The sequence below is a fragment of the Gracilimonas sp. B-17 genome (assembly GCF_056857935.1).
Genome location: NZ_JBSXOA010000011.1, coordinates 115,344 through 173,014, shown reverse-complemented (window position 1 = coordinate 173,014; position 57,671 = coordinate 115,344). Strand labels below are relative to the sequence as shown.

Here is a 57,671-nt window from a genome sequence, read left to right as displayed (position 1 = left end):
TAATATCAAGAGAACGACCCAAACGAATCAGGAGATTTCCTTTATTCAAGACTTTGAGCCGGTTAAATTAAACATCAATCAAGCCATTCCTTGCTCATTGATCGTAAATGAACTCATCACAAACTCTATGAAACATGCTTTTAGTGATCAGCCTAATGGCACGATCACGATAACCCTAAAAGAGTTATCTGATGGCGAGGTAGGAATAATTGTTGAAGATAATGGGAAGGGGCTGGATAAGGATCTTGATTTCAAAAAACCTAATTCCCTTGGCATTCAGTTAATTGATGTATTGACAAAACAATTACACGGACAGTTAGATGTGGCCTCAGAACATGGAGCCCGGTTTTACCTATCCTTCAAAAAGCAGGATAAAAAAGGTAGCGCCAGTAATATCATATAAAAGTAACTGAGCTTAAGCAAGGTCATTTCTAAGGGCAAACCGCACAAGACCGGCTGTATTCTTAGAACCTGTCTTCTCTAATAAGTTGGTTCTATGAGTGTCTACCGTTCGCTTGCTGATATAGAGTTTATCCGCGATTTCCTGATTTGTATACTCATCCACTATTAAGCGTAAGATCTCAATTTCCCTGTCGGTCAATTCAGTTTGGGGCCCATTACCTTCGGATCCATCCTCATTTAAATATTTCCCAAGCAAGCCAAAGGTTACACCCTGACTATAGTAGGTATCACCGTCACTTACTTTCTCAATGGCCTGAATAATATCCATTTTACCGGCACTCTTTAACACATACCCGGAAGCACCGGCCTTAAGGATCTCTCTGATCGATTCCTCATCATCCCGCATACTCAACGCAATGATCTCAATATCCGAAAATTGATCTCTTATCTTTTGAGCGACCTCTATTCCATCCATCTCTGGCATATTTATATCCAAAAGTACGATATCAATGTCATCATAATCATGACATTTGGATAAAGCTTCTCTGCCATTATGTGCCTCATATAATCTATTTGCGATATCACTTTGGTTTAAGGTCATGATAATACCATCTCTCATGACCTCATGATCATCCACAATTAGAACATTGACTTTATTCATATCGAGTAGAAATATTAAGTTATCGGGATAACAACACTGACAGCCAATCCCTTATTTGAAACATTATTGATCTCTATTGTTCCTTGTAATAGTTCAACCCGGTCTTTGATACTTTGTAATCCGATCCCTTTCCTAATTGAAATATTCTTCATATCAAGGCCACTCCCATTATCTCTGATCTTACATCGGATCTCCTCCGGGCTTTTTTTGATCTCTAACCAGATCGTATCGCATCCTGAATGCCTAACTGCATTTGAGATCACTTCCTGCATAATGCGATATAAATTTGTTTCAACTTCCTTATTGACTGTCCACTCAGACTCATTGTCATAAGTAAAGTTAAAATCAATGTTGGATGATAATTTATATTGCTTGATCAGTAGTTTTACAGCTGATATGATCCCATGCTTATCAATAGTTTGTGGCATCAGATTTTGTGAAATACTCCTTGTCTCAGAAACGGCTTTTTTTACAAGGTCCCTGGCATAGCGCAGCTGATCGGCACCCTTTTCATCCTTTAATATCTCCCCGGTATTATCGAGATGAAGAATGGCAGCCGATAAATACTGGGCTATTCCATCATGCAGTTCTTTAGAAATGCGTTTTCTTTCTTTGTTTTCGCCCTGTAGATATGATCTCTTAATTTTCTTTTCCTGATTCTTTTGATCCGTGATATCCAGCACGACACCATGAAGTTTCAGAGGGTCTCCATCCTTCCAATCAAATATTTCACCAATTTCCTTAAACCAGCGAATTTCACCATCCGGTTTTTCGATCCGATATTCAGATTCAAAATTTTCACCCCGTTTCAGTTTCTCAAAATTTTTCTCAAATATACTTTGATCATCAGGGTGGACCAGATCCATCATCATATCTATGCTAGGAGTTACCTTTTCCTGATCCAAACCAAATAATTTATAAATAATATCTGACCAAGTGATCTCCCCTGTATCCAGGTTACTCTCCCAATACCCTAGCTGTGCAATTTCCTGTGCTGCTTTTAACTGATAGTTCTGTCGTTTGACTCGTTCATTCGCTCTTATTTGATCCGTAATTTCAATTCCTTCACAGTAAATCCCGTGTACCTTCCCATCATTTTTCACCGGCACATAGATCAAATTAAAGATGAACTCCTTACTGCCTCCTGCCCCGTCATTGATCCAGACAGTTTTTTCCCTATCGATATATGGCTCACCCGTTTTATAAACATTGTCCAGTATGTCAATATATCCCTGTTCTTCTACTTCGGGAATTACTTCGATCACATTTTTATCAATTAACGCATTTGTTCCCACCACTTTTTTATAGGCATCATTTGCATACACAAATTTATGATCAGGGCCTTCCAGGATACATCGGGGAGAAGGAGTTTGATCAAAGGTATCTTTAAGATTTTTTATATCAACCTCTATCTTTTTGCGTCTTTCCCTCTCCTGATCAAGGACGTAGGCCAACTCTTTCTTTAATTCATTTTCCTGAGTGATATCTATGCCTGTACCAACAATGAAGTCATGACCGTCGTTATTAAAACGACTTGCCGTTATTTTATATAGTCTTTTTAATTCTGATCTGGTTTTTATGAATATTTTTGTCTCTGTCTCCCCTTTTTCCCTTACTTCACGTAGAGCCTCCTCTGCTTTTGCCTGATCACATTCCTCAACCCTTTCAATAGCATTCAGATGCATTAGCTCCTTGTCTGAAAGTCCTGATATGATATTCGTATCATTATTCCACCGGATAAGACGTCCCTTTTCATCCAAAACAAAAAATATACCCGGGAGGCTATTTTGTATTCGATCAGCAAAACGTTTCTCCTTTTTTACTTCCTGTTGATGAACATCGATCTTGGTCATTAAATGACGAATGGTGAGAAACAAAACCAGGGCGATGATCCCTAAAAAAAGAAGACCTTTATACGTCTGAATACTTCTGTATATACTGAATTGGTCAAAGTACCGGCCCAAAAGAGTATCTGTCCCAAATATATAAACCGCCCCGACTGCGAATAATACCGCAGACCACTTGAAAGCAATGAAATTTTTATTGTCACGAATGTTTTTCAACAAATCCATTAGCTTGAATCAATGATTGTCTTCATGCTAAAATATATAATAAACATTATAATATTAATGATTAAGGAATATATTTTAACCCTTATATCCTTCAGGATTTTTATAGTATTGTACTAAAATAACACTCATGACTTGACGGTCTATGTGGTATATCAGAACTAAGACCATCGGGTTGGGTAGAGGAATTACAGGTTAATGATGCCTTACAATGAGCCAATAGAGTTTAACAAGTGCGGATAGATCATTTTAACACTTTTAGCTTACCCTTAATACCTTTTTTACAAACATTGTGATATGGCTGATCATCTTATCAACGGAGCATAAGTCTAAATTAAAATTATCTCTAATTTACGTTGTAGATGTAATTTGTAAACCCTTATATTTGATGCTCTCTAAAACGAGGTGTCCTCTGATTTACTGATAAAAGTAACATTTATACTTTTGTTGTCATTTTTTGCGAATGTATTGGAATGGCAAAGGTCGTTAAGCATTTTAGTTTCAATTAACGGCACAGTATAAGTTGCTTAATATCAGATAATTAGAACATGAGCCGCTGTGGTGGAATTGGTAGACACGTTGGACTTAAAATCTTTCCGATCGTCCAATACAGCCGATAGAGCCCGATTTTGGCTATTTTTTGTTACCATTTTGTTACCAAATGCCCTCCTAATATCGTACTTCTCTGAGTAGAAAATTCGATCGTTGTGGATCTAAGGATTCTCTTATTTCCACACCTGTCGCGCGCAAGATTTAGATGTTACGCCTGTCTTAATTTCAACAAATACAGGAGAACATAATGGATTACAAAATCTATCCCTTCAAACGCGACAAAAAGTACCGACTCTTCATACGTTTCTTTGATGAGTATGGACAAAAGAAACATCTTTCCAGTGGTGTTACTTATCCACTGAAGCACACTAAAAAAGAACGTCTCGCCGCTATTAAGGAAGCAGAGAAAGTGGCGGAGGATAAACTCATTGCCTTTTACAAGGGAGAAACCGAAACCAAGCCAAAAATTGATTCCCTTCGTGTGTTTTTAGACAACCATTATTACCCTCATATTCGTAGCAATCTAAAAGCTTCCACCGTGGTTAGCTATAAAAACGCTCTCACTCATTTTTTGCGAATCTGTGGTTCAAAGCCCATTGCCGCTTACTCCAGAACAGATATACAGAAATACAAAGTGAAACGATTTGACAAGGAGGACATCAAGAAGACCACTATTAATATTGAACTCAGAAGCATCAAAGCGGCTTTTTCCTGGGCCTACAAGAATGATTTTTTGGATAAACACCCCTTCAAAGGGCAAGATTTTTTATTCAAAGCCAAAACGAAACGTAGACCTTTTAGAAAGGATGAGCTTGAGCGATTACTTAAACAGACCGAAGGTAAGATGATCGGTTTAGTCATTCGCCTTAGTTACTATACCGGTATGCGTATTGGAGAGCTATCTCAAATGCAATGGCGGATGGTCAATCTCGATAAACGATATATAAACCTGACTTCCAAGATCACAAAATCTGCGAAGTCTCGGATTATACCTCTGAGTCCAAGAGCCTTTAATATCATTAAAATTTTTGAGGCACAGCTCAAGGAAAAACGAAAAAAGAAAGCCTTCTGGTATGAAGATAAACCCTTTCCAACCTGCTATGTATTGCAAAAGAAACGGGGATATGGCCGATATGAATGCCGCAGTATTCAGGATACCTTCAGAAAGCACATGAATGAGGCCGGACTACCCAAAGAACTCACTTTCCATAGCCTCCGGCATACCTTTGCTACCCGAGTCTTAGAAAACGGCGGAAATATTAACGCCGTGAGCAAAATCATGGGACATTCTACTCCAATGATTACCTCTCAGTTCTATGATCATAGTACGGCTCTTAATTTCCGAGAAGAGATGGATTTATTGCCGAAATAGTTCTCGCAAGTAAGATATACCTTGGGGATATTCATAGAATTACTAAATCAAGTGAATATCTCCAAGGTTTTTTTATTTCACTACATCAAAACAACGATGAACAAATCTATTTTTATAACTTATAAAAGGTCTAAATACTATTGTGGACAAGTTCCCCAAAATGGCATGTTATAATTTACAAGTGCACTATTTGTGCTAAATCCTGTGGGTTCTTCATTAAAATTTGAGACACACCACCCCGTTAAATCCTGGTTAAAGCTCTCTGCTCCATAGAACATATAAATCATGTCAGTGACATTTCCTACACTCCAGTTACCAATATTTTGATTAAAGCTTAGAGCCCCGTCGAACATATGATGCAGGTTTGTAACACTGCCTACATCCCAGGAACTAATATCTCTGTCGAAGGTTGCCGCTTGAGCAAACATGTATTCCATATTTGTAACATTACTAACGTTCCAATTTCCTAAGCCTTGGTTAAAAGCCAATGCATTCCAAAACATCTCTGACATGTCTGTTACATTATTTACGTTCCAGGTGTTAATGCTTTGATTAAAACTTTCTGAACCTTTAAACATAGATGCCATTGTTGTGACATTACTAACGTTCCAAGTACCAATATCTTGATTGAAATTGGTAGCTTCTGAAAACATTGCCGACATGTCTGTAACGCTACTTACATCCCAACCCCCTATAGGTTGGTTGAAATTTTCAGCTCCTGAAAACATTGCTGACATGTCTGTAACACTACTTACATCCCATCCTCCTATGGTTTGATTGAAATTGGTAGATGAGCCAAACATAAGATCCATCCTTGTAACATTAGACACATTCCAACCTCCTATATTTTGGTCAAATACTATAGCGTTCCAAAACATCACCCCCATGTCTTTTACGTTACCAACATCCCAACTACCAATATCTTGATTGAAGGATCTTGCGTTAGCAAACATCCCGAACATATCAGTTACACTGCTGACGTCCCAATTTCCCAAATACCCATTAAAATTTTGCGCATCAAAAAACATTTGATACATATCAGTCACATTTCCTACACTCCAATTTCCAATATTTTGATTAAAGGATATTGCAGAATCAAACATTTGGTACATATATAAAACATTGCTGACGTCCCAATTTCCAATATCCTGATTAAAACTTTCAGCATCCGCAAACATCCCTGCCATATTTACGACACTGGAAACATCCCATTGACTAATATCCTTATTGAAACTTAAGGCACCAAAAAACATACCACGAGCATCTACGACATTACTTAAATCCCAATTACTAATGTCTTGGTTAAATGTAGTCATATCTGTAGATGAGTTAAGTTGACTACCCGAATTATCAAAAGTCTGCAGGTTTGCTAGTAGCTTATTGTAGCCCCTATCATTATTTAATTTAGTCTTTGACGCAAAACTCTTTAGACGACTTTGATCAGCCAAGATGAAAGACATGTCTTTTACATGTGTGGTACATAGTCTTGACAAATCACTTTGCTCATCCCTCCTCTGGATAAGCAAAGCTCTATCTACAGCTTCATACTGGATACCGTTAATATTACCTAATTGCCCAATTTCAGCACTTGGGCATTTGACCGTAATTCCATTTTCAGCCAGGTAGAAGGGTTTTTCTTGAAAAACGGCCGTTATATTTGTTTCAGAATCAATTTCTACTGTTTCAGGGTTAAGACTTCCCTGCAAGTCTCCTTCCCAGCGAAGAAACTCCCAACCTGAATTAGCAAATGCTTGTAGTTCAACAATAGTACCTGCCTCATAGTCATTCGCCTTTTCCTGAATAATAGTTTCTTCAACTGTTCCTGAGCCTTCAATAGTCATATTCAACGGGTAAAGACGTTCTTCAAAGACTGCTGTAATCTGTTTATCACTATTCATAATTACACTTGCAGGATTTGATGTGGAACTAAAGTCTCCTTCAAATCTCACAAACTCCCAACCATCATTAGGTGAAGCAGTAATTTCTACGGATTGTCCTTCTTCGAATGTGGCATCACTCGGTGCAACTTGTCCTCCATCTTCATTATTTACTGTTACAATGAGACGATATATTTCAATCTTGTCATCGGAGCCAGACGATACAGTTGTTGATTGGCACGAAATTATAAAAAATATTAGAATTAAGAGGCTTATATAGCTTTTATTTGAGATTGAAATCATAAGGAAATTTGCGATTAGTTATTTTGTACTACAGATCAGTCTACAATTAAACTAATCAAAAACATGATTATAGACCCGACTGTAGGTTCAATAATATGTTCTTAAATGAACCAGTTCTGAACTCCCGAAAGAAAACACCTCTCACAGCCTGAGGTATGCGTTTGCCACCCGTACATTAGAAAATGGTGGAAATATTAACTGAAGTAGTCACGATACGTGAACATGGTAAAAATGTGAACAAAACTACCCTTTCACCTTAACCAATCTCCATCCCCACTGTTTCTTCTTTTTGTCATAGTTTATCATGGCTAATCCTTTGATCTCATCCCTATCTGATAAACCATATTTCTTCACTGTTCCAGGATCTACAAATATGGAGTGATGGCCATTTATAAATCCAAAGCTGTTACCTGTTTGAATGCTGATAATACCCTGTACATCCATCAATAAATCAGCTTCAGGTTTCTCTTCGGTCTTTTCTAATGAGTAAACTTCATAGTATCCACTATCCCCTTCTGCATTCATTTTTACTCGAAATATATCCCCAACTTCTGGAGAAATATCAAAATCTGAGTAGTTAAAAAATCCCTGAATTTTTCCAGCTTTTATAAAATTTAAAATACTCTTTTCTCTATTAACGTACTCAACGACCACAAGTGTTTCAGGAAGATCCCCATACAACAGCTTGTTTACTGACTTAGCTTTTTCTTTATAAAAACCCTTATTGCTTTCTTTACTCGTCGCATTATTATACCATGGAGCTGAAACCCATTCATTTACGCGGTTTGATACTTTCCAGCCATGATCCATTCTGAAATCGTAGTATTCATCGACTTCTGTTTTAGCTTCATCCCAAAGTTCTTTGTTCATGAGCAAGGCTGCTAATTTTACCCTAATCTTATTCTTAAATTCTTCCTTATTGTTAATCAGTAAGGCTTTGCAATAGCATGAGAGCTGGAGATCCTGATCTTTTCTATGTAGATCACCCAATAATTCCCAAACCCAAGTCTGTTTCCTATTTTTGCGTGCAAATGGCAGGAATGAATTAATGGCTTCATCATCCCTTCCTAAGGCAAGTAGAAGCTGGGCCTTTCTATACCGTAGAAACTTAAACTCTTCATGCTCTTTGATAACATTATTAAGTTTTCTAAGATAGTTTTCTACAAACTCATCACTGATTTTACCCTCATTCTTAGCTTCTACTAAATGTTTTGAGTAGGTAGTAAAAACTTTTTCAGCTAAAGATGAATAGGTTCTCCCATTAGAACCTTCATATTCTTTAAAGTCATCTTTAGTAAAATTGTTTGTTTCCCACCAATCAATTAGTTCTAAATATTCTGGCTCTGATTTGAGAATATCATGAAGATAAATGAGTATAAAACGATAAGGCTCGGAATACCCAGATAATTCAAAGTTTTTGATAATACTGAAAATATTCTTAGCTCTTCCTCTATATTTATTTACTTCATCTGTCGCATGAATTATTCGTATTCCATGTGAAATTACTTTTGTAAAATGCTCATAAAACATCTCTTCATCTGGCGATAAATTCAGCTTTTGTATGTTTTCAAGGACTTTGATCAGGTTGCTGATTTCCTCGTTAGTTACCTGTCTCTCTAAGTTCGTAACTCTTTCTTTTAAATAATGATAGAGAACCCAAGACATCCCTCTTTTGCTCCACATTAATGCTTCTGAGTCACCGTCTTGAACAGCTTGTTCCATTTCCTTCTTAGCAAGCTGGTAGGCTTCCCTCAGTTTTCCTTCTTTAATAAGTCTCATTATATCTTTAAATGGCATAACTATCGAAAGCAGTCGATTAACTTTAATAGTGTATCCCTTTTTCGCATATCCATGATGCGGGGATTCGCTGTGGTAAATTGACCATTGGCCTTAAAATTAAACTGAATGGTGGCATAAGTATCCTTAATACTCAGGTAATAAACCACATAATAGCTTTCGGGCTTTTCTACCACGCTCATTATTGATACATCATCTTGGTCACAACATGAATTCACCTTGTTATATAACTGTTGAAAATTTTTATCGGACGGTGAGTAATCACATTCAAACACCCGAAGGGTCTCTGTATTCATTATTCTTAGCAGGTCATCAATGTGATTACCTTGACGCGAAGTCTTAAAGGGTTTAAATACGCCCGCTTTATCATGTCCTGCATCTACTCTAACTTCCCCCTCTTCGGTTTGTATATAATACATTTCAAGAAAATCACTGCTTTCTACCCTATTGATACTAAACGGGGTATTCTTGAGCTTTTTCTTTACATCAAAATAGGTTTGTCGTTTTGCAGGGTGCTTATCTCCACTATGAAATGGAGTTTCCGGCACCTCTCCCAGCTGAATTGCTTCAGGTGGAAGCTTTTTAAGTGGACTTATGGTATTGAAAGTGATCTTTGAAAATGTCGTCGTGTTCGGAGGGTTTAATGCATACAGTTTCTCTTTACCTCTCGTTAATGCGGTATATGACCATCTTAAATGATCGTCACTCATACCCACCTTACCATTAAAATTCACATAAGCCGTATCCCACTCTCCACCCTGGGCTTTATGGCAGGTAATTGAGTATCCATATTTGACATGCAAGGCATTAAAAAAAGGATCGCTATTAAGCATTTCCTTATAAACATCTGACTTTCTATTATAGTAAGGCAGTCCCTGCTCTTTTCGTATTTTTTGTTCTTCCTCAAACCTCATGACATAGTTGACAAACAACGCCCTCATTTGATCTGTAGAAAGCGCTCCTTCCGGTTCCTCAAGCATTGAGTCTATGATCTTAATGGGAATTGGATCTGTTTGATCTGGAGTAACAATGGATACCGTTCTAAACCTGAAACTAAATAGTTTCTTAACTTTTTGCCCTTCTTCTTCAACGTAGATCCGGGCACTTTGAGTCTGTGTTTCTTCTTCTACATCCACAACCTGTACCAAGTCTCCATTGTATACATAAGCCCCAAAGGTGCCATACACATTTTTGGTATTTAGTAGTATGTCACCGGGCTGAACAGACTCCTTGTTTGGGAAATAGTGCTTTCTTATCTCTCTATTATAGGATAGACAATCTCGATTTTTGTAGTTGATAATCACCCCATTTTCCAATCCAGGTTTGGGATTATCATTCAAATACACGGAGAGCATATCTAATTCGTCTACGCTTACAAAATCATAGTCATAATCAAATTTCAGGCTGTTCCTTTCATTTTGCTCTTTGGCTAACAAGCTCCGGATTTTTACTGAGTTTTTGAGGATTGTACTTTCTGAGGTTTGCCGAACAACCTCAGTTAACTCAAATGTGTCGTATGTCAAGCCAATCTTTGAAAAATAACTTTCACTTAAGGCCTTTGATTCATTCTCACCAACCGGGGGAAGCTGAGCCGGATCACCTATAAATAATATCTTATTTGTTTTTGAGTGACCAATGTATGTGAGTAAATCAGGTAAAAGTCGGTCCGTACCAGACTGGTACAGCTCTTGTTTATTTTCTTTTTCACTGACCATAGAAGCTTCATCAACTATAACAAGGTGTCTCGCAGTCTCTACTTTTATTACAGGGAAATAGTATTTGTAACTTAACCCTTCGATACTCTTCTCAGAGTCTTCTATGATTTTTACATCATCATAGTTATAAATAGCTTTGTGAATCGTTGTGCCATACCCGTCTCTATTCTTCTCTTTATTCTTAGTCTTTTCCCTCAATATCTTAGCAGCTCTACCGGTTGGAGCCATTACTTGAAAGGATATTTGGTGTTGATCAAGATGAGTAACTAAATGTTGAATAAGCGTTGTTTTACCGGTACCTGCATACCCCTTTAGGATGAATATTCTCTTGTCGCTTTCCATAAATTTCTGGATTCGATTGAATGCTTCTTGTTGTTGCCCCGTCAGTTGTATCATTTTTATTTGTTTAATTACAACTTCATCAAATAAGTAAATTTTTACGTGTCTTTAGTCGGATCTAAAACCTTAAATAATCTTTTAAATTACTTTAGTAGATTTATCTAAATAGTCGCTCCAATTGTTATGTATTTGGTACCATAAAGATTCTTTTGAAGCATATTTACCCGTCATAAACAGTGTATTTTCTTGCTTTGCCTTACCCTGACCCGTAGCAAGCTTTACAAAGTCTAATCCTCTGTCGGTATGTATAGACCAGAAATCAGTCCAAATAACTCGTTTGTGAAATACCTTACTTGCACTCCCTTTTTGACTATATAAACTTACATCAACTATATCAGAAATTTCACTTAGTTCACTTTTAACAATTTCAAATACATCTTCCTTATTGCTATTACTTGATGCCGTTAGATCAGAAATAATTTCAACCTTCAACTCTTGCCCACTTTTCCTGGACAAAGTTTTTAATAAACTAGCAAGCTTAACATCTCTGATGTTTACATACAGGTATGGATCTAGTATTCTTACCATCTTAAAAGGCAATACATACTTTGACAAAAAACGAGACCAATTGAAGTTTTCCCCAATATTAACCGGCATGGACATTTCATTAAATAAATATTGAATTGATCCATTTGATAGATCTTGATTTTCAAAAATAGGTTTCTTCCCTGCTTCTAAAAGTTTTTCTTTCCAAACTTTATTACCAATATCATCATGCAATACCGTGCTAGTATCCATTGATATTGCCCTACCTACTTGTCTTAGAACTGTTTTCCTCATTGGTAATTTTTCTATAGCCTCAGAAATGAGGTTTGATGATTCTATCCCTCGTAGCTTACCAGATGCGTGCATGCTAATCATTACCTGATACAGTTCATTATTTCCCTGCTTATCAGAGCATTTAAGCCTTTCTAATACCTCCAAAAGCGAGTCCGTATCTGTTCCAGCTACAAATCTCCCTTTATTTATAGCCTGAAAGAATTCATAAAATGAATTTTCAGAGAGAAAGACATTTTTTAGTAGATTTTCTGGAAAACTATGCAGAAAAGGTTTTGTAAAAAATCCATCCATAATAAGAGGCTAATTTTTATTCTTTACACTCTCCCTCAATCGAGCTAGACTAAGGTCAGCCGATAAATCAAAAAAATCATCAGGCCAAGGTTCTGTAAATGAGCCAGTTTCATCAAGTTTAATTTCCCGGATATTTGACTCCCCATCACTACTGGATACATACAAAATTGAAATATCGTCTTTGGAAAGCCCTTCTTTTCCACCCGAGGCATAATATTTAGCAACCTCGAGCTGAATACTTTTAATGATATGCTCACTATGGGTTTCAAAGTAAACTGAACCTTGCTTGTTCATTTTAGTGTATTTCGAGCATAATGGTCCAAATTTGGCTTGTATACCAGGATGTAAGTGTAACTCAGGCTGTTCTACCACCGTGACGAATTTTATAAAATCTGAGTACTCGTTATTAGATGTTTGAAATAGCTTAATTATAATTGGTAATAGTTGACTTAACCCTGTACCCAATTTACCTATACTAGAAATTCTACCCGTATGGATATTTTGAAGCACAAGACTTTTTCGAGTTAATTCTGGTGATAAATCGCTGGTTAATTTGTCAATTTTAAACCGGTAGTCAATATCAATATCATTGAGCACCCTATTTAGCACCTCCACTTCATCTATAGGCACTACATTAGCATTAGTTAATCCTGGAAATCCAGTAGGCTCACCCTCGATCATTTTTGTTGCCGTATTTTGTTCAAATAAAGCCGAATACATACTTTCTACCTCATCATCCATTATTAAATTCTCAGGGATACTACGCAGAGGGTGTATATAATTGGTTAAGGGACTGTAGTCTATAGCATCAAATATTTGCAGTATATCTAAGTCCAAGCTTAACTCAGGATTTTTTAAATTGAAAATGAGTGAATGAAAAGAATCCTCTTGAAGGCTCTGATATTGATCCAAATGATATTGTTCTAAGGTGAAATCATCGCGAACTCTTAAATACTGATCGGATTCAAGAATATACCTTTTGAAATTTTTTATAAATTTTTTGAATTTTTTTTCTCCAAATTTATGGACGCCCTCATTTTGCCCAGTTATAAGACTGAAAAGAAGTAAGAAATTATAATCAAACTCGCTAAAGACTAGTTTTTTGTGCTGTTCATTCTCTTCAAGTATACATGTACTTGTCTGATTATTTAATCTACATTCAACCGGGTCGTTTTCAGGTTTTGCATCTATATAACTAAATATATCTTCGCTATCATAATGCTCATAGGGATAGATTTTTATTTCGGATATATCCATTCTAAAGTCTTTTAACGAAACATCAGAATCATATACTTCCCCAAGGCCAATACACCATTGAATTGTACCCTTTACTAAATACTCACTTCTTTCATCATTAATACCCAGGTGATTTTTGAACTCAGGATTCAAATTCTTCAAATTAAGCTCAAACCTTCCTTCTTGTCCAAATCTAAAAACACCTTCCTCATGTTTGATGTTTATAAGGTCCCGAATTTTTCCAAAATTTATTCTCTCATTCAACGCATTTAACGTTTTTGGATCAAACCTCTGCGCTTTCTTATTATAAATGGTTTCTGCATACAATATGCTCTTTAGTAATGAAGATTTCCCCCCATTATTTGGACCAAACAACAAGTTTATCTTGTTATTAATAGGAACTTCTTGCCTGTCTTTGTAGGGACCATACCCTTCTACAATATGTTTAGATGGTATAAACTTCATTTTGTGATAAAATCTAGTGCTCTAAATTCGGTTATTCTAATGATAATTAGTTGTAATGCACTCATTCTGCACAAGTCATCTAAGTTCTTTCTACGCCGCACTCAAAATCCTCTTCAATGTATCCTTCATCGCCTTCTTAAAGGAATCATCCTGCGACATCAACCGATATAAATCCAACTCATTCTTGCGGTTTTTGGCCATTACTTCATTGAAGATCTTTTCAAAGGCAATTTCACGGTTTTGGGAGTCGGTGTTCTCTTTATATTTCTCTTCAAAGTCTGGATGAGCTTCAATACTTTTTGCAAGGCTTATGAACTTTACTCGCTGCTCTTCCGGTGTGGCATCCCAGCCCTGGAACCATCGTTCATTAAAACTTTGGATGATCATATCCAGCATATCCTCATCACTTCCTCCGTGAGCTCCCCGTGGATTGGGATTTTGCGGATCAACGGTCGATTCGGAATCGTCTAAACCTATGGAAGCTCCCAGTTTGGTTCGTTCTAATCCATAAGTTGATAAATCCACTGAATCCAACAATTCATCCATAGTATCTCCGTCCGGATCTTTAATCACCATTTTTGGGATCAGGAATTTCAGGAACCAAAAAAGCTTCTCCCATTCCACCATCTCAAAGGGCATTATAGAAGCCATTTGTCCATATACTTTTACAAAATGTTTGGCCTTGATCTTGTAATCGGCTTTAGTCTCGTCTTCCAGATCCAGTAAATAGTTAAAGCGTTCTTCGGCTTTCTGGATAATGGGACTCAAATGCGTATTGGCATCTTTATTACTGAAGAAGGCTTCCGCAAATTCTTCTACTTCATACCACTCATAGACCCCGACTCTATCCAGTTCTTCTTTTAGTTCATGCAATACGTTTACATCTGTGGCTTCAGAAAGTGTGGTAGCCGTATAAAACTCGTCAAAGGCATTCTTGATGTCCTTAGTATCATTGTAGAAGTCCAGAATGAATAAGTCTTCGGTTTTTTTGCCGTATTTATCGGCCGATCTATTGAGTCGGGATAAGGTTTGAACAGCTCGAACTCCCTGCAGTTTCTTATCTACATACATAGCTGTGAGTTTCGGCTGATCAAATCCGGTGAGATATTTATTAGCTACCACCAAAATCCGATACTGATCCATATCAAAATAGCGGGCCAGCTTGTCATTGATATAATCGGGATCATTGGGACTTGCCGTATCCAAATGAGCCGGCATATCGTTGATGTTTTCTTCTGTGTATTCTATTCCATCTACCTGCTTAGAACCGGAAAATGCAACTAAGGATTTAAATGGATTACCTTTAACATCCAGTAAACGGTTTACGGCTTTAAAATACCGAATGGCAGATTTTATATTCTGAGTGGCAATTATTGCTTTGGCTTTGCCTTTCAGTCTTTTCTTATTGACCACATTCTCGATGAAATGATCCACCATGATCTCAGCTTTCACAGCTATGGTACGCGGATCTCTTTCAACAAAGCTTTTTAGTTTTTTCTGAGCTTTTACCGTATCAAATAACGGATTATCAGCTATGGATTTCTTAATCTCATAGTAGCTCTTGTAGGTCGTGTAATTGGCCAACACATCCAGAATAAAGCCTTCCTGTATGGCTTGTTTCATGGAGTATAAGTGAAACGGTTTAAAGGAACCGTCCGGCTGCTGAATTCCAAATTTCTCCAGTGTATTATTTTTTGGAGTAGCCGTGAAAGCCAGGTAAGAAGCATTCCCACGCATCTTACGTGACTGCATGATTTCAATAATCTTATCCTGAACATCAAAATCTTCATCCTCTGGATCAGTACTAGCCTGACCAATGGCCCGATTCATGTTATCGTGAGCCGTTCCGCTTTGGCCACTGTGAGCCTCATCAATAATCACCGCAAATCGCTTCTCACTCAGATCGGCTATTCCATCCACAATAAACGGGAATTTTTGAATAGTGGTAATAATCACCTTTTTGCCACTCTCCAGGTGTTTACGCAATTCCTTTGCAGAATGAGCCGGAGCAACGATGTTTTTGACTTCTGAAAACTCTTTGATGTTTTCCCTCAACTGCCGATCCAAAATTCTTCGATCAGTTACAACCACTACGGAATCAAATAACGGATTGGTGACTCCTTTACTGCCGGGAATACCATTTCGATCAGGGTAGGTTTCAATAAGTCGATAGGCGGCCCAGGTAATGGAATAGGATTTACCGGAACCAGCGGAATGTTGAATCAGATACCTATGGCCTACTCCCTTATTGGCTGCATGATCTACGATCTTCCGAACCACGTCCAATTGATGGTAGCGTGGAAAGAATAAAGTCTTTTTGTTCAGCGGCTCGGTTTGTTTCCCATCAAACTTCACAAAATGCTGTATGATATTGGCGATACTTTCCGGAGTAAAAACCTCATTCCACAGGTAGTTGGTTTTATGCCCGTCTTCTACCGGGGGATTTCCCTTTCCATTATTATATCCTTTATTGAAGGGCAGAAAAAAAGTGTCTTTACCGTTAAGGCGGGTAGTCATGTACACTTCATCGGTATCTACGGCGAGGTGCACCATACAGCGACCAAATTGTAGTAAGGGCTGCCGGTTGTCCCGCTCGGCTTTGTATTGTCGTTGTCCGTGGACTTTGGCATTTTGGCCCGTCCATGGATTTTTAAGCTCCATGGTGGCAAAGGGAATACCGTTTACAAATAGTACCATGTCGATTTCTTCGCGGGGATTTTCGAGCGAATACTGAATTTGGCGGGTAGCACTGAATTCGTTGCTTTCAAAGTTCTCCCGCACCGTTTGACTGCTACTGGCTAAGGGTAATGGATACATAAGGGTAAAATGCGCATGATCTACGTTTAACCCTTTTCTCAATACCCGCAGAATCCCATATTTCTTAACCATGCGATCAAAGCGTTCCAGAATCTTCAATTTCCAGTCGCTTTGGTTCTGGAGTTTTTCCAGTTCTTTTTTTTGCGTGGTTTCCAAAAAATGCCAGAAACGCTCTTTGTCAATGGCATACTTGGCATCAAAATCTTGTGGTAAACCTAAATAATAGCCTTTGCCGGAGCGATAGAGTTCTTCCCGTTCGGCAACGCCGTTAAAGTCTATACCCCGATTCTTCAAGTCTTCTAAACTGTGGCCGGTTAAGCTTTTTTCGATGGAAGCCTCTAAGGCTTGTTCATTGGTTTGGCTTGGCATGTCAATTCAGTTAATCAATTATTCTATAATGTACCCAATAATCCTTTTCGACAATTTCTATCTCATTAGATTTATAAGGATTAGCAAAAACATAAATTTTGTCTTCTGACAAATCTACAAGATGTAATTCATAGTTTTTTCCATTTTTTTCTCCGAATTCTTTCTCAGACCTTGTCATCGTGAATTTACCTTTAGCTAAATTTTTCACCTCCACAAATATCCAAGTCTCGCCTCCATCTGCTGAGTATCGGATATCATAATGTTTGCCTTCATCTCTATTTGAAACCTTATCAACAGACTCTATACCATATTGTTCTAGCAGAATTTTGTACGCTTTTTCCTCACATTTATTTCCAATCTGTTTATTTGTGCTTCCATCATTAGGGGGAACATAAGGCTGATTACCATTGCCTGAATAATTTTTGTGATTCCTTGGAGCCAGTCGTTTTCCTTTTATTACTGATGTACTTGTACATCTTTGTTCTAATTCTTCCGCTCCTTCCCCATTTTCATATGAATTCGAATCAATACTTTGAGATTCCTCTTGGGACACCTTTCCTTTTAAATATTCTAGTTCGTTCTCAAAATACAATAGGCTTCTATACTCAGCATTATTTTCAATTTCACTCAGCTCATCACTACTAAATTCTTTTTTATTTTTTGCGTAAACGTTTTCTGGATCACTTGTAATCACCTCGAGATTACTTAGTTCTTTTAGCGATAATCCATACTTTTTTAACAATTGGTCTAAAAAATTTTCATAGTCTACATTTATCTTTTCTTCGTTTTCCTTTGCTACTTCTGCAATGAATTCATCATTTTCAAATTCTGCCCATCTCTCAAGTAGCTCTTTTTTCTGCCCTCTCTCTGAATTCATTAAGTGCACCCAAAGAGCAATTCTAAATCTTTTGGAGATGCCAAATATCACTGATTCAAATTTCTTCTTATGATATTCTGATAGAGAAACTTTTCTTGAGGCTAATGAATTAAATGCTGCAATATTAATTTCTAATTCCTGGAATAACGGTATCAGTACAGAAAGACTCTCCTCAGAATTTAAATTCTCATAGTTCAAGTTTCTTAAATCAGTTTTTATTCCAAGTTCCTCTATTACGTTAGTTTTGGAATCAAATTTCTTATCAAGTATTTGATAAATAATTCTCCAGAAATGTTCATAGTTATCTCCAATACCCAAGAGTAGTTTGGACTCTTGAATCAATTCTTCACCAAACTTTTGTTTTGATGTATATATAGCATCCTTAATACCATTCCTGAATAGTGCCCTAAACTCAGTCTTATCACCGGATACATCAAATAAGTCTGACAAGATATTTGCGAAGGAATCAGAAAAAGTTGAATCTCTTTTCAAATCATCGATTACATCATTTTTATCACATCTTATGAAGTACGTGTTGTCTTTACCTGGTATATACTCATAAAGATCTGCGATATACTCAGAATCATTTGCTTCGTAGATAATGTCACTACAGATTTCAATAGAAAGATTTTGGAGTCTCTTGGATTCTTTTTCTCTCTGTTGACTTGACTCAACTCCATCAATTCTAAGTAATAGTAAATATGGGATTAAATTTTGGAGATAATTTTGAAATTCGTCATTCAGCTTTTCGAGTTTACTAACCCTTTTGATTTGTATTTCAACGTCAGCTAAATCGTTAATACCAAAAAATTCTATGGCTCTTTGACCTCCACCACGCGAAGGATAATTCAGAATTGGGAAATCATCTAAAAGTTTATTTGGCAACTTAGCTTTATCTGAATAATAGATTTGAGAAGGGCTTAATAACTTCAGCCCCTCTTTTGTTTTTGCAAATAGCTTACAACCCGTACCAAGCTTCTCTTGATGAGTTGAAAAGTGATCAACTGCTGCTTTGTATAAAGTTTGGGAGTTTTTGCCGTCAGGAAACTTCTCTGGCAATAGGTTAATGATTTCTTTTACTCTCTTAATAGAAAGCTTTGCAAAAGTTGCTTTGCCACCAAGTGATTTAAGAATACTCTCGATTTCAAAAGTGTCAGTATTTAGGTCTTTAAAGACATGATGGTTAAAATCGATATTTATATCGTTTACCCAGTTAAATCTTGTCTCAACCAAATGTTTGTCAAATCTATATCCAGCTTCGAAAAACATGAATTGTAAATAGGATGGTATATGAATACTTATTCTGGAAGTTCGATAATAATAGTCTATTCTTCTTATATCATCTCGATCAGAAATAAGCGAGCGAGCTTTCTGATCAATAAATAACCAGCCAATTATATCCTCAATTGATAATTCTTTTAAGATTCTTTCTATACCATGAATTTTCGTATATGAAACCGAGCTAATACGTGTATAATCTTTCCCGCCATCTTTCAATGCGAATCGTGTATACTTTTTTTCCTGATCAGTAAGGTTTTTTTTCTCAATTATCTCTTCATAACGCACATATTTATTTACCCCAAGCCAAATAAAAAAACTCTCTAAAGTTTCACTAAAATCCTCATCCAGCCCAAATAACTCCGGACTTGCTAAAATTTCATCTGTATTTCGTAAATCATTAAAAATGATTTTCGCTTTCTTACCGGATTCGAAAAACTCATTTAAAAAAAGTTCTCTGCTATCCCTTACCTGTCCTTTTAAGTTTAGTAAAGGTATCTTCTCAGTTCTTATTTCAGATGGTTCCGACATTGCTTTATACATGTCAAATAAAGATTGAACCATCTGGATAACTATTTCCCGGCTGTCAAATTCTTTTTCTTTAGTATTTAGTCCCCTGTTTGCGCCGCTAATAATTTTTTGAATCAAATTCTGAGGTTCATAACTCAAAATTCGACAATTACTCTTTAGGATTCTTTGGAGCGATCTTGCTTTTGATGAGTCACTCGCAAGTCGAAATTCTGATATTAAATGATCGTATAGTTCATCATTAATGAAGTGAATTCTGCAAAAAGAGGGAATGTCAATATCACTACTTGAAGGGGTGAAGATTTCATCATTCTTATCAATTAATTCCCCCTTAAGATTCGTTAGTAAACTAAACCTATTATTTGAGAAACATCGATGTACTTGGTAAATGAATTTTGCTCTAACCTTGGGATCTACAATTGTTTTAGATACATCATCTATTGCCTCTTCAATATTTGAGATATTAGACTTCTCAAACATATCCCTAATGTAAAAATCACCCCTGGGAATCAACAAATTAGCAAACCTATTCTTTACACCTATAATTTGAAGAAATTTTGAGAATGAATCGTCAACATAAATACATTTATTTCTTGATTTGTAGGTGTCGCTAATGCAAGGCCATAGTTTTTCTTCAACTAATGCCTTATTTATAGCTTTATTGAAACCTAAATTTTCAAGTGTTGCGTTATCTTCTTTACGCTTGAAATTAAGTAGCGATAAAGGTTTCCAACTCAGTTCCTGGTCTGCATAATACTTTGCTACATCTATAATAAACTCGATAAGCTGACTCAGTACCTTTTGATTTCTCTTCGTATTGTTAAGCTGATTACGGTTTTGATCCAAATCAAAAGTCCCATGTATCAGGTATGGAACATCTAGGCGCACTTGTGTTGGAAAAAAAGAAAACAGATACTTGTGATCATTCTCAAGGTTCTCATTGATCGCCAATTTTAGTTGATAGAAATTACTGTCATCTTCTTCATATTTTGCAATATCATTTAATTCACCCTCCTTTGTAAAAACATGCCATTCATCATCATTTATTGAAATCAACTCCGATGGTCCAACCCCATCATCATCGTGTAAAGACTGTTTGTTACATTCAATGTCTGATATGCCGTTAAATCCCCGAAATGTGATCTTTTTGATACTATGCAAAAACAACAGAATTTCTGGCCTTAATTGTTTGACCTGTTTTTCAATGTCATCAAAAAACTCATTTTTATAGGTGATATGAATTGAAGTTGTGAACTCCGATTTATTTTTGAGTTGCTCAATTTCAGGAATAGAGAGTAATGGAATAGGGATTTCATGACTTTTTAATCCATATTCCTTATTTAATTGCACCCTGCTGTATGCTTTAAACATTTTTTTGAATTCACTGGTAATCACTTTTTCACCAAAGGTTAGCAAAAGATCGTTACTGTGAATCTTAATCTCGTCAGCCCAGTTTACGATAGAACGAAAACCGAGCCCCTTGTTACCTATATATCTCTTTTTATCATGTTTGGCGGACAAATTAGAAGTGACTATAGATCGATACCCCTCTATGGAGAATGGTTTGCCAGTATTTGAAATTGTTAACTGCCGGTTATCTTTGTCTAATTTGATTTCAACCTTTTCAGCTCCTTCATCGTCACAATTTTGAATCAACTCTAAAAGCTGCCTACCATTGTAGCCTTCAGTGGTTTCCAATTCTCTCTTGTACGCAGCAACCATCTCATCTGTGTGATCTCTGAATAGAGATCGCTTCTTCTCGATTATGGATTGCAGATCCTGTAGCAAAATTACCTTTCTTTAGTTATCAACTTTAATCTTCTCAACAGCCACCTCTAAAGCTTGTTCATTGGTTTGGCTTGGCATACTAACTGACTTTTATTTTCCCCGTTACCGCGCTGTTAATGAGGGTGGTTTTGTATTCTTTAAGTTTCTTAATTTCTATAATTAGATTTTGGATAGATTGATAAATCTTTGACCGATTTGTTTCTACATAGTCCGTTATTTCATCTCTTTCTTTTTTTGGTGGGATTGGAATTTTAATTGAATTCAAATTCCCCAAGGTGAGTTGGTTAATTGTAGAAGTCAAAAATGATCCTGACAATGTTTTAAAAATGTCTGAGTTCATTATGTTAAATAGATAACTATTCATTTCTGAACGAAATACCGTAGTAAAAGCCCCAAAAGAATTCCCAATATCCTGATCTGTTTTTGCTATCGCACATTTCCCAATAAGGTCTCGACTACCATTTCTTGAACATATCAGAATATCATTTTTCCTTATGATTAGATCATCAGGTATTCTACAGTTAACATATTTATTAAAATCTTCACCATATCTGAACCTACCTTCATTTAGATTAGATGATCTGAGTACTAATACACCTTGACCTTTATCGCATAGATCAGTTGGAGAGTAAGTTAATCCTATTTTTGCATCTCCAATGTACTTTAAAGCTTTCACCTCCCAATGCTCCGGAATATCCCCAATCCAATCCACACCGCTGGGTTTGAGGGGGGCGTCAGGATTGAGCCCGCGGGTGACCGCTTTGTGGATGAGAATTTGCCGCCGCTCTTTTAACAGCTCAATCTGCTTCTGCTTGATCTCAATCGCCTGATTGATCTGCTCCGTTTTCCGATCCAGGAAATGGACGATAGCGGTTTGTTCTTCTGGTGATGGAACAGGAAAGGGAAATCTCTTAAAATCATCATAGCTTAAATTTTGTCTCAATCCCGACCCCAACCCATAGATAACTTTATTAGTGTCGATTGAATGAAATAAATAATGAAAGTACTTATTCGAATTAGCTCCTTTCACACTTAAATTCATGTAAGCACTGGTAATTATCCCTTTATCTTTTGCAATTCCAGTCCTCAGACTTGTCTTATCATTTTGCAAATCTGTCGGTCTGATAACTATATCTCCCGGATAAACTAACTGATAGGTTTCAAATGATTCAGGAACTAATCCCGTCAATTTCTCCTCAGGCTTAACAATCACGTTCCCATAGCTTAGAGAAAGAACCTGAGACTCTTTCATTCCTGTATTCTTCTCACTTCTTTCTTTTAGAAAAGCATAACCCGGCAATATTTCCCAATGCTCAGGTACTTGACCTAACCAATCAACATTTGAATCTTTGTAATCAGAATATTTCTGTAATTCTACTTTTTCTTTAACTGCTTCCATCATGCTAACTGTAGAATTTCATGAATGAGTCCTTCGCTTTTCTCTTCGAGATCCAGGATGTCTTCCGTCACCTCTTCAATATCCCGAAGCGGTTTATGCCGATAGAAGTATTTATTAAAGCTGATCTCGTAGCCGATTTTTGTCTTATCAAGATCGATCCACGCTTCCTCTACATGCGGTTTCACTTCCCGCAAGAAGTAGTCATGAATCTCCTCTTTCAGCGGTACGTTTTCCGTATCCCGCAAATCGGTAGCGGTATCGTATTCAATAAATACGCCCTCTTTACCCGAAGGATAGTAGCCAAAGTCAGGCAGCTCTACTTTGGTGCAATCCAGATGTCCCAGTAGTTTTTCCAGCTTCTTGCCGGTCAGCTTGGTGGTTTTCTTGATCACTTTCTCCGCTTCCGGGTCGTACCAGGTTACCGCATCAAACAAAATGCGTTTCTCCGAAGCATTTAGCTTGATATCCTTCTCTTTAAGCAGGTCTTCCACCATGTCCTCAAAAGCATTGAAATCAGAGTAAACCTCCGTTCCAATGTGCTTCATCAGCATACGAGCGGCATTCATGACTTTCAGCTGCTTATTCCAAGTAGATTTCTTTACCAGTTTACCCCGCTGGTTTTTGGTCAAACTGACTTCTTCCTCCTGCTCCAGCCAGTTCAGAATGGGCTTCTCATAATTCTTGAGGTTTTCATACAGATCCATCCCAAATTTATTGAAGGCCCAGCGCATCGCTTCTTCCAAATAATTGTCATACCGCAGGCTTTCCACCCGCTCTTCAGTAAACTGTGCCTTTAATCGGTTTGGTCGCTCAATGGTCACCTGGTAATAGCCAAAATCCTCATTATCAAAGATCTTAGCCGCAATACCCTCTTCCTCATTCGTTTCAGGATTTATTTCACGTTCCACTTCCTTGTCATTCAGATAGACAGAAACAATTTCACGAATATGTTCCGGAGCAAATTCACAATTCTTATCTCCCAGATTCTTACGCAATTTCTTAAACAGTAAACTGCCTTCAATCAGCTGAACTTTACCTTTCCGTTCTTTCGGCTTGTTATTACTCAACAGCCAGATGTAGGTCGTAATCCCCGTGTTATAAAACAGGTTATTCGGCATTTGAATGATGGTCTCCAGCAGATCATTCTCAATGATGTAGCGGCGAATATTGCTTTCACCGCCTCCGGCACTCCCGGTAAACAAGCTACTTCCGTTATGCACCGAAGCAATCCGCGAACCCAACGGATTTTGCGTAAGCGGCTTCATCTTATTCACCATTTCCATGAGGAACAGAAGCTGTCCATCAGAGGAACGTGGAGTTGCATCGGCGTCCTCAATATCTCCCCAATAATCCGTAAGCTGAATCTGGAATCGCGGATCGATAATATCCCGGCCATCCTTGATATACTTTTTATCACTGGACCAGGATTTTCCATAAGGCGGATTGGACAGCATGAAATCAAACTTGGTTCCCGAAAACTCATCGGTAGCCAAAGTAGAACCCACGCGAATGTTTTCGGGGTCATTACCTTTGATCATCATATCCGATTTACAAATCGCATAGGTCTCATCATTGATCTCCTTACCATACAAATACACATCACCCATCGCCTTGATCTCACCTTCTTCATCCTTAATGAAATTCTGTGATTCGGTGAGCATTCCTCCGGTTCCACAAGCCGGATCGTAAATGGTGATAACAGGCGGTAATTCATCTTTTACCGGTTCAAACACCAGGTGTGTCATTAGGTCGATCACCTCACGAGGGGTAAAGTGCTCCCCGGCCTCTTCGTTATTCTCTTCATTGAATTTCCGAATGAGTTCTTCAAACACATAGCCCATTCCCAGATTAGTGAGTGCAGGCAGTCTTCGTCCATCCGAATCATATTTCTCATGAGGAGTCATATTGATATCCGGGTTGGTAAACTTTTCCAACACATCCAGCAGCACATCCTTATTCGCCATGTGCCGAACCTGAGCCTTCAGCTTAAACTTGTCGATGATCTCCGTCACATTCGGGCTGAACCCATTCAGGTAATCCTCAAAATTCGCCTTCAGGATCTCTTGATTATTGGTAGCCGTATCGTGTAACCGCTGTAGCGTCCAGTCACTGATATTATAAAATACATAGCCGGAGGCTTCGGTCAGTCCATTGGCATCTAACTCGGTGAAGCCCATTTCCTTTTTCTGAAACTCTAGCTCTTCCATCACCGCTTCTTTGGTTGGCTCCAAAAGGGCATCCAGCCTTCTCAAAACCACCATGGGCAAAATCACATCCCGGTACTTCCCCCGAACATAAACATCCCGAAGACAATCGTCAGCGATGGACCAGATAAAAGAAACTAATTTGTTGTGTACTGCTTGGTTCATGGTAATTAACCGTCTTTACTTAATTTTTTTATTGATTTTACTTCTGACTTCCCGTTTTCATACTTATCAATTTCGGCAACAACTTCTAACCCTTGCTTTAAATCATATTGTTCAACCAAAGATTCATGAATGTAGCTGTTATCATCTCGTGTTACCCCGTCATTGGGTTTAAAAAAACCATATCCATCAGAGTGGATATATATTATTACCCCATTTTGAGAATCTGATGCTTTTTGAATTCTTTTTTGTTCCAACTCTTCCCATAGAGTTTTGTTTAATTCTATGTTATTGTTCTCTTTAATGTATTCAGAAAACCAAAGCAAAACATCCATTAATTTGAATGTAAGTGAATACAACAGATAAGGAGTGTTAAGCATCTTACGGTATTCTTTTAAGTTGGCTTCACTATCTTTTTTGCCATCTTTATCTGCATGAGAACCTATATTTGTTATATCTAATATCTCCCACACATGTTTTGAAATAATCTCTGGAAAATGTTTTTTGTTACACTTAACATTAAGAGCATTAACATTTGAACCTGAAAGAAATATGCTTGATAGTTTAAGGATAACCTCTCCTTTATCATTAATACATTTATCATGAAGTAATCCCACCTCATTTGCTCTACGCATTGCCACTTCTAGCATTTGTCTTAGTTGATTAAAATAAAGCTCATCATCAAAGGTTAGATCAGCACTATTAATACTTATAAGTATTTTAAGAAGATGTTTTTCATATTCCTGGTCTAAAAATCCATTTTTGAATAACTCAAAAACTTTGGGATACAGAGCTCGGATTTTAGCATTTGGCCTGTCCTTTACTTCAGCTTTGATATCATCGAAGAGCTTCTCATTGTCTGTTGCTTTTATGTATGGTTCACCATAACTCTCAATAAACATATCACTTCCCATATAATCCGGTTGACCAGTAAAAATAAAATAAGGCGGCCTGATCTTTATGGGTAACGAGTTAATATAATCTCTAGACTTTCTGAGGCCTTCCAAATTAGTCGTCTCATCATCCTTATTATCTTTAACCTTTGCATCGAGAATTATCGCATCAATGCTATCCAAGTTGGCCTCTAAATAATTTATACCCTCTTCATGAGACTCAAATGGAATAATATTAATTCCACTCAATTCTGCATCAGAAATTACAGTATCCTGCTTCTTGTATTCATCATCTATCCATAGAACTTTACACATTAGTCTAAATCCTCGAATTTTATGGGAAATTGAATTTTATATGTAACTGGGAATTCACTGTCTTTATCAAATGACATACTAAATGTGCCCCCGTACATCTTTGTTATTTGATCTATATCAGCTCCACCGTTTCCGGTAGATTTAGAGCTTACAGATTTCTCACCCCGAATCTTCAGCCTTTCCTCTGTGAATTTTTCATCAAAAGGTTTACCATTATTTGAAATCTCTAAGAGTACATCCTTTCCCTCATTAATTGAAGTTGCCTCGATTCTTATGATATTATTAGAATCACTACTGAAGCCATGACGGCATGCGTTGTCGACTATATTTTGTATCAGTTTTATATAATCATCTTTATTGATTTCAATGATAGGTTTTAACTCCTGATCATCTCCTTGTGAAAAAGACTCTTCATCAATGTTAAACTTGTATTCAAACTCTTTACTGCCATGAATTTTCTTAATCACATGTTGAGTTAAATCAAGTATGTTAAATTCTTCTTTTGATCGATTTAGGAAAGGGGTTTCCAGCTTATCTAAAAGCCCAGAAGCCGCTGCTGTATCCTCAATTAATCTCTCAAGGTGTTCAGCGAGTGTCTTGCTTAAATTCTTAGAGTAAACGTCTGTTAAACTAATTTTTTGCCCGTCATTTTTAGAAATGTATTTTTGTAATCCATTAACTCCTCCTCTTATACTATTTAAATATTGCTTAACCGAATGTCTGGTTGATGCGAACTCCCTGAACATTTCTGTTCTCATTTCACTTAATTCTTTTGAGTACTTATTTAGCTCACTCTTGGCTCTATCATTGATTGCGTCAAGTAAGTCTTGACGTTGCTGGTCTTTAGAAGGGAGTTTTATTTTAATTTTAAATAGGTCGTTTACTGATAAGTAAGGCATTGTGGTACCTGACTGGTATTTGATAACCTGTTCTTGTACATAATCTTTTCTTAGTTCGAATACTAAATACCCTAAGTCCACTTTATTTGTATCTACTGTAAAGGCCTTTATATCATTAGAAATGATTAGATCAGCAGGTGAACTATCCAAAATTGTCGGTTTTAAATTCTTAAATCTTATAGCCAGTAATAGAACTGGTTTATTTACTTTAAAGCCTCCTCTTTTAACAATGCTTTTTTCAATCTCACTTGTATCTGAATAAACTCCCATCTCATTATCATTGAGATCTCCAATTTTCATATATGGAACCTTATCCTCACTCTTAACTTTCTCAACACTGGCTTTGTATAGGATTTCTCCAAGTTCAACCCCCTCAAATTCTTTGGTAATATTTTCAACAAAATACCTTGACACACTAAGGTCATAATCATTGGCCGTTATTTCTGAAAGAGATACAAAGCGAGTGTTTTCCGAATTATTTGGGGATTGGTAAATGGATGTAACTTGACCAACATTTAATTTATTCGTTCTGCCTTTTGTCTCGCTAAACAATGAAGAGGCATCCAAAAACTTTACTATTCCTTTTTTATCCTTCTTTTTACTAAGAACAATTATATTGGTTTGTATAGATGTATTGGTCAATAAATTTTTAGGAAGAGATACAATGGATTCTATTAAATCTTCCTTCACCATCCATTTTCTTAAATTATATTCTTGTCCTGGTCTATATAGGACCCCATTGCTTACCAGGGAAATCGCTTTACCTGAGCTTTTTAGCGATTCAATAACCTTTTTAAAATAAAAGTTCTCAATGGTGTTCTCTTCAACCCAGGGATACTCGTTTCGGATCTGATAAGAAAACGGTAATGATGATATTATAGAGTCAAATTTTTTTTCTGTAGGCCAAAATGTAATAGAATCTTCATTCCATAAGTTAATCTGACTTAATTTATCATAAGCCAATAACCTCAATTTTGCTGTTAAAAAAGTTTGTTTATCTAATTCTTGAGCATAATATGACTTTTGGTTATCTAATTTTATCCCAAACGAGACCAACCCAGCGAAAGGATTAAAAACCGAATCCCTTTGCTTTATATTCGCAATGTTTAACATCAACTTAGTGACTTCCTCAGGTTGTATATAACCACTTGATGATTTGCCTTCAATTTTTTCAAATTTATAAAGCAAATCATCAAAAATAGTGGGAAAATCCTCTTCACTCTTTTTTAAAACTTCATCCAAACGAAATAGATCTTTCAGCGAAAATTTTTCAAAATCATTCTCATAAAACTCTATCACATTCTTAAGTGCACGCTTTTCATTATCAGGTAAGTTTTCGATGACCGTGCATACTTCATCTTTAAAACTCACCGAACCGTATTCAAAATCTTTAAAACAAAGCGAATTAAAATCTGCAGTTTTTTTAAATAGGTCATGTCTGTAAAGAAGGAAGTCAAAAACACCTTTTTTGTAGAGAATTAGGATCAAAAGTAATACTTCATAATTAACCCCATTATCTCTAATACTTGAAAAGAGATCTCTAAACTTTTTGCTAATTTCTTTACTGCTCATAAATAACTTTTAAACTATTAATCAAATAAATCTTATCTAGATATTAAAAGTATAATTATACTTTATACTGTGCACTCAATCTGTATCTTAAAAACAGAAACATAGCTAATTCCACCTTGGATTAAAATCCAATAGGATCTCATTTAAAACATCCTCCGGAATTTTCTCTCCGTAGCCTACCGATAATACTCCGGGGAAATATTCATCTATGATATCTTTTACAAATTTGAATGCTTCTATCAGCTTATAATCGTTGTGGTCGTCATCATCAGTAAGTGAAAATGATGTATGAAAGCTTACAGTGTATTCATTATAGTCAATGATAAAAGCTCCCTGAGAAATGTAATAATTTACCCGGTGCAGGTATTCTCCTACTTCAGCTTTTCTTTTCTCAGGAAAAGGAGTTGGATTCATGAAGCATAAAAGAGCATACTCTTCCTGATAATTCACTCCAATCAAACATTGGATAATTCCCTTCTTTAATTTCAGATCAAAATAAAATGAATGCCAGTTCTGTTCATTAACCTCGTATTCGAATGGGATGTGCATCCCATTAAGATGTTTTTCTACGATCTCTATCATTATTTAGCTCTTAATTAACCAGTGTTACTGCAGCTCCCATCTCTTTTAGTACCTCTAAGGGATCATGTCCATCCACTACTTTGAGAAGTCCGTCGTGAAACTCCTCTACAACACCATGACCATGATCAAAGTATTCTGCAAACCACTGTTCATTTTCTTTCATGTTCTTACCTAAGGGAATGGATAAATGATATCCCACAGATAGGTCTACATAGTCAATTATGAAAGCTCCATAGACATCACCAAAATTAATCCGATTGATATACTCTGATACTTGTGTAATCTTGTCTATAGGAATTTCATAAGGATAGATGATATAGTAGAATAGATATCCATCTTCCTCATTTATAGTAATCGCAAAGGCTGCAGTAAACTCATCAAAATTGCCTGAAAAATAGAAGCTATGCTTTTCTGGTCCGGTAGTATTGTACTCGTATTCAATATTTAATTGTTGGAGGCTGAATTCTATGAGATTTTTCATGCTATCTAAGATTTATTGGCTGCTAATTGAGTAATTGTAATACATGTCACTCCAGCAATTATTACTGTGGTACCACATATCAGAATTTCTCTGTTAAAATTCTGATGACTATGACTTTTTTCATCAATGAGCTCGTTAAGCTTACTAATTTTACCCCATATGACTAACCTTTCCGACATATCAGTCGTCTTAGATAATTCAACATGCAAAGCCTCTACCTGCTCTCTATAAGCATTTATCACCTCTTCTGTCACTTCTTTATTATTTCCTGACAAATTTGTCAAAAAATCATAAAATCCATTGTAAACAATATTATACATATACTCCTATTTGTTATTCAAAATCAATTTTGCCGCCCTGCAAAGTGAATTAAATGCATTAGCTCTCAATACTTACTTTGAAGGGTGAACAAAAGTAAGACTTTCTTATGCACTGAATCTGCACTGGTAGTTATATTGTATTATATTTGCAAAATTAACTTTGATCAATTATCCAAAGTTTGCATATGCCAACAAATAAAAATGCCCTGATTCGCTATAAAGCATTAGACAAATGTTTTCGAAACCCCGGTCGTAAATATTTTATTGAGGATCTTCTAAAAGCCGTTAATCAAGAGCTTGAAGAATACAATGGCGCGGGTAGTACTATTGCCAAAAGACAGCTATATGATGACATTGAATTCATGGAGAGTGAACAGGGCGGATCAGTTCCCCTTAAAAGGTATAAGGACGGAAGAAAAGTATACTACAGATATGATGATACCGACTTCTCAATCTCTAATCAGTATTTAAACGAAGATGAGAAAAGTCAGATTGAGGCAGCTCTTTCTGTGCTATCTCGTTTTTCTGGTACACCACAATTTGAGTGGGTACAAGAGATGATTCCGGTAATTCAAGACCGTTTGGGACTCAAACAAAACTCTAGAGAAGTAATAAGTATTGAGTCAAACATAGATCTTAAAGGAATAGAGCATCTTGGGACACTTTATGAAGCAATAATCAACGAACTAGTTTTGAGAATTGAATATCAAAAATTTGATTCTGATGAAAGCTTTAGCCTGACCTTTCACCCTCATTTTTTAAAGCAATATAACAACCGATGGTTTGCATTCGGATTAAACGAAGTGTTAGAAATCCCAACCTGGAACCTTGCCCTTGACCGAATTCAAAAGATTGAACAAATACAGGGTGATTATATTCAACCAGAAATTGACTGGAGTGAGTATTTCTTTGATATCATCGGTGTAACCCGTCCAGATGAAGGAGAAGTGGAAAAAGTTGTTTTAGAATTTACTGAAGAACAGGCTCCATATATCATTACAAAACCCCTGCATCCTACACAAAAGCATCACTGGGAGAAAGCTAGGCTAATAGTAGAGGTTAAATTGATTCCAAATTATGAATTTGAGTCTTTACTACTTTCATTTGGTGACAAAGTAAAAGTCTTAGAGCCAAAATCAATAAAAAGCAACATACAAAGCAGACTTAAAAATGCATTAAATTTTTATTGAAACCTTATTCATTGTACCAGTCATCTTTGTCTAACGAATATAGAAAATCAGCAACCTTGTCTAACGCTCCATGTTTATCCGCCCACTCAATATGGCCTCTAAACCTATCTATTTTTTGAAGAAGACTTGAGTATATCCATCCAGATAAGATTAAAGGTAGTGGAGGAATGTGTTCATTTCCTATTTTCTTCTTATTGGGTAATAGTTCATATAATTCCATCCATTTAGTTCCAATTGGACACAAACCCATACTTTCACAATAATTTATCAATCTTTCTTTATCTGTTTTAATAAGATATTTGGAAGGGATTAAAACGAAATTATTATACTCGATCTCCATCAGAGAAGCGGCTTTTACTTTTTTATTTACATTCTCAAAAGCTGAATACCATTTACATATTTGATCAACGTGATTATCATCCAGGTGGTTAGTTCGCCTGCCTTTTATTACCAATTCTGTAGCATCAATAAAAAGCACCTTATGTCTTCTACTTTTAGGTTTATGCTTTTTAAAAACTAACAGGCAAAGTTCATATTCTTCTCCCTCTATTAAGTTGTCACCCAACTCAATGACTGTCTCCAGTAAATCCAATTTTACTAATTGCCTTAGTATCTTACCCTCATCACCATCCTTGTATAATAGGTAGGAATGAAGCAATACTACCATCCGACCGTTATCTGACATGGATTTGATCATATGCAGAATCCAAGCCATAGTACTCGAGGAGTCAGATGGCTTACCTGCAAAATTTCTTTCAAAAGGATCCGGCTCCCACTCTGAACTTCTCCAATGCCCCTGATTTGATATCAAATTTGACGCAACACAATCAAATCTCATTAAGTCATTTTTAAAGAGAAATTTTGGATCATATAATGGATTACTCCTTTCAAGGTTGTACGTGTCAATCCCCCTCGCTATTAGGTTCATAAGTCCCAAACCAAAGTGGTTATTGTTCACTTCTTCCCCGAAATAGCTTATAGTTTCAAAGCTTTCACTTTTTTGATGTAAGTGATTGGCAACTTGAAGTAATACGTCACCGGCACCAAATGAAGGGTCATAAATCGTTTCTCCTTTTTTAGGATCTAACAATCCTGCAATCAGGTGATTTATTGATCGTGGTACCTTAGTCTTATAATATGGGGTACGGATACTACTTTCTATTCGATAAATAAGCTCGTTAAATACTATGCTGAAATCTTTCACTCCAATAGCTGAATTTGTTAATTCAACCTTTGATAAACGCTCCATCATTCTATAAATAAAATTATCCAGCCAAATCTCATTAGATAACCAATCGTAGAATATACTTAGATCAAAAAGACATCGATCGTATTGTTCAATTTTCCCAAGAGCCTCCATTAAGGTTTTTGAAAGGCCCTCTTTTTTTCTTTTGACCTCGTGCCAACCACTATTATCAGGAATATAAATGGGGTAAAATTCTGGTCGTGAGGCAAAAATTTCACCTTCTTCATCTACAATCTTTTGCCGTTCTTCCTCAAACACATCTGATATTCTCTTATAGAATATCATTGGGACTAATAGCATTCTAAATACCTCACGTTCTTCAAATCCATTAATTATAACAGTACTATTCATTATGTACCTTAATAAATCTGAAGGTGATGTCCTGTTATTCTCTAAGTTTCCCATATCAAACCCCTAAGATTTTCTTCCACCATGACTTTTTCCCATGTTTAACAGAACTCTTTTGCTTCTCCCTTAACTGCTCTTCCCGGTACTTTCGGTGTTTAGCCCTGTTATTTTCTTCACGTTCACTAATCAAATGTCCGTTATTGAACTCCAAATATATATCCTTTTCATATATCGATCCATAACCCATATGGATGTACTCCAGCATTTCGCCGACCGGAATCCGGATCTCACCTGAAAACCATTCGGCAAAAACCTTCGTTTGACCTGGAAATAGGTCCTCCATTTTAAGGTAGTCACCCTCATTGAAATCAAACTTAATTTCAACCAAATATAACTTCTCATCTTTTATCTCCCAGTTTCCAATATAACCACGCCAACAGGCAGAACAATTGGATCTAATACTGATGTCATCCCTTAAATTTAAATATGGCCGGAGTGGTTCAGCTGCCATTCCCATTTTTTCACCTTTATAAAATAGTACTTCCCGAAATTGTGCCGTCATAGCATTACTCTGTTTTATTTTGATTTATCTGTACCAAAATGGCGGTTCAACGTATTTTGACGTAAAAACCGGTTCGAAATATTCTTCCTCGATATAACGATGCACCACCTCTGCTGTTTTTTTCTCAACAAGCTGTCCCCCACACCCCATGTGAACGTTCGTACTCAATGGGTAAGCCAACTCCAAAATGTGAGTAGAGTCACAATAATAACAAAATCCCAAAGAATGAATTTGGTCATACTTTAACAGGCGCTTTTTGATTTCCTGAATCCTGAAAGCTGTTTGCCGTTCATTATTGTAATTGTACAGTATGCTGAGTAAGGTGTTATCTACCTGTAACGCACCATTCTTCAGTAGTTTAACGTTCTCATGTAAGGTAAGAAGACTGAGTCCGGGAACCCGCCATTGTACGTTACGGCAATCAAGGCACCAACCTATCTCTGGTCTGACTTTATAGGTTAAGCCATCAAACGAATACCAGGTTTGTGGGACCTGTCGCTGTAAAGTAGCTGAATATGAACATTTTGTGCACTCTATTAAGTAATCGGGTAGGGACATGAGTATTATGATTTTATTGGTATTTTTACCCCGGTTGTAGGCCTAATTGTTAAAATGTACAGTGAAAGTGTGACAGATTCTGTCACTTTGGATAAATACTTTTAGCTTTAGAAAGGCGATCTTGATTATACTTTGACTACACACATCACTCTGAATACCGGAAAGGCAAAAATTATGACAGAATCAGAAAAAGAGGAATTAGTACGCAAAAAGTTTTGTGAGAAAATCTGTAAAGGTATCGTCTTTGAAAAAACTTCGAGCGATCACTTAACTACATATGGCCCTCCTGACCAATTCGAAGACTGTGATATCTATTCGTTCAGTATTCCGTATTGCAATGATCAATACATGATAATTGAAAATCCACCCTATATATGTTTCAACAATAAAACTGAGGAACTCAAAATCATAAGTGGGTGAAGTGGTAAGTATTCATCAAAAGTATTAATAGGAGTAAGAATGATAAAGAGGTGACTCACACCGGTTACAGTTTTGGGTAGCTTGTAAATTGATTGTTGGTGATCCCGTCAACCTCTTTAAAATTCATTCATCGTCCTTCTTTCTGAAAAGGTATGGTACTAAGGTAAGAGCGATCTCAAAGCTATTCCTTTCAAAGTTTTTTTAAATAATAAGGATACACTATTAAATACGTATTAGGAGTTTGTTAGATAAACCCAATTTATTAACTATTTAAATAATTGTTTGTATTTGTCTTACATAAATTAAGCAACTATAAAACAAAACCTATGACTAACAAACTCTCCCACCTACCCAAACCCAAGCACCAATATATAACCGATGGAAAAGGGCAGTCCTTCGAGATTCGGTTTATCCAGTATGATTTCGAAAAAGAAGAGTATTACTACTTCCCAATACCGGACACGTTTGCAGGTAAGATTTATGAGTCGGAAGCTAAGCTTACTGAAGAGCATAAGAGTTCAGCCATGGAAGTGTATGAATTGCTCTTTGAGAATAAAAAGAAGGCTAAGAAATGAATCGATTGCTGATTAGCTTTTTTTCCAACTGTTTTTATAACCCCTCGATACATACCCGTGCCCTATGCCCGTTTTGATGGACCAACACACCTAGTATTTCATAGTTAAGAACCTTAACCCGCATTTGACCAATGTATGCTGGATACCCATGTTGGTACGCTGAAAATACGGCATCCTGGTAATCATTGATCTCTACTTTAATCTTTTGACCTGGGTCAGGTTCTACATAAGATTCTTCCATGTTTTATTTATAGGATAACACAGAAGGCTGACATGTACCGTCACCGGTTAACCGGAATTTTGTTAGGATAACTGCTAAGAATAGGTGAAAACGTTAAAGCATTAAGACGTTTTAACGTTTTAACGTTATTAGTAATGTATGTCTGACGTTTTAACGTTTTAACGTCAAAACGTTAGCATTATGCTCCCAAATAGCCTTTTAAATCCATTTTTTTAATCTGTTGAATACATGCTTTTCTATTAGATAAAACCCATCATTTAGTAGAAAACCATTGTTAAAAGCCTCCATTTATTAAACGTTTTGATTATTCTACAATCATTGAAGGGCCATTTTATTCAATAAACTGATAAAATCCTCTCCTGCTTATTCTATTCTTTATTGGCAGTACATCTGTAAAAGCCTATTTATATAATGATCTCCATGTTTAATCGCATCACTACCCGGTTTTATATAATAAATTGTTCCATCCCAGATTTTTTCTTGTTCGCTGCCCGTTAAAATTGTTATATGTTTTGAACTGCTAAGCTGCTAAACCCCGCTAATTATTAAATAAATTGCCTCTCGAACGCCTATTGACATAAAAAACGTGTAGCAGTAAGTATATAAAAGTGCTAAAAGATGCTTAACACTGCTTAGGATGTAAGCAGACATAAACACCTATTAGCAGACTTTAGCATTTAGGTTTATCTAATAATTTATGGGTTCAAGGGCGCTAGAACCCTGATTTTATATATGTTTTAGCACTTTAGCACTAAAACGCTCTTAATTTGTTATAAAATTAAGGGTTCAAACGAGATGGACGTTGTAGCTCGTACTCTTCTGCCCGTTCTATTAGCTCACCTAGCATCTCCTTTTCTTTTAATTGTTTAACGTTTAATACCACACATCGCCTGTTGCTTTCTTTATGAATCTGGTCAATTGATCTCGTTAAAAAAATCTGCTCACTTCTTGATAAAAAGTAGGTGCTCTGCTCTATTTTATGCGTGAGAGCTTCTAACGATGTTTGTTTGGTTATTTCTGCTTTGATATCTACCAGAGTTTGCCAAACACTTTGCAGGTGCAGATAGAGAACCTCTCCATTGTATAATACCCCATTATTCTGGTCAAACTCTTTATAGGCCTTATATCTAAAATGCCGATGATCCAAAACGTTAAACTTTTGGTTGTAATCAGAGGCGGCATCTTGTTTTTGAGTCGCATAGTACTCTATAGCTCCAAAAAACTCATGTAAAGGATTAAACTCTTTTTGCTGAGCCTCTTCTTTTTGGATAGCCAGGTAAATTTCGTCTCTAAGCGCTTCAAAATCTTCTTTCCAATGGTCTAGGTCCGGTAAAATGTATGGCAAACAGCGAATCCCCGTTAATACATACGCCCAATTATTAACCGTTCGCCCTTGGAACCCTTGGTCTGCTAACATTTTTTTGCTGCTCTCTAAGTAATGCATATACCGCTCTTGAATGGAATTATATGAACGGAGTACCAGCGCGGTGAACTCTGAAAAGCGATGGGTGTAATCCGTGATTTCTTTTACTTGCTCAAGCTGCTTTTTTTGCAAGAACCCTGAATAGTTTAAAATAAGTAGGCGACTACGCACCGCTGGGTCGGTTGGTTTATCGTTTCCCGTCATGACGACACTGGCTTTCATGCGGGTATCAATAGTTTGATTATCGGCACTCTTTTTCGCCATCGAGGTTCCAATACGGTGGTACCAGTTGAGAATAGGACTCGTAAGATCCGGAACTTGGCTATTGTTATCATGATTCCGGTAATCATCTAAGAAAAAGGGGAAATTTGTTGGCAGAGTCATATTACGGATAAGCCCCTTTATGGTATTCTGCTTAGAGACCGATTGGCGGTTTCCACTCCGGTAGCCAAATAGTGCCATAAACCAGTCCATACTTGAACTTTTCCCGGTTCCTCGCTCACCAAATTTGAATAGAAGTGGAAAGGCACCATCTGATTCTTTGATTTGGCGACTAAACAGGCAGGCTACCGCATACCCTAGGGTAGCCCGAACGTTTAACCGGCCATTGAAGGATTCCCAAAGGGTAAACTTATCAGCTAGAAAACGAACCGATTCGTCGACATCACCTGGCATATTTATTCTTGGGGGACGTATGAGTTCACTCCCTGAAGGACAGAGCAGGAAATGGGATCCTTTTTCTATGCGATTTTGCTCGTCAGCGGAGTAGAATTGCCCGTTATTGGCATCAAAGAGTCCATTTTCGAATAAAAATTCTCCCGGCTTGTACTCCCCCCAGCTGTTTAAATTTTTGACCGTCGGATAATCTTGCTCGTTAATAAGGAAGGCATGAAAGGCGTCGAAATCTTTACCAGATCCTAAAAACTTTACAAACCCTTTTGAGACCAGGAAACTGGAAAACCGGGTGACCGTGGTAAGCTCCTCAAAAGTCGCAATGCTTTCTACATCTTTATCCTTTCGGTTTGTCAGACGCAGACGATACCGAACTTCCTTATCATCTTTTACCTGGCCCGGTTGCTCAATCAGATATTCAATGGCCTCTTCTACAATGACCTCACAATCAACAATCTTGGTTAACTCATCCAAATACTCGTCCCTGTCATCTGGAATGCTTGTTTTTTTCATGTAAGGATGAAAATAACAGGCACCATCTAGGTTTGTAATATGTGGCGGAAGAAACGATCGTTTACTTTCAGGTAACCCTTGTTCTTTAATTTCAGTCAAGCGATCCTCTAACTCTTTACCAGCCTGTATTTCCTTCCCTAATAGTTTAAGTTTCTTCTTGCTCGGTGGTTTTTTGGTATTCTTGCCTCGCCGAAAAGCTTTAGGAGTCCATCCCATTTCTTTTGCCATATCATAAATATGTTTATTAAGATAGGTCTCAATATCGTGGCGTTGGTATTGCGTTAAATCAGCTTCTTCCCAGTCTTTATCAAAGCTGGCAGGAAGACTTATTTTTGCTTTGAAAAACCATTCGATGGCCATCTGCCTCCCTTCCTCGTTACCATATATGGCCTTTAGAGCTTTGTATAAAATGGTTTTATCAATCTCATGCGGTAGATAGTATATAGCTTCTTTTAAATCTTTAGTATGATCGTTCTCGGTATTCTGAATTGGATATAGTTCACCCATGGTAATAAATATGTTTTTTATGAAGGGAGCCGGAGTCTTTGCCGACTCCCTATATTAATAATGATTAGTTAGGAGTCAGCTGAATAGCTCTTTAAGCTCTGTCCAGATGTAGTGGATTTGTTGTTGGTGGACTTTTGTGTTTAAAAGGCCCAGATCCCGGTGGAGTTTTAATCGAAATCGGGTTAGCCCAAATATCCGGATCGCATCCGCCTCCGTTATATACAAATCAACAGGTGGGGGTATAAGTGTTGTATGAAACATGAATTCCCGCTCAAGAGTCGGAAGTTTATCTTTAGGCACACCTTTTAACTCGTGTTTAAAAGTATACTTTAGGTCGGCAAGAGCCAGTTCTTCCTTACTCAAGTGCATTAAGTCTTCTGTTTTAATACCAAGAACAAACGGCTTGATAAAGATGCTTTTACGGTTCTTTAAGTAGTTGTTTGACTGTAGGTAGGCCTCTCGCGCCTGCTCGAAATCAGCTATGGTTTTAAAAGGACTTTGAGCAACTACTGCTTCTAGTTTTTTTCTGTCTAGTCTATGTAGATCACTCATTTAGTTGTCCCCCGATTCATCTAATCTGCGCTCTTCTGTTAAAACAGGTCTTTTTGCTCTTCGGATACGTAGAGCTTTAGTAGCCTCTTTTAAGTTCTTATGACTCCAGACTCGTCGCCCCGCAATTTTTTCGGGTGTTTCTATTGCGTTTGATCTGATCAGGTTGTCCAGATCGTAGTAGGATACTTCTTGTTTTAGCACCTGGGAAAGGTACTCGGCAGCTTCTCCAGATGTTAAGTAATGTTCTATACTCATAATCGTATGTTTTTGGTTGAAATTAATTGCGTGAGTCGCACTTTGCGGTCATCGCACTTCCAACCTCTCGATTATGATGCTTTGTCGAGTGGATCTAAGATTATCCTAAGATCCACACTTCTTTAAATTTGAAATAATTCGCTTTCAGAGGGTAATGGACGAACTTTTTTTGTGATTCGTTGCCCATCAAATAATTTTTGCCTTAACCTTTCTTTTAATATTTGATTTAGCTTTCGCTGCACTTCCCTAAAGGTATAATTATAATTTACAGCAAATTTTTCTGGATACTTATTCAATGAAGTAGTTAACAAGTGATTATCTCTTAACCGGAAGGCCTCATCTAGAGGCACATGTATGTGATAGTCAGAAAGCAAGTCTGTTAAATGATCCAGTGATAGGTTTCCTTTTTGAACCCGTTTATCATCGTGATGATTGATTGTGACTATCGTGAAACGAAGCGTACTGAATTCTTCCTCAACGACTTCGTTAATAATCTTATGAACCCCTTCCAGCTCATAGTTGCATAACATTAACAGCGCTTGAAACCGAACCGGCCAGTCACCTACTTCTACATCACTTCCTTTGAGCAAATGCATAATTTCATACCGGTAATAGATACATCGCTCTAACGGCACAGACTCCGGGGACTCAAACAGGTCTTCTCTGGAAAGCTTAAAAAATTGGTCAATACATAACTCCATTAATTCATCCTTTGACAGGATGGCAAAATCACGGTAGTAGGGTATTAGATTATTTTGAACGTCATGCCGATCGAGAACTTCGTTATATACTCTGACTAGCTTTAACAGCTCATTGTTAAGCTCAAAATGATTTTCATTTCCTTGGTCAACCTTTAGAGATTCATTTAGGTACTTCCTAAGCTCTGCCGTTTCTTGTTCAAAGATTGGGAACTCCGTAAAATTTATTCCGGCCATTCGACTGAACACATCTTTTCCATCTACAAAACCAGAAATTTTGTTATTGACATGCCGTTCAAGTATTGATTTAAGTTTCGGACGAATGGTGAATTCACGTCGCTTATTTCTCTCGTTTACCCAAGGTGAAGAACTTCTTTGAAGGTCAATATATGGTCTCTTTTTGTACCCTTCGCGACTGTAGTATTGGTATGATACTCCCTTCAATGGAATAGGGAACTCGTTCTCTCCATCTTTAGTGAGTTTTTGAACCACAATACTTGTGAGCACATCACCTAAACCAGGATCTTGCTCTTTATTATAATGCTTGTCCCCTACATATAATTGTCTTGATATCAAATCACGAGCATACCCATCTTTAACGCCAAGCGCCTCGACTACTAAATCTTGTAACGGTGCTCCCTCTTTTGATGAATCAGCATAGTAAACCATCCTCTCCCCATTTTTTGGACTCGTAGATTTTATTTCGGCGTTGGTCTCTTTTAAATAGCGTAGAAATGTAGCAAACCTATATTTATGAAGATTAACGGTTCTATTTTTTTCATTCTTCTTTGTCACTTCTGTCCTGCTCTCACTACTCATAAAGGGCTTTGGGTTTTAAATTTGGCAAAGGGTAAGAATTAGCTGAATTTATATCCAATTTACTTTGTAGAAGTAGTTCGTAATCCCTTATATTTGTGGCTCTCTGAAAAGAGATGTTCAATTATTTATTGACTGGCCGTGATATCTGAACTTTTGTTACCATTTTGTAACCAAAAAGGGTCAAAAATGGAGCTAAAAGTAGTACGAGCGAGGACGTATTTCCAACCAAAAATACATAGCTTAAGTAACCAAAAAACAGGTATTTACTAAAATAGCCGCTGTGGTGGAATTGGTAGACACGTTGGACTTAAAATCCAATGGGTATTAAAATGCCCGTATCGGTTCGAGTCCGATCAGCGGTACCCTAAACCCTTGTATCTCTTTACATTACAGAGTTACAGGGGTTTTCTGTTTTTTGACAGTAATGCCTCTTCATTCTCGCTGGTTACAATGTGGTTACAAGGCAAGTAAATTTACCCCCTCAATTTAATTTCATAAAACATTCCGTGATCTGTGCTTAAAATGGTATAAAAGTGTCTCTCTTTTGAAGACAACTAACTTTCGTTATACCCTCCGTTACACTTTAACCAAATGGAGAACCCATGAGTAACTTAGAAGAGCACATCAGCCAGGTAATAATTCAAGCCGTACAGAAAGGTATAGCTGCAGCGATGCACGATATTGAAAGATCGATATCAATGGCAGTCACACCTCACTATCTGACAAAAGAAAAGGTTATGGAGCTTACCGGGTGGAGCGGTCGAACTATTCAAAACCTACGTGATACAGATCAGATTGATTATGTACAGCATGGTCGAAAGATTCTCTACCCGACTCAGGCGTTGTATGACTTCCTGGAGAACCATCGACTGTATAACATTAGAAAATAACCTTAACCCTGTGGTCTTGGTCCAGTACTAAGACCACACTCCCACCCAAAATAAATTGGGTTTGTTGACACCTTTGTTGGGTCTTGAGTTGTAGTTAAAGTTGGTATTTGTACACTCCACCAAAAAACTAAACTCAGCCCAATTAGTTGTCAAAGTATAAAGTTTTTAAATAGGCAATTACTACACAATTCTTTTAGAGTTTTACATTATAAACGGGGATATCTTCAATGTCTGTAGTAAGATTTAAAGAAAAAGTCTTTCCCGCATTATTAAATATTAGCAAGAGGAGTCCTCCGATAATGGACAAATTCTTTAGGATCTCGGTAACTTGCATTTGAAAGTTTTCAGGAGTTAAAAGCTGAGGTATATAAACAATAATTGTTGCCACTAATACATACAAAATTAGACAGATTGACATTAACTTTGTTTGTTTACCTAAAAAGAGCAATAGCCCTCCCACCAGTTCTATTAAGATTGCTCCAATTAAAAAGAGATTTGGGAATGGAAAGCCGATTTCCGTAAACATCGTAACCATATAATCAAATCCGAAAATTTTGAAAGCGCCGGTTACAATGAATAATAATGATATTGTAACTCGTGCTATTGTATTCATTATTGTTTTCATAGTTTTCACCTTTTTAGATTCTTTGTTCAATCTTAAGACGAATAAAAAACCTGAAAGACGAAATTTATACATGAGTATTTTTAACATATAATTGCTTAATAACGGTATAAGTAAAATCGATATGAATTGATCGTAAAATTACGATTAATTAAGTGTATAACTTTTAGTAACACAAGTAATCATGATAAAAGAGTATTGGGATGCTTACTCAGATAAATTGTTCAATTTTATACACAAAAGGGTTGGAGATGCAGAAATTTCACGCGACCTACTTCAAGACACATTTCATAAAGCACTCTTAAATAAGGAATATCTTTCTGAGGAAGTAAAAAATCCAGAGGCGTGGCTAATGAGTGTGGCACGAAATACACTTATCGATCATACACGCAAAAAGAAAGAAGTACATATCGATGACCTAAGAATGATCATTTCGGAAGAATTTATAGCTGATAATAGTCGTACGATAGAAGGAATCGCGAAATGCCTTTATGATCTTATCAATGAATACAATAAGGAAGAAAGAGATCTTTTACTAAGTGTGTTTACAAAGTCTATGACCCAAAAAGAAATGTCCCAATATTTAGAAATTCCTTACAGTACTCTTAAATCACGCATTCAAAAAACTAGAGACCAAATATTAAAAGATTTTCGTGCTCGATGCTGTACTCTTCTACGCAACAGAAAAGGGGAAATCATAGGTTGCACACCGGTTAAAGATTTGGCAATTGCTGATTAGTCCAAATCATTTTGTTAATGCTATATTACCCAAAGCGAATTTGATAATTCCTGCGCCCCTCACATTTTAAATATAGTATAGCCTGACTATCTCTAAATAATTACTACCACCAAATGGGGATCTGTTTAAATTATGATTGACCAAAAAAACAGCCAACTGAATAACTTGAGTCACATTTATATCCAAACCAATTTTTCCACTAGGCTGAGATAATAAGGTTAATTAAAACAGACAGACTATACCAAATCTACTATCTCCTCCACACTACACCCACAACCTGAATCATTCTCTGCTTTTACATCTTTGAAATTGGACACAGGTTCTTCACAACAATTATCTTCAGTCTTCGCATCAAGAATAAAGTCTGTTGAACAAACTCCTGTCTCGGGCAGGTGAAGCTCGATCTTATTTGCAGACTCATAATCTCCAGTTAGATAAGCTGCAATAGAGCGTACCTGTTCATACCCTGTTGCCAAAAGAAAATTGGGGGCCCTTCCATAACTTTTGATACCTACAATAAAAAAGTTTTCATCTGGATGCTTGAGTTCATTAACACCATGAGGCGGTACAGACCCACAACTATGGATATTTGGATCAATTAGTGGTGCTAAATCTGCAACTGATTCTATAGCTGGGTCAATGGCGGTTCGAACTTCACGAATGATATTTAAGTCGGGTCGAAATCCAGTAGTACCAATTATACGATCGGCTGTCACCGACCCAGTGGCTCCTTTCGCATTACCAATAATTTCTAGATTACGTGGACCATTTGAGCGCTCAATTCGGTGAATTAGAAATGGTGTGTGAAGTGTCACTAATCCTGTTTCCACAGCTTGTTTTGCCCGTGCTCCCAATTCTCCGCGTGCCTCTAGTTGATCATTTTCACCACCACCAAAAACCTTAGCAAGATTTGTACTGCGCATAATCCAATGAATACGAGTATCAGGAGCCTTATCCTGCAATTTTAGTAAATCTAAAACTACCTGCATTGCTGAATGTCCACTTCCTACAACTGCGACTGACTTTCCCGCATAATCCGAATGATAGGTCTCCCGAACATCAGGAATACCGTAGAATATAAACTTTTGGTACTTTTCCTCACCTGGTGCAGGAACTCCGCTGGAACCCACTGGATTTGGATTATGCCAAGTGCCAGAAGAATCTATTACTGCTTTGGCCTCTACCTGATATTCTTTTCCATCCGACTGCTGAACCGTTAACATGTACGGTTGATCTCCTCGGTTTTCATCCTTTACCTTATCCCAATTTTTACGACTTACAGCCTTAACTTTAGAGTTAAGTTTGATTCTTGACTGCAAGTCAGGGAGGGAAGACAACGGCAAAAGATATTGTTCCCGAAACTCCTTACCGGTAGGCAAATCAAACCGCTTAGGTTGTTCCCAACCGTATTTATCCAACAGATTTTTAGCGGCCCTGTCAATATTAAACTCCCAGGATGAAAAAAGTTTGACATGCTCCCACTGTTTAATTGCAAAAGCCGGTTCCGGGCCTGCTTCAAATACAATAGGGTTTTGTCCTCGCTCTAAGATATGTGCTGCTGCTGCAAGTCCAACTGGTCCTGCTCCTATTATAGCCACAATATTATTCTCTTTCATAGTCATAAGGTTTTGTTATCTGTTTCTTTCAACCTTAAGACGAATAAGAATTTTAAAAGACGATAACTTTTTAGAATCAGGAGATTTCATTCAATTTCGCTTACAAACTTATAAATCGTTATCTCGTTACAACACATGCTCTATAAAAGTTGAGTTGAGCATTTGTTATTCAGTTAACCCCGCGTCAGGAAAGACAGAATATAATCCCAGAGTAGGCTGGCCACCTCATACTAAGCTGAATACATTCAATTCATTATGAGTCTATAGGTTCATATAAATATATGTTGGTTGCCGATGAGAAGAGCAATTGACATGAATACTTATGTTAGCATTCCGTGATCATTAGTAATAATTAAAAGATGAGATATCGTATTACAAATAATCAACAGGGTGAGATTATAACTAGCCGTGTTCACTTTATTTTCAAACTTTTCACTACTTCTTTAATTGATTTAACCACTATTGCCAAATCATCATGACTTGTAGTCCAATTAACCGCAGCTCCACGAATAATAGCTTGGTCCTCAAAATATGATGGAGTAAAAAATACTTTCCCTCTCCTATTCACATTCTCTAAAAATTCATCCCGTAATTCTATAGAACCATCACCAATCTTAAAAGAAATAACATTCGAAATTGGAGGGTGTACTAAATTTAAATTACTCAATGCCTTTAATTCGTTTGCAAGTCTTTGTATCCAAACAATGTTTTGATTTATAAAACCTGAAATCTGATTTCTACCGTATGCTTTCAATGTCATCCAAACGGGTAAAGCTCTAAAGCGGCGACTGTTTTCAGGAGTGAAGTGAATAAAATTATCGGGACTTTTGCCCTCTAAATAATCAGCATCATTGGAAAAAACTTTTGATTGTAATTCAGGATATTTCGTGAACTGCACTGCTGAATCATAAGGCACATTTAGCCATTTATGACAATCAACAGTTATAGAGTCAGCAAATTCCCAACCCTTTATTAATCTTCTATAGCGATTTGTTACTGCCAAAAACCCCCCAAATGCTGCATCCACATGTAACCAAAAATTATATTTACTTTTTAACTTCACTATTCTTTTGATATCATCAAAATCACCCAAATTGACAGTTCCTGCATTTGCCACAACAATGCAAGGTTTTCCATTTAATTTTTTCAACTTCTTTTCCAAAGCATCCACATCAACAGCTTCTCTCCCTTTTACCAGCTCAACAGAATTTAATCTTTTTCTGCCTACTCCCATCATTGACAAAGATTTGGAAATGCTTGAATGAGAAGTTCCGGAAAGAACTTGAATTTCCTCAACATTTGTAATTCCTTCAGAACTATAATTTTTATTTAACTCTTTGCCTAACCATTGAATTGCTACTGAAAGAGAAGTAAAGTTTGACATGGTAGCGCCGGTCACAAATGTCCCTGAAAAAACATCAGGTAAATACAGTAGATCTCTTAACATTGAAACTGTCTGTTTTTCAAGAATAATCGCGGGAGTGTCTTCTTTAGAAGTAACATTTTGATCAATCGAACTAGCTAACCAATCTCCGGCTAATGAGGCAGGTGTTATTCCTCCAGTAACATATCCAAGGTACCGTGGACCAATGCTTTTAGTCATATACTGACCAAAATCATTATAAAACTCTTTTATAGCAGTTAAAGTACCGACACCACTTTCAATTGAGGGTTTGTTTGACCTGAAATGGTTCTGCTTTATAATTGGAGGGACATCACGTTCTTCAATAAATTTACAAGCTACAGATTGGACTTGATCCATTACATTACTTAACTCATTTTGTAATCCTTCGTGAATAACGTTATTCTGATTTTTCATATTTGACCTGTCATTTTATTTGTAAAATTTAAAATGAAAAGAAAAGCCCTAAGACCATTTTTACGCCTCGGGCTTTTCAATATTTATTCATTACGGCAACATGATATGTAGTTACATATATGAATATGAATAGGTCCTTTGATTGCTACTCTCGCTTTAACATTTCTTCAATTGTAAAACGATCATAACTGCTTACCAGCAATCCTAAACAACTGATTACAACATAAATGTAGTTATCACTTGCCGTTCCAAATTCTCCTGCCACAAGCATCCCAAATGCAAGTGTTATTGTAACCAAACTAGTTGCAATCCAAGCGGCACGTAAACGTATTCCGATCAGAATCCAAGTAGACAAGATGATTTCAATAAACAATATTGCAGTGGCATATGGTTTGATTAATGCTATAGGTAACCAAGTCTCATTAAATATTGAGACAAAATATTCAACGGTTCCTGCCACACCACTATTTATCTTGGAAATTGCAGCAGCGGTAAAAAGAGAAAAAATTGACAATCGAAGAATTACTGAAATCCATTGCAATTGTTTTTCCGTTATTATCGGTAACTGATATGAACTCTCGTACTTTTGTTTAAGATCCATAATAAAATACCTCCTTTACAATTTTACCATCCTTCCAATTTTGAACAGAAACTTGTTTGTAATCTCTTTCACCCCATTCTTCATGAGTGTAGTCTAATTTCCATTCTACCATTGTAACACCAATACCAACTGTAACTTTAAGTGGTTTGGCTTCTCGAACTTCTACTAGCTTATTAATGAAGTCTAATTCCCTCTTACGATTTTCTTCTTTTCCAATCGTAGGTTCATCCTCATTTTCCTGCATAATTACGTCTTCAGCATAATACTTTTCGAAGGCTTCCATTACTTTTCCCTCTATAAACATAGTATTCAGGTGATGAATCTTATCTGTTAATGATGTGCTTTCCATATCAACTCTAACTTTAATTATTGTTCTAATTCAACAAAAAGTTATTTATGAAAAGCAGACCCTCCAATGAACTAGGTTAATTTATTTTATTGAACTAGTTCAATAAATTAATCAATAGTAGTTCTCTTACGTATCTTGCTTAAGAACTCTGGTGTAATTCCGAGATAGGAGGCAACCATATATTTGGGAACCCTTTTTTCAATGTTTGGATAACGATTACGAAAATCAATATACCTTAACCCAGCATCTTTACTGAAAGTCTCAAGTAATCTATGCTGTGATGCTATAAACGCGTTTTGAATAATCACTCGAAAAAAACGTTCAAATTTTGGAACTCTGCTATATAATTCTTGCAATTCTGAATACCCAAATTGGATTAATTTTGAGGCCTCTATTGCATCAACACTTAAATTTGCAGGTGATTGTGTAAGGAAGCTTTGTAAATCCGAAATCCACCAATCTTCTACTGCAAACTGTATTATATGCTCTTGCCCGCTTTCATCAAGTTTATAACAACGAAGACAACCCTCAAGTACAAAATTTTCGTAATAACAAACATTTCCCTGTTCAACTATATATTGACCTTTTCTAACTTCTTTATAGCGGGTCAATGACTTTAAATCTTCTATATCGGCTTCACTAAGCGTAATATATTCTTGAACATAATCTATTAACGTTTGGTATCTCATTGAACTTGTATCAAGGTCTAATAATTAATTTTGTTTACTCCAAGAAATCAAGGGTTACGATTTTTTTAGCCATAAAGTGCCTTTGTTGATCTTAAGTTTTGCCCTACTTTTTCTTTTAAGAAAAACGGTATAGCCTATTATAACTCCAATAGATATAAATCTAAATACATTAGCAATTTCATTGCCTAAAGCATTGTCACTCACTGAAAAGAGTAACCAGTAAGTATTCATGAAAAAATGGATTAAGACAGGGTACCAAATATTAAATTCCCACTCTGCATACACCCATGAGAAAAGTAATGCTCCTAAAAATGTTGTAGTAAATATTCCTAATAGGGTTAAGAAATCTTCGCTTTGATATAAATGAATTAAAGCAAATATGAGTGCCCCAACTATAACTGATGGTAAAAACCCAAGTTTAGAGTTCTTATATAACTGACCAAATAAAAATCCTCGGTAATAAACTTCTTCAAATAAGGCTGCTGAAATACCCGAAATAATTATAGAATTTAAACCCAAGTCCAACTTCAATTCAAAAAAATAGGCAAAACCTAAAAGCATGGGAATTGTACATATAAATGAAAAGTACAATGCCTCAATAAAAGATTTATTCAGGTCTAAACATTTAATAAAATTAACAGATTTACATAAATATGCTGTTCCAATAAATAATGGAATACCGCTGAGTAAATAAGTCAGCAGGTGACTAACACCAAGTTGATTTGTTTTTTCGAAAAGCCACCGCCTGGTTATTGAAAATAATTGGTCATCTATAATAAAATAGGCAGCAAATACACTAAACACCGTAAATACGACCTTAAGGGATTGTTTCATTTATTCCATTATTTAATTACTCATTAGTGTCACAATAATTGTAACCAACTCAAATTTGTAACCTTCCGGATTTTCAATTGATCAAATTCATACAACCTTTAATTAATAAAGCACGATGAATAATCAGATCAATAATCAAAATCTTTCAAAAATTTATACTCTTCTTAGAGTTACATTCATATTAGTTCCTATAATAGCAGGAGCAGATAAATTCTTTAACCTATTAACTGACTGGACTGCTTATATAGCACCATCAATTGCTGGTTTGTTACCAATGGATCCTTCCATTTTTATGATGATTGTAGGAATCGTTGAGATCATTGCTGGATTACTTGTTTTCTTAAATCCCAAAATTGGTGGATATATAGTCTCATTATGGTTAGTGCTAATATCCTTAAGCTTAGTATTTACCTGGCATCACGTTGATGTTGCTGTTAGAGATTTACTAATAGCTGAAGCAGCATATATCCTTGCTTACTTAAGTCCTTCTCCATCAAATTCATTAGAAGTATCATCTGAAGGCTAAGGTGTTCACAGGCTTTACTATTTATCATTAAATAGTAAAGCCTGTTATTTATTTTATTGAATTATAAAATTCTTTTTTTATGCCTTCCTCTCTGAATTTCCCAGAAAAATAGCTTGTATGTGTTGAGCTATTGGTATCATTAATTCCTCGAGAAGAGACACATAAGTGGTCAGCTTCGATTACGACACCAATATCATTTGTATTTAGAATGTTTGTTAAAGTCGATCCTATTTCTGTTGTTAATTTTTCCTGGATCTGTGGTTTTTTCGATAAAAAATCAACGATCCTGTTAATTTTTGACAATCCTATTACCTTTCCATTTGGAAAATAGGCTATGTTTGCTTTCCCAATAAAAGGAACAAAATGATGTGCACAGTAAGAATATAGAGTGACATTTTTCACCGTAACCATTTGGTCATATTCGTAATGGTTTTTAAATGTCGATACTTCCGGAAACGACTCTTTATTTAAGCCTTTGAAAATTTCATTGACATACATTTTAGCTATTCTTCTAGGAGTGTCTTTTAAGTTATCATCACTCAGGTCTAATTCTAGTGTATTGAGAATTTTCTCAAAGTAATATTCAATTTTATCGACCTTATCTTCATCAGATAATGCATTGTATGCGCATGCTTTGATATTCTTCATAATAATTTGATGTTTAATCTTAATTTTCGAGTATTATCTTATTTTTACTTACCCCTAAAGCTTTTAGATGTGTTTTAATAGACTCATTAAATAATAATGGACCGCACACGTAGAAATACTGCTGTAATTGATCAATATTTCTTTGAAGGTATTCTTTGCTTACAAATCCTTTTAAATATGTCAGTTCATCATTTACATACAATTCTTGATAGGCATTGGTTATAACGTTTTTAAACCTGTGATCCAACAATAGGTTAAGCTCGGTTTTCAAAATAATATCGTTTTCAGATTTATTTGCGTAAATCAACAAATTTTGGGTCAACTTGTTTTCAATATTAAGCTGTCTAAATATTGATATAAATGGTGTGATACCGGCACCACCTGCGATGAAAACCCCGGGACCCAAATATTCTATTGAGCCCCAAGCATCATGGATTATGAGTGAATCACCAGGAAGTAATGAATTTAGTTTTGACGTCACTCCTTCATGATCAGAATATATTTTTATGATAAACTCAATCGTTGGGTCAGAAGGGATTGAAGTAAAGGTAAATGGTCTTGTTTTTGCTTTCCATCCCTTTGCATTTATTGCTACTTCTGTAGCCTGACCGGGCTTGAAGGTATAATTTTCAGGTTTATTTACAACAAACCTTTTTACATCATGGGTAAGCTGCTCTACTTCTAAAATTCTAACAGTGTATGACATTATTTAATTTTTCTGTTCCTAGTCTACACAGTTTGATCATTTCAAATAATAAATGGTTACAAGAATGATTTTACCATTACAAAATGAGTATACCCTCACCCAATTATTTCAAAAAAACTGTAACCGATTGAGTGGTAATGGGATCAAATGGGTGAACTTTAGAACTAAAAAATCCAAAAAATGAAAATTGTACGCAACACACTCGTTATTATAACCCTCGTTTTATTTTCGACTTCTGCGTTTGCTCAGTCACAAAATAATAATCAATTTAATGATGCAGAAATTGCAGCTATAGCTGTTGCAGCAAATAAAATTGACATCAAGTATGCAAAACTTGCTAAAGACAAAAGCAACAATATGTCTGTACTTGGTTTTGCAAATACCATGATAAACGATCATGAGGCTGTTATTGGGCAAGCCGTTGACCTAGTAACTAAACTGGGTGTAAAACCGAAAGAGAACTCCTTAAGTAAACAGCTATATAATGATTCTGAAAATGTTTACAGCATGCTTAAGAGTAAAAAAAGAGATTTTGATCTTGCATATATAAACAATGAAGTTGAATATCATAAGGCCGTCATAAATGCTGTACGAAATGTCCTGATACCAGATACAGAGAATGAGGAGCTAAAGGGATTATTGACTGCCATTTTACCTGCTCTAGAAACACATTTAGAGCACGCAGAATCAATCCAAAATGATCTTAAAAACTAATTAATCCATTATGTTTATAAGATATAGCCTAATATGGATTATAAGCTTGTTAATATTTGCTTGTTCAAATGAAACCATAAATCGTGGTGAAACACATCTAGTTGAAATCAAGCAAATGAAATTTATCCCCAATCATCTGTCTGTTGTACCCGGTGATTCAATAAAATGGATTAATAAAGATATTGTTGACCATGATGTCTCCGATGCCAACAATAATTTACTAAATTCTAAAAAGTTGAAAACCAACCAAACATATAGTATAAAGATTGGGGATATTCAGAAAGAAATAGACTATATCTGTTCTATACATCCAGTTATGAAAGGCAAAATAACTGTTGAAACCTCAAAGTGAGGCTTAAATGAGTTGATCCAACACGTAGCGTAGATAGTGACAATGAAATACGGTCCATTGTGTCGCTATGTTACTAACTAAGCCCCAAATCAGGATATGATTTGGGGCTTTTTAATCAATTAAGTTTTTAATCAACCATGGATAAAAAAACTCAAGAACAAAAAATTATTGATTTACAACATAAATCAAATGACTTGGAACCAACAAGTGAAAAGCGAGGATCATTTTATCAATCAACCAATTCCTTTTCTGAAATCTTTTACTCAACAATTGGCACTCAAAATGCCTACAAGGAACCTTCAAATGAAGAATTAAAATCAATACTAGAAACTGATCTCAATGAAGAGCCCGGTAATTTTGATGATATTCTTTCCCAAATAAATAAAAAAGTAATACCTCCAGGTCTAAATCCTGTATCGGGTTCACATTTCGGGTATATACCAGGAGGGGGACTGTTTTCCAGCGCAATTGGTGATTTCATTAGTTCACTCATCAATCGATATGCCGGAGTATTCTATGCATCACCTGGAGCTGTCACGTTAGAGTACAGATTAATTAAATGGATGTCTGGTTTAATCGGATATGGTGAAGGTTCTGGAGGTTTTATATCCTCAGGCGGAAGTATTGCAAATTTAACGGCAATCTATTCTGCACGTGAAAGTGCTGGTATAAAACCTTCGATAATTAGTAGAACCGTAGTCTATTTGGGTCAACAAACTCATCATAGCATTAGAAAGGGACTTAAAATTTGTGGCATGCAAGATTGTATCAAGCGAATTATTCCTTTGGATGATTATGGAAGGATGATAAGCACAGAGTTAAGAAGTTGCATACGAAAAGATTTAAAAAGCGGGTTAATACCTTGGATGATTGTAGCTTCTGCAGGAACAACAGACCAAGGTGCAATTGATCCAATAAATGAAATTGCTAACATTTCACAGGAATTTAATTTATGGTATCACGTTGATGCAGCTTACGGTGGTTTCTTTTTATTGACAAATGAAGGACAGGAAAAATTAAGGGGAATAAAAAAAGCAGATTCTGTTGTACTGGATCCGCATAAAGGACTTTTTTTGCCCTATGGTTCAGGTGCATTAATAGTCAAAAATGTTAACTATTTAATTTCTGCCAATGAGTATCAAGCAAACTACATGCAGGATACTATAGTGGACTCAAATAGAATATTTTCCCCTGCAGAAGTATCTCCTGAGTTAAGTCGCAGCTTTAGGGGGCTTGGAATGTGGATTCCTTTGAAAACTCATGGAGTCAAAGCCTTTAGATATGCTTTAGAAGAAAAACTAGAACTTACCAGGTATCTTTGGGGCTGGCTTAAAAACCTAGATGAGATTAAGGTATCGAGCTCCCCGGATCTTACCACATTCTTATTCAGGTGGGAACCTCTTAAAAGATCAAAGAGGTACTCAGACTCAACTTATAATAAGGTTAATAAAGATCTTCATGGGAAGTTACTGAAGAGAGGCCGAGTTTTTATTTCAACCACTTCGTTTGATGATAAGTTGTGGTTACGTATAACTATACTTTCAATTCGCACACATTTAGATCAGGTTAAAATATTTCAAAGAGAATTACTTGATTGCATACAATTGATTAGAGATGAGTAGACACTCATTATAATCTACTAAATGTTTTCATGACTAATTTTTCTAATCAGAGTTTATTACACTCATTACATTCAATACAATAGCATCACACCTTTCTCCCAGGAAGTCAAATATCTCAGTTTTTGAATATTTTTCATTCACTACCTCCTGTATCATGCTTTTTGCTCGATGCAATCTAACTTTGACATTTGAATCTGATATGTCTAAACATTCAGCAGTTTCTTTTGTATCAAGGTTTTCCACTTCACGAAGTATATAAACAGATTTATATTTTGGCGGTATTTGATTAACCACTTTTTCTAATACTTTTTTGAAATCTTTTTGAATAGCTATTTTTTCCGGGGAATCATACTCCAGGTAATCTTCTTCGTTCATAACCCTCTTTTCTTCTAATAATTTCAGATTATTGAGGCTTTTATTCTTATTCAAGAATTTTAAAGCTTCATTAATTGCTATTCTTGTAAGCCATGTTGAGAATTTTGAATCTCCTCTGAATGAATCTAAATTTTCAAAAACTTTAATATATGTTGTTTGTAAAGTATCCTTAACGGATTCCTCGTCTTTGATGTAAGAAATTTGAACTCTGTAAAGTCTTTGATTATACCTCCTCATTATAATCTCAAACAGCTGTTTATTACCAGATCTTATTAAATTGATAATCTCTTCATCTGTTAAATGCTTGTATTCATCCCACTTCAGGAATTTATAGTCAAGATTGCTTTTTGCTGGTCCCATTGTGCTTAACCTTATTTATTATTCAGATCTTTACACTTTTAGATCCTCTCTACCTCACTTTGGTTACAAATAATGTACAATATTTAATTTTTTATCCCATATCCATGCTTGACGTATGTGTGTAGTAGGTAATCGTATTCCCTCAATTTATTTCTAATGTTTGTTATGTGTCTGTCAATGGTTCTATCTGATACATCGTGGTAAGTTGGATAGACTTTACTTACAATCTCATCTCTTGAAAACACTTTATTCCTGTTCAACAGTAATATTTCAAGGATCATGTACTCTGTTGCAGTAAGATAGATCTCTTGACCTTCTATCATAAGGGCTCTTTCTTTCCCGTCAAAAATTAAATTTCCATGCCTAAAAATATGTTTGCCAGACTTATTACTCCGTAACAATGAATTTAGATGGGCCTTAATAATATTTAAGGAATCAGGGTTTGAAACATAAGAATCAACACCAGATTCTAGTACTTCAATCTTCTTATGGTCTAAGTTTAAATTCGAGACATACAATACTGGTATGGCCTTAATTAACTTGTTCCTATGATTTCTTATCAGCCTGCAAAATGACGTTCCATTTGTTTCTTTTTTTTGAACATCAATGACTACAATTTCAATATTATCAGCATATTTGTTTAGTAACTCAGATGACTGCCACTTTGTATTTGCGGATATAATTTCCTTATTAAAATTATTATTTAAAAAATTAACCAACGTCATTTCTCTGTGCATAGAGTCACAAATGATTAATATTTGTCTCTTTTGAAACATTTTTACCAGAGTTAATGATTAACTTTATTCAACCAAAATTATTAGTAATGTATTTTGTGTTTATACCATGAAAACGAAGACAATAGAATTACACTCAACAATGTATAGTAAATAAAGCTTTGTGAGATCACCTTGTCACCTGAAGCATATGAGTGTAGGCCCGTTAAATAAAAATTCACCCCAAAATAGGTCATCAAAATGCTTGCGTACGCAAGAACACAAACTAGACTAAATAGCCATTTGTTGTTCAGTGAGGGAATTAATCGCAAATGAATAACTAATGCGTAAACCATAATACTTATAAGCGCCCAGGTTTCTTTTGGATCCCATCCCCAATATCTACCCCAGCTTTCGTTGGCCCACTGCCCTCCCAAAAAATTACCAATCACTAACATCACTAATCCAATAGTAATGGATAATTCTACTATATATAGTAACTCTGTTATTGTGCTTTTTAAATTATTTCTGTTCTTATCATTTGTAATTAAAATCAGAAACTGACAAATAAGGGCTAAAATCATTCCTAACGTGAATGGCCCATAACTTGCAACAATAATTGCAACATGTATCATTAGCCAGTATGAATTAAGCACAGGTTGCAGATTTGCAATTGCCGGATCCATCCAATTCCAATGTGCAACCACAAGAATAATAGATGAAATAAAAATTGAAGAACCAAGAGTTAGTATTGATCGCCGGCCAAAAATTATCCCGAAAAATACGGTTGCCCAGGCAACATATATCATCGATTCGTATGCGTCACTCCAAGGAGCGTGCCCAGAAATATACCACCGTAGTATTAGCCCAAAAGTATGCAATGCAAATAGAAAGAATGCTATGAAGTAAAGTCCTTTAAGTAATTTTATAAAGAATATTGACTTGTCATCAACTATGTTTAAAATTCCAAATATTATTATCAGCAAGCCAATAATTAGGTACCATGACCGCATTTTCTCAAATAAGTTTATTTTATTATAGAAAATTTCAGCTGCGATCTTTTGGTCACTTAATCTAACTTCTTTACCAAATTTAAGTTGATATGCTTCAATTTTTTCAAGTAAATCATTGGGTATTTTATATTCTTTATCTGTCCCAATACTACTTAGCGAGGAGTAGTACACAGACAATATATTTTTTATAAATATTGAATCGTCATTTCTCAACTTGACATCACTCAATTCATGATTTGATACCCACTTATTATTGGCATCATTGGGGACAGGAAATATTCTTAAGGCTTTTCCACTTAGAGCAAAATTCAAAAGATTTGCTTTATCATCTAATTCAATCAATGCTTCTTGAAATTTATTTGGAATTACAGCCCTATATGCATTTCCTAAATAACTGGTAAGCTTATACCCTCCGTTTTCATACAATAATTTTGAGAGAGAGATATAACTTGTATTCAAATCAAGATTTAGAATCTCTCTTAATCTATTATTCTCCTCAATTTTTATTATTGGCACCTCATACCATAATTCAGGATACATTAGAATTGAAATAAAAACCTGATCTGGTGATAAGTTTAAAAAACTATCTTTTTCATATAATTTTCTTAGTAATTCGGAAGAATAGGTATTAATTGGTTTCATTCGCCCGTTTCCATCTTGTATTACTAATTGACCAAATTTTGATGCATGAGTTTGATCTACAGCCATATCCTTTATGACTGAATTAATATTACCAGACTGAGCAAATCCCTGCAGAGGAAATAGCATTAGTAAAATTAAAGGGAGTGCCATTTTTGCCGTGTTTCTCTTATAAAGTCTTTTCCTTATAACCCCAAACCTTGAGTTCTTATCAATCAGGATCAATAACAAAGACAGGTAAAGTAAATAGTATCCGGCATAGGTAGTGTTAGTACCTAACCTGTCATGATTTACAGACAAAACAGTTCCTTTCTCATCAGGATGAAATGATGCTTGAAAAAATCTATAACCATCATAATCCAGAACATTGTTCATGTATATCTGACTGTCAATAGACTTCCCCTCATCTAGTACGCTTACATAACTTTTGAAAGATGAATAGCTTGTCTTTGTACCTGGATATTTTTTTGCTTCAAACTCTTTTAGTTGAATACTGAATGGTACCCTAATTTTTTTACTTCCAAATGACAAGGTAAATCTAAGCCCCCCTACAGTTACATGGTGTGGCTCACCAACCATCCCCTGATTTCCCTTTATTATAACTTTTTTAACTTCATCATTAGCAGCAATTTGAAGTTTTAAAATATCAAGTGTTAAATTATCCTCTGAATAATCTTCCGGTACATATTTTAGTATGCCAGGGTAATCAATTTTATCGAATACGATTTGTATGTCATCAAGTTGGTATAACCACTTGAATCTCATACGTTGGTATTCATTGTCGTTTACAACTTCAGTTATTCCATCAGACATTCTTAAACTAGATCCTCTAATGGGCGATTTTATGTTATAGTTTTCCCCA

46 protein-coding genes and 1 tRNA gene (2 of these 47 cut by a window edge) are annotated in these 57,671 nt (G+C 36.1%); 11 read left to right on the top strand and 36 right to left on the bottom strand.

Annotated features, from left to right (window positions below; all coding sequences use genetic code 11):
- Positions 1 to 403 carry the end of a sensor histidine kinase gene (locus AC13FX_RS05595; RefSeq protein ID WP_482879528.1) on the top strand. The gene continues 1,400 nt to the left of window position 1, outside the view, so only the last 403 of its 1,803 coding nucleotides appear in the window; its start codon lies beyond the left edge, outside the window; the stop codon is at positions 401 to 403.
- A 12-nt stretch (positions 404 to 415) separates the two neighbouring features.
- On the opposite strand, the gene AC13FX_RS05590 is transcribed toward AC13FX_RS05595, so the two are convergent.
- Both AC13FX_RS05590 and AC13FX_RS05585 read right to left on the bottom strand, forming a co-directional pair.
- Entirely contained in the window at positions 416 to 1,063 is a 648-nt protein-coding gene (locus AC13FX_RS05590) for a response regulator (RefSeq protein WP_482879526.1), read from the bottom strand.
- Positions 1,064 to 1,077: 14 nt separating this feature from the next.
- Positions 1,078 to 3,135, bottom strand: a complete 2,058-nt coding sequence (locus AC13FX_RS05585) for a PAS domain S-box protein (protein ID WP_482879525.1) — start codon at positions 3,133 to 3,135, stop codon at positions 1,078 to 1,080.
- A gap of 796 nt (positions 3,136 to 3,931) precedes the next feature.
- Here AC13FX_RS05585 and AC13FX_RS05580 point away from each other — a divergent pair.
- A complete protein-coding gene (locus AC13FX_RS05580; protein ID WP_482879523.1) occupies positions 3,932 to 5,056 on the top strand; it encodes a tyrosine-type recombinase/integrase in 1,125 nt (374 codons plus the stop codon).
- A gap of 137 nt (positions 5,057 to 5,193) precedes the next feature.
- Here AC13FX_RS05580 and AC13FX_RS05575 read toward each other — a convergent pair whose 3' ends face one another.
- From AC13FX_RS05575 to AC13FX_RS05510, 14 genes are all read right to left on the bottom strand, one after another.
- Entirely contained in the window at positions 5,194 to 7,236 is a 2,043-nt protein-coding gene (locus AC13FX_RS05575; RefSeq protein ID WP_482879521.1) for a BspA family leucine-rich repeat surface protein, read from the bottom strand.
- 243 nt (positions 7,237 to 7,479) lie between these two features.
- Entirely contained in the window at positions 7,480 to 9,033 is a 1,554-nt protein-coding gene (locus AC13FX_RS05570) for a tetratricopeptide repeat protein (protein ID WP_482879520.1), read from the bottom strand.
- A 2-nt stretch (positions 9,034 to 9,035) separates the two neighbouring features.
- Positions 9,036 to 11,144, bottom strand: a complete 2,109-nt coding sequence (locus AC13FX_RS05565; RefSeq protein ID WP_482879519.1) for an ATP-dependent DNA helicase — start codon at positions 11,142 to 11,144, stop codon at positions 9,036 to 9,038.
- 81 nt (positions 11,145 to 11,225) lie between these two features.
- Positions 11,226 to 12,218 (bottom strand): MIT C-terminal domain-containing protein, encoded by a 993-nt coding sequence (locus AC13FX_RS05560; RefSeq protein WP_482879518.1) that lies wholly within the window; start codon positions 12,216 to 12,218, stop codon positions 11,226 to 11,228.
- A gap of 9 nt (positions 12,219 to 12,227) precedes the next feature.
- Positions 12,228 to 13,919, bottom strand: coding sequence for a DUF3696 domain-containing protein (locus AC13FX_RS05555; RefSeq protein ID WP_482879517.1), 1,692 nt, complete (start codon positions 13,917 to 13,919; stop codon positions 12,228 to 12,230).
- 90 nt (positions 13,920 to 14,009) lie between these two features.
- Positions 14,010 to 17,105 carry a type I restriction endonuclease subunit R gene (locus tag AC13FX_RS05550; protein WP_482879516.1) on the bottom strand — a complete coding sequence of 1,032 codons (3,096 nt, stop codon included), beginning with the start codon at positions 17,103 to 17,105 and terminating at the stop codon, positions 14,010 to 14,012.
- Positions 17,106 to 17,115: 10 nt separating this feature from the next.
- Positions 17,116 to 21,486: a sacsin N-terminal ATP-binding-like domain-containing protein gene (locus AC13FX_RS05545; RefSeq protein WP_482879515.1), complete on the bottom strand. Its 4,371-nt coding sequence runs from the start codon at positions 21,484 to 21,486 to the stop codon at positions 17,116 to 17,118.
- Positions 21,487 to 21,655: 169 nt separating this feature from the next.
- Entirely contained in the window at positions 21,656 to 22,978 is a 1,323-nt protein-coding gene (locus AC13FX_RS05540) for a restriction endonuclease subunit S (RefSeq protein ID WP_482879513.1), read from the bottom strand.
- A complete protein-coding gene (locus tag AC13FX_RS05535; RefSeq protein WP_482879511.1) occupies positions 22,975 to 25,344 on the bottom strand; it encodes a type I restriction-modification system subunit M in 2,370 nt (789 codons plus the stop codon). The genes AC13FX_RS05540 and AC13FX_RS05535 overlap by 4 nt, the downstream gene beginning before the upstream one ends.
- A gap of 5 nt (positions 25,345 to 25,349) precedes the next feature.
- A complete protein-coding gene (locus tag AC13FX_RS05530) occupies positions 25,350 to 26,549 on the bottom strand; it encodes a hypothetical protein (RefSeq protein ID WP_482879510.1) in 1,200 nt (399 codons plus the stop codon).
- Entirely contained in the window at positions 26,549 to 29,020 is a 2,472-nt protein-coding gene (locus tag AC13FX_RS05525; RefSeq protein ID WP_482879509.1) for an N-6 DNA methylase, read from the bottom strand. The genes AC13FX_RS05530 and AC13FX_RS05525 overlap by 1 nt, the downstream gene beginning before the upstream one ends.
- A 105-nt stretch (positions 29,021 to 29,125) precedes the next feature.
- A complete protein-coding gene (locus AC13FX_RS05520; RefSeq protein ID WP_482879508.1) occupies positions 29,126 to 29,602 on the bottom strand; it encodes a type III secretion system chaperone family protein in 477 nt (158 codons plus the stop codon).
- Positions 29,603 to 29,612: 10 nt separating this feature from the next.
- The gene (locus AC13FX_RS05515) at positions 29,613 to 30,083 is read right to left on the bottom strand and encodes a type III secretion system chaperone family protein (RefSeq protein ID WP_482879507.1); all 471 of its coding nucleotides are present in this window, start codon (positions 30,081 to 30,083) and stop codon (positions 29,613 to 29,615) included.
- A 5-nt stretch (positions 30,084 to 30,088) separates the two neighbouring features.
- Positions 30,089 to 30,403, bottom strand: coding sequence for a hypothetical protein (locus AC13FX_RS05510; RefSeq protein WP_482879506.1), 315 nt, complete (start codon positions 30,401 to 30,403; stop codon positions 30,089 to 30,091).
- A gap of 185 nt (positions 30,404 to 30,588) precedes the next feature.
- Between AC13FX_RS05510 and AC13FX_RS05505 the strand changes: the two genes are divergently transcribed.
- Positions 30,589 to 31,593, top strand: coding sequence for a helix-turn-helix transcriptional regulator (locus tag AC13FX_RS05505; RefSeq protein WP_482879505.1), 1,005 nt, complete (start codon positions 30,589 to 30,591; stop codon positions 31,591 to 31,593).
- A gap of 4 nt (positions 31,594 to 31,597) precedes the next feature.
- Here AC13FX_RS05505 and AC13FX_RS05500 read toward each other — a convergent pair whose 3' ends face one another.
- Genes AC13FX_RS05500 through AC13FX_RS05490 form a run of 3 tightly spaced genes read right to left on the bottom strand, consistent with a single transcriptional unit; the run spans position 31,598 to position 34,307 of the window.
- The gene (locus AC13FX_RS05500) at positions 31,598 to 33,244 is read right to left on the bottom strand and encodes an N-6 DNA methylase (protein ID WP_482879504.1); all 1,647 of its coding nucleotides are present in this window, start codon (positions 33,242 to 33,244) and stop codon (positions 31,598 to 31,600) included.
- A 1-nt stretch (position 33,245) separates the two neighbouring features.
- The gene (locus tag AC13FX_RS05495; RefSeq protein ID WP_482879503.1) at positions 33,246 to 33,749 is read right to left on the bottom strand and encodes a hypothetical protein; all 504 of its coding nucleotides are present in this window, start codon (positions 33,747 to 33,749) and stop codon (positions 33,246 to 33,248) included.
- Between the two features lie 24 nt (positions 33,750 to 33,773).
- Complete coding sequence (locus tag AC13FX_RS05490) at positions 33,774 to 34,307, bottom strand: hypothetical protein (protein ID WP_482879502.1); 534 nt, start codon at positions 34,305 to 34,307, stop codon at positions 33,774 to 33,776.
- 746 nt (positions 34,308 to 35,053) lie between these two features.
- Here AC13FX_RS05490 and AC13FX_RS05485 point away from each other — a divergent pair.
- Entirely contained in the window at positions 35,054 to 35,302 is a 249-nt protein-coding gene (locus AC13FX_RS05485) for a hypothetical protein (RefSeq protein ID WP_482879501.1), read from the top strand.
- Between the two features lie 34 nt (positions 35,303 to 35,336).
- Here the strand turns inward: AC13FX_RS05485 and AC13FX_RS05480 are convergent, their stop codons facing one another.
- From AC13FX_RS05480 to AC13FX_RS05460, 5 genes are all read right to left on the bottom strand, one after another.
- On the bottom strand, positions 35,337 to 35,543 hold the full coding sequence (locus AC13FX_RS05480) for a hypothetical protein (RefSeq protein WP_482879500.1): 207 nt from the start codon (positions 35,541 to 35,543) through the stop codon (positions 35,337 to 35,339).
- A gap of 778 nt (positions 35,544 to 36,321) precedes the next feature.
- On the bottom strand, positions 36,322 to 38,658 hold the full coding sequence (locus tag AC13FX_RS05475) for a hypothetical protein (protein WP_482879498.1): 2,337 nt from the start codon (positions 38,656 to 38,658) through the stop codon (positions 36,322 to 36,324).
- Positions 38,659 to 38,733: 75 nt separating this feature from the next.
- Positions 38,734 to 39,210: a hypothetical protein gene (locus AC13FX_RS05470; RefSeq protein ID WP_482879497.1), complete on the bottom strand. Its 477-nt coding sequence runs from the start codon at positions 39,208 to 39,210 to the stop codon at positions 38,734 to 38,736.
- Positions 39,211 to 39,465 carry a hypothetical protein gene (locus AC13FX_RS05465; protein WP_482879496.1) on the bottom strand — a complete coding sequence of 85 codons (255 nt, stop codon included), beginning with the start codon at positions 39,463 to 39,465 and terminating at the stop codon, positions 39,211 to 39,213.
- 122 nt (positions 39,466 to 39,587) lie between these two features.
- The gene (locus tag AC13FX_RS05460; protein ID WP_482879495.1) at positions 39,588 to 40,982 is read right to left on the bottom strand and encodes a hypothetical protein; all 1,395 of its coding nucleotides are present in this window, start codon (positions 40,980 to 40,982) and stop codon (positions 39,588 to 39,590) included.
- A gap of 274 nt (positions 40,983 to 41,256) precedes the next feature.
- On the opposite strand from AC13FX_RS05460, the gene AC13FX_RS05455 reads away from it, so the two are divergent.
- Together AC13FX_RS05455 and AC13FX_RS05450 are read left to right on the top strand one after the other, a co-directional pair.
- A tRNA-Leu gene (locus AC13FX_RS05455) sits at positions 41,257 to 41,344 on the top strand.
- Positions 41,345 to 41,584: 240 nt separating this feature from the next.
- Positions 41,585 to 41,872, top strand: a complete 288-nt coding sequence (locus AC13FX_RS05450; protein ID WP_482879494.1) for a helix-turn-helix domain-containing protein — start codon at positions 41,585 to 41,587, stop codon at positions 41,870 to 41,872.
- A gap of 193 nt (positions 41,873 to 42,065) precedes the next feature.
- Here the strand turns inward: AC13FX_RS05450 and AC13FX_RS05445 are convergent, their stop codons facing one another.
- Complete coding sequence (locus AC13FX_RS05445; protein WP_482879493.1) at positions 42,066 to 42,497, bottom strand: DoxX family protein; 432 nt, start codon at positions 42,495 to 42,497, stop codon at positions 42,066 to 42,068.
- Positions 42,498 to 42,678: 181 nt separating this feature from the next.
- Between AC13FX_RS05445 and AC13FX_RS05440 the strand changes: the two genes are divergently transcribed.
- Positions 42,679 to 43,233, top strand: coding sequence for a sigma-70 family RNA polymerase sigma factor (locus AC13FX_RS05440; protein ID WP_482879492.1), 555 nt, complete (start codon positions 42,679 to 42,681; stop codon positions 43,231 to 43,233).
- A gap of 236 nt (positions 43,234 to 43,469) precedes the next feature.
- Here the strand turns inward: AC13FX_RS05440 and AC13FX_RS05435 are convergent, their stop codons facing one another.
- The 6 genes from AC13FX_RS05435 to AC13FX_RS05410 form a co-directional block, all read right to left on the bottom strand.
- On the bottom strand, positions 43,470 to 44,849 hold the full coding sequence (locus AC13FX_RS05435) for an NAD(P)-binding domain-containing protein (protein WP_482879491.1): 1,380 nt from the start codon (positions 44,847 to 44,849) through the stop codon (positions 43,470 to 43,472).
- A 412-nt stretch (positions 44,850 to 45,261) separates the two neighbouring features.
- Positions 45,262 to 46,668 (bottom strand): pyridoxal phosphate-dependent decarboxylase family protein, encoded by a 1,407-nt coding sequence (locus tag AC13FX_RS05430; RefSeq protein ID WP_482879490.1) that lies wholly within the window; start codon positions 46,666 to 46,668, stop codon positions 45,262 to 45,264.
- Between the two features lie 145 nt (positions 46,669 to 46,813).
- Positions 46,814 to 47,269, bottom strand: coding sequence for a MauE/DoxX family redox-associated membrane protein (locus AC13FX_RS05425; RefSeq protein ID WP_482879489.1), 456 nt, complete (start codon positions 47,267 to 47,269; stop codon positions 46,814 to 46,816).
- The gene (locus tag AC13FX_RS05420) at positions 47,259 to 47,618 is read right to left on the bottom strand and encodes a SnoaL-like domain-containing protein (protein WP_482879488.1); all 360 of its coding nucleotides are present in this window, start codon (positions 47,616 to 47,618) and stop codon (positions 47,259 to 47,261) included. The genes AC13FX_RS05425 and AC13FX_RS05420 overlap by 11 nt, the downstream gene beginning before the upstream one ends.
- 107 nt (positions 47,619 to 47,725) lie before the next feature.
- On the bottom strand, positions 47,726 to 48,307 hold the full coding sequence (locus AC13FX_RS05415; RefSeq protein ID WP_482879487.1) for a Crp/Fnr family transcriptional regulator: 582 nt from the start codon (positions 48,305 to 48,307) through the stop codon (positions 47,726 to 47,728).
- 54 nt (positions 48,308 to 48,361) lie between these two features.
- Entirely contained in the window at positions 48,362 to 49,141 is a 780-nt protein-coding gene (locus tag AC13FX_RS05410) for a CPBP family intramembrane glutamic endopeptidase (protein WP_482879486.1), read from the bottom strand.
- 115 nt (positions 49,142 to 49,256) lie between these two features.
- Between AC13FX_RS05410 and AC13FX_RS05405 the strand changes: the two genes are divergently transcribed.
- Entirely contained in the window at positions 49,257 to 49,667 is a 411-nt protein-coding gene (locus AC13FX_RS05405; RefSeq protein ID WP_482879485.1) for a DoxX family membrane protein, read from the top strand.
- A gap of 48 nt (positions 49,668 to 49,715) precedes the next feature.
- Here the strand turns inward: AC13FX_RS05405 and folE are convergent, their stop codons facing one another.
- Together folE and AC13FX_RS05395 are read right to left on the bottom strand one after the other, a co-directional pair.
- The gene (gene folE, locus AC13FX_RS05400) at positions 49,716 to 50,321 is read right to left on the bottom strand and encodes a GTP cyclohydrolase I FolE (RefSeq protein ID WP_482880146.1); all 606 of its coding nucleotides are present in this window, start codon (positions 50,319 to 50,321) and stop codon (positions 49,716 to 49,718) included.
- 13 nt (positions 50,322 to 50,334) lie between these two features.
- Positions 50,335 to 51,021, bottom strand: a complete 687-nt coding sequence (locus tag AC13FX_RS05395) for an FAD-binding oxidoreductase (RefSeq protein WP_482879484.1) — start codon at positions 51,019 to 51,021, stop codon at positions 50,335 to 50,337.
- Between the two features lie 180 nt (positions 51,022 to 51,201).
- Here AC13FX_RS05395 and AC13FX_RS05390 point away from each other — a divergent pair, with 180 nt between their 5' ends.
- The 3 genes from AC13FX_RS05390 (at position 51,202) to AC13FX_RS05380 (ending at position 53,709) form a co-directional block, all read left to right on the top strand.
- On the top strand, positions 51,202 to 51,735 hold the full coding sequence (locus AC13FX_RS05390) for a DUF4142 domain-containing protein (RefSeq protein WP_482879483.1): 534 nt from the start codon (positions 51,202 to 51,204) through the stop codon (positions 51,733 to 51,735).
- Between the two features lie 10 nt (positions 51,736 to 51,745).
- A complete protein-coding gene (locus AC13FX_RS05385) occupies positions 51,746 to 52,087 on the top strand; it encodes a cupredoxin domain-containing protein (RefSeq protein ID WP_482879482.1) in 342 nt (113 codons plus the stop codon).
- 137 nt (positions 52,088 to 52,224) lie between these two features.
- The gene (locus AC13FX_RS05380) at positions 52,225 to 53,709 is read left to right on the top strand and encodes a pyridoxal phosphate-dependent decarboxylase family protein (protein ID WP_482879481.1); all 1,485 of its coding nucleotides are present in this window, start codon (positions 52,225 to 52,227) and stop codon (positions 53,707 to 53,709) included.
- Between the two features lie 42 nt (positions 53,710 to 53,751).
- On the opposite strand, the gene AC13FX_RS05375 is transcribed toward AC13FX_RS05380, so the two are convergent.
- From AC13FX_RS05375 to AC13FX_RS05365, 3 genes are all read right to left on the bottom strand, one after another.
- Positions 53,752 to 54,444 (bottom strand): RNA polymerase sigma factor, encoded by a 693-nt coding sequence (locus AC13FX_RS05375; RefSeq protein WP_482879480.1) that lies wholly within the window; start codon positions 54,442 to 54,444, stop codon positions 53,752 to 53,754.
- 83 nt (positions 54,445 to 54,527) lie between these two features.
- The gene (locus AC13FX_RS05370) at positions 54,528 to 55,181 is read right to left on the bottom strand and encodes a response regulator transcription factor (protein WP_482879479.1); all 654 of its coding nucleotides are present in this window, start codon (positions 55,179 to 55,181) and stop codon (positions 54,528 to 54,530) included.
- A gap of 80 nt (positions 55,182 to 55,261) precedes the next feature.
- Positions 55,262 to 57,671 carry the 3' portion of a cytochrome c biogenesis protein gene (locus tag AC13FX_RS05365; RefSeq protein WP_482879478.1) on the bottom strand. The gene runs 695 nt beyond the window's last position, so only the last 2,410 of its 3,105 coding nucleotides appear in the window; the start codon falls outside the window, past its right edge — the gene reads right to left on this strand; the stop codon is at positions 55,262 to 55,264.

Bases quoted from the DNA above. Each gene is read 5' to 3' on its own strand.
- AC13FX_RS05590 (WP_482879526.1), bottom strand. From the start codon at position 1,063: ATGAATAAAGTCAATGTTCTAATTGTGGATGATCATGAGGTCATGAGA.
- AC13FX_RS05585 (WP_482879525.1), bottom strand. From the start codon at position 3,135: ATGGATTTGTTGAAAAACATTCGTGACAATAAAAATTTCATTGCTTTC.
- AC13FX_RS05580 (WP_482879523.1), top strand. From the start codon at position 3,932: ATGGATTACAAAATCTATCCCTTCAAACGCGACAAAAAGTACCGACTC.
- AC13FX_RS05575 (WP_482879521.1), bottom strand. From the start codon at position 7,236: ATGATTTCAATCTCAAATAAAAGCTATATAAGCCTCTTAATTCTAATA.
- AC13FX_RS05570 (WP_482879520.1), bottom strand. From the start codon at position 9,033: ATGCCATTTAAAGATATAATGAGACTTATTAAAGAAGGAAAACTGAGG.
- AC13FX_RS05565 (WP_482879519.1), bottom strand. From the start codon at position 11,144: ATGATACAACTGACGGGGCAACAACAAGAAGCATTCAATCGAATCCAG.
- AC13FX_RS05560 (WP_482879518.1), bottom strand. From the start codon at position 12,218: ATGGATGGATTTTTTACAAAACCTTTTCTGCATAGTTTTCCAGAAAAT.
- AC13FX_RS05555 (WP_482879517.1), bottom strand. From the start codon at position 13,919: ATGAAGTTTATACCATCTAAACATATTGTAGAAGGGTATGGTCCCTAC.
- AC13FX_RS05550 (WP_482879516.1), bottom strand. From the start codon at position 17,105: ATGCCAAGCCAAACCAATGAACAAGCCTTAGAGGCTTCCATCGAAAAA.
- AC13FX_RS05540 (WP_482879513.1), bottom strand. From the start codon at position 22,978: ATGATGGAAGCAGTTAAAGAAAAAGTAGAATTACAGAAATATTCTGAT.
- AC13FX_RS05535 (WP_482879511.1), bottom strand. From the start codon at position 25,344: ATGAACCAAGCAGTACACAACAAATTAGTTTCTTTTATCTGGTCCATC.
- AC13FX_RS05530 (WP_482879510.1), bottom strand. From the start codon at position 26,549: ATGTGTAAAGTTCTATGGATAGATGATGAATACAAGAAGCAGGATACT.
- AC13FX_RS05525 (WP_482879509.1), bottom strand. From the start codon at position 29,020: ATGAGCAGTAAAGAAATTAGCAAAAAGTTTAGAGATCTCTTTTCAAGT.
- AC13FX_RS05520 (WP_482879508.1), bottom strand. From the start codon at position 29,602: ATGATAGAGATCGTAGAAAAACATCTTAATGGGATGCACATCCCATTC.
- AC13FX_RS05515 (WP_482879507.1), bottom strand. From the start codon at position 30,083: ATGAAAAATCTCATAGAATTCAGCCTCCAACAATTAAATATTGAATAC.
- AC13FX_RS05510 (WP_482879506.1), bottom strand. From the start codon at position 30,403: ATGTATAATATTGTTTACAATGGATTTTATGATTTTTTGACAAATTTG.
- AC13FX_RS05505 (WP_482879505.1), top strand. From the start codon at position 30,589: ATGCCAACAAATAAAAATGCCCTGATTCGCTATAAAGCATTAGACAAA.
- AC13FX_RS05500 (WP_482879504.1), bottom strand. From the start codon at position 33,244: ATGGGAAACTTAGAGAATAACAGGACATCACCTTCAGATTTATTAAGG.
- AC13FX_RS05495 (WP_482879503.1), bottom strand. From the start codon at position 33,749: ATGACGGCACAATTTCGGGAAGTACTATTTTATAAAGGTGAAAAAATG.
- AC13FX_RS05490 (WP_482879502.1), bottom strand. From the start codon at position 34,307: ATGTCCCTACCCGATTACTTAATAGAGTGCACAAAATGTTCATATTCA.
- AC13FX_RS05485 (WP_482879501.1), top strand. From the start codon at position 35,054: ATGACTAACAAACTCTCCCACCTACCCAAACCCAAGCACCAATATATA.
- AC13FX_RS05480 (WP_482879500.1), bottom strand. From the start codon at position 35,543: ATGGAAGAATCTTATGTAGAACCTGACCCAGGTCAAAAGATTAAAGTA.
- AC13FX_RS05475 (WP_482879498.1), bottom strand. From the start codon at position 38,658: ATGGGTGAACTATATCCAATTCAGAATACCGAGAACGATCATACTAAA.
- AC13FX_RS05470 (WP_482879497.1), bottom strand. From the start codon at position 39,210: ATGAGTGATCTACATAGACTAGACAGAAAAAAACTAGAAGCAGTAGTT.
- AC13FX_RS05465 (WP_482879496.1), bottom strand. From the start codon at position 39,465: ATGAGTATAGAACATTACTTAACATCTGGAGAAGCTGCCGAGTACCTT.
- AC13FX_RS05460 (WP_482879495.1), bottom strand. From the start codon at position 40,982: ATGAGTAGTGAGAGCAGGACAGAAGTGACAAAGAAGAATGAAAAAAAT.
- AC13FX_RS05450 (WP_482879494.1), top strand. From the start codon at position 41,585: ATGAGTAACTTAGAAGAGCACATCAGCCAGGTAATAATTCAAGCCGTA.
- AC13FX_RS05445 (WP_482879493.1), bottom strand. From the start codon at position 42,497: ATGAAAACAATAATGAATACAATAGCACGAGTTACAATATCATTATTA.
- AC13FX_RS05440 (WP_482879492.1), top strand. From the start codon at position 42,679: ATGATAAAAGAGTATTGGGATGCTTACTCAGATAAATTGTTCAATTTT.
- AC13FX_RS05435 (WP_482879491.1), bottom strand. From the start codon at position 44,849: ATGAAAGAGAATAATATTGTGGCTATAATAGGAGCAGGACCAGTTGGA.
- AC13FX_RS05430 (WP_482879490.1), bottom strand. From the start codon at position 46,668: ATGAAAAATCAGAATAACGTTATTCACGAAGGATTACAAAATGAGTTA.
- AC13FX_RS05425 (WP_482879489.1), bottom strand. From the start codon at position 47,269: ATGGATCTTAAACAAAAGTACGAGAGTTCATATCAGTTACCGATAATA.
- AC13FX_RS05420 (WP_482879488.1), bottom strand. From the start codon at position 47,618: ATGGAAAGCACATCATTAACAGATAAGATTCATCACCTGAATACTATG.
- AC13FX_RS05415 (WP_482879487.1), bottom strand. From the start codon at position 48,307: ATGAGATACCAAACGTTAATAGATTATGTTCAAGAATATATTACGCTT.
- AC13FX_RS05410 (WP_482879486.1), bottom strand. From the start codon at position 49,141: ATGAAACAATCCCTTAAGGTCGTATTTACGGTGTTTAGTGTATTTGCT.
- AC13FX_RS05405 (WP_482879485.1), top strand. From the start codon at position 49,257: ATGAATAATCAGATCAATAATCAAAATCTTTCAAAAATTTATACTCTT.
- AC13FX_RS05395 (WP_482879484.1), bottom strand. From the start codon at position 51,021: ATGTCATACACTGTTAGAATTTTAGAAGTAGAGCAGCTTACCCATGAT.
- AC13FX_RS05390 (WP_482879483.1), top strand. From the start codon at position 51,202: ATGAAAATTGTACGCAACACACTCGTTATTATAACCCTCGTTTTATTT.
- AC13FX_RS05385 (WP_482879482.1), top strand. From the start codon at position 51,746: ATGTTTATAAGATATAGCCTAATATGGATTATAAGCTTGTTAATATTT.
- AC13FX_RS05380 (WP_482879481.1), top strand. From the start codon at position 52,225: ATGGATAAAAAAACTCAAGAACAAAAAATTATTGATTTACAACATAAA.
- AC13FX_RS05375 (WP_482879480.1), bottom strand. From the start codon at position 54,444: ATGGGACCAGCAAAAAGCAATCTTGACTATAAATTCCTGAAGTGGGAT.
- AC13FX_RS05370 (WP_482879479.1), bottom strand. From the start codon at position 55,181: ATGCACAGAGAAATGACGTTGGTTAATTTTTTAAATAATAATTTTAAT.